Below are 57,671 nucleotides of genomic sequence, written 5' to 3'. Positions count from 1 at the left end.
TGTTCTACAAGGTTTTCTCCTTTCCTCCCATATCTTCCTGTATTTCTGCTTCAACCGCTGCGGCTTCTGCTTCGTCCTCTGCCTTTTCTGCTTCAATCTCTGCGGTTTCCGCTTTGTCCTCTGCCTTTTCCGCTTCAACTTCTGCGGTTTCCGCTTCGTCCTCTGCCTTTTCAGTTTCAACCTCTGTCTTTTCTGCTTCGTCCTCTTCGTTTCCGGTTTCAACCTCTGCGTTCCCCTGCGCTTCTGTATTTTTATCCGCAGCTGTTTCTCCCTTTGTTAAACCGTCGGAATTCAAAGGATCCTGGCCGGAGCTTTCATTGGGAATTTCCTTTGTATCCTCTGTCAACTCCTCCTTCAATCCGTTCTCCTCCCCTGCAAGGGTCTTATCTGCCGGTTTCTGTTCCTTGACAGCAGGGGGGAGCATCTCCTGTTTTACAGTTTTTAACCTGGTCTTAACAGTAAATTCCAGTGTTTCATATCCCGGCACTTTAATGACCACAGAGTTGCTTTCTTCCGTGAATCCATCAGAAGTCAAATGAAGGTAGGTATGGGGGCCTCCGTATACGCTGTCATTAGTGACCACATAGGCAAATTCTGCGCTCATACCGAGGTCGTATTTTTCATCATATTCCATACCGTTTACAAAAATCTGTTTTTCTTCACTGTCCAGATACGCCCCGATCTCCATGGGTTTCAGTCCGGAAAATGAGATTTCATAATACTCCTTACTAAAGAAGGAGGGAGCTTTTAACGTAACATTTTTTACAGAAGGAGTCTTTTTTTCTCCGGTTGGAGGTACCGGATCTTCGGCAGCCTTTTCCACTTGTATCGCAAGGGTCTTTGGCGCATAGTTCGGGGCGGTGATGATTACGTTATATTCACCAGCTGTCTGAAACAGCCCCTTCTTTAAAATGATTTTATCGTCCTTAACAGAATAGTATGCTTCCCTGCTGCTCTTTCCCTCTGCTTCTGAAAGAATGCTCTTTGTAGTTCCATCGGGGTCTGTAAGAGATACTTTCAGTATATTCTTTAAAAAATCACCATAAGCCCCATCATCTTCATCCCTGTCACCGGCGGCCTTTATATAAATATCCTGACCCGTATAATACACATCAGCGGCATCGTTTTCTCTTCTTTCCGGGTTGGGACTCAGAGACAGTTCAAATTCCTCCAGGGATTTGCTTACCGTCAGTGTCACCCGTGCCGCCCGGTAACCGTCTGCAAGGATCAGCAGCGTATGCTTTCCAACCAAAGGCATATGCTGGGAATTGAACGCATTATGATAAATGGTTATCTCATCCTTCTCTGCATTGATCTCATATTCCTTTATGTAATCATCACTTCTTAGTGCAGTTCCGCTCCCGTCAAGATATACTTCCCGAATCTTTGAAATATAAAGAGGATCCTGGCTGCAGGTTAATAGGAAGTTCTCACCAAGCTGCACCTGGGTTCCTTCTAACTCCGGCACTTCTTTTCCTACTACTTCGGAAAATGAAAATACGGTTCCCAAAAGTCCATCCTCCAGTACGCGCTTCACCTCACCGGGCCGGTCCTGGGTAATTCCTCCCTGGTAATTTTGGGTATAATCCTCAAAGCTTAAATACCGTCCATACTCCAGTCTTTCATCCTTATACGCATTCATATAATGATTGAACTTATAAAATACTTCCCCATCTTCCCTCATTACTGCTTCCGGGGTCTGGGAAAACCAGCGTTCACACACTGCCGTTGCCTCTTTATTCAATAATCCAATTTCATTTAAAATCAATGCGTTGGAAAGCAGGTCATGATCAAAGAGCAGATAGCCGTTTACATTTCCTCCTCCTCCGGAAGAACCCTCTCCGCCCGAAGAACCGTCTCCTGGAGATAAGGTGGCACTTGTTATGGCATCAAGCCCCATGACCGTTAAGGAATCCCCGTAGCTTTCTGCGGCTGCACTTGAATTCCTGGCAAGGGTGGTTCCAGCTACCTCCACCTTTTTGCTCATTGTCTGGTATCCATAGGCATATACGGTAACGGTATAGACACCGCTTTCTCCGGTAATTATATTTTCTTCGCTGTCCGTACCAAAAATACGCAGATACGGCCCGATTTCATACCAGCCTTTTAGATTTTCCAGAGTAATAACTTCACCGGAAGGAGTGGTCAGATCCACCTGATAAATGGGCTGTACCAGATCCGTCCCAAATGTCATCCCTGCCGGTCCTACAATATCAAATGCAAAATCTTCCCCAGGCCTTGGATTTGTATTCAATCCATTGAGCTGCATGGTAAATTTATTGCTGTCTACCAGGTGAATCGGCAGAGTCAGCTTATTCTGACTGTATGCAGACCCTATATTGATCTGGTAACGCCCCCGGGTCCGTAAGTTATCCTGGGGAAGCGGTATACGTATGACACCGGTTTTTCCGTATTCCGTTTCCACTTCACTGCCAAAAGGCAGATTCCCATTGATAATGTTACTGTCCATGTTTAATGCCTTGATCCTATTGACCTGGCTGAACCATCTTTCCTGTTCTTCTGTTTCCAGGGACAGCTTTACCAGAATCTCACCCTTACCTGAATTCAGATTCATGATTACATCAGGTACGTAATATTTAGATGGAACCTCTGTGGTATTTTCTTCTCTTTCTCCGTTGATGGAAAAGGTGGTGCGTTCCGGTTCTCTTCTTACATTCCCATCCTTGTCATAGACATCGAGATAATAATCAAAGCGGGATACCGGGCCATTGGTCAGAACATAATAGGGAACCGTATCCGGACTGCCCTTTTCCGGGGACTTCTCTGCCGTTCCCTTGCCGATTTCAACGGTCTGCTCTGCCTGGTCACTGATGCGGACCGCTTTTATCACCTTGGGATTAATAACCGTCGTCTGCCATTTTACAATGCTTCCGTCATCGTCTACTCTGGTACATACATCTGTGATGTCCGTTCCGTCAACATAAACCCTGTAATCTTCAAGGGTTCCTGTCCCAAATGATATGACCGCATACTGCACCCAGCCAAGATTTACCAGCTTTGTTTTCTGCACATTCAGTAAAATATCTTTATTTACTGTATTTTCATTTTGTTTAGGAATCTCACCATTATCCGGAGTAGTTTCCGGAATGGTTTTTGGAGTACCCTCCGAATTTGATAAATCAATTCCGTTATCTTTTTCAGGCCGGTCAAAAGACTTTCCGGAACTTCTGCCGGAAGAATCATCAGAACTGTTACCCAAATTTACCGAACCGCCGTTTTTCAAAGACTTTTCTGTAAGGAGACCTTTGCCCTCTACGAAGTGAACAGTTCCATCAGGTTCCGCCCACTGTCCCTGTGAATTTGTGTGATAGCCGTCAGGAGTTATCTTTCCCATATACAGCTTTCCTATATCACTCCCCTGAGAAGACTCAAAATAATAACAATGGCCGTCAATCCAATGCCAGCCTGTCAGCATTTTACCAAACGTCTCCCCTGGTTCTGTATTTAAATAAATCCAGCTTCCGTCTTCGGTTAAAAACCAGCCGGTTTTCATGGTTCCCTCCTGCGGGTCCAAATAATACCGGCCGGAAGCCGTCTCAATCCAGCCGGTAACCATTTTTCCTGCAGTATCATAGTGCCGCCAGACATTTTGCTCAAACTTCCAGATTCCTGCTGCACCGGCATCCGTTGTTTCGGCGTAAACAGGTCCTGTCTGTACTGCCAGGCAGACAGACACAAGGCCCCATAGGGCTGCTTTCTTGATCACGTTTCCTTTCATCATACATCCTCCTGTATCTTCAATAAGTTAGCTAATACTAACCGTTTTAAACATTACAGGATTCCGTATAAGCTGTCAACCGGAACCGGGCTTTTTTATGCCTTATAAGAAATTACCTCAATAACAATTTGATAGGGGGCAATATATGTGCAAATTCGACATAAAAAGGACACAGCTTTTCACTGTGTCCCTGATCTGATCAAAGTCATCGTTGCAAACCATTACCGGATATCATACTGGTCATTTTGATTGTTATTGGGTCCTTCCACCGAGAGCTCCACGTCTTTCCAGTTCATATGTTTCACCCCCTGAATCCGTCCAAGCTCTTTTGCCTTTATCTTTACGTTTTCAAATGTAACGTTTTCCATGGGCTTTTTTGCAAAAGCATCGATTTCAAATGCTCTGGAAGGACCGTCGTAGTCCGGCTCATTAGTGGAAGTTATATTCCGTATGGTAATGTTCTTTACCTTTGGAATCCCCAGATCTTCATCCACCTTTTGGGTCAGGGTTTTCCAGTGTGCGGGAATCTCTCCCTCATAATTTTCAGGCAGTTCACAATAGCTGTAAGCAGGATGCCAGTTCAAGCACATGCTGAACGGATATTTTACGTTGACCATAGAAAGATTTTCCACAACCACATCTTCAATGAGCCCGCCTCTTGTCCTTGCGGATTTCATTCGGAAGCCGCAGTCCGTATTGCGGTATTTTAAGTTTCTGACCACAATATTCTTTGCTCCGCCTGATGTTTCACTTCCAATGGTAACTCCGGAGCCAGTCAGTATCTCACAGTCCTGGATCACCACATCTTCGCAGATCCGGTTGACCCTAAGGCCATCGGCATCGCGGCCGGACTTGATACAGATGCTGTCATCGTTACAAGCCACCGTACAATGCTCCACCACCACATGGCGGCAGGAATCAATATCGATCCCATCCGTACTTGGGCCTGCGTTGTCATAGATGGACAGGCCGTCCACATGGACATTCTCAGAGTAGCATAAATGGATATTCCAGAAGCCGGAGCGAACACTTTTAAAACCGGAAAGCTCAATATTCCTGCTTTCCATGACAATCAGATTCCGCACCCTTTTGCAGTCATAGTCCGCACACCACCGGAGGCCTCTGGCATCATACTCTTTTCTCATGCCGCCTGTTCCATCCTGGCCCCAGTACTTATCCCACCAATAGGGCCCCTGGCCGTTAATGGTTCCTTCTCCAGTAACCGTTACATCCTCCTGGCCGTTGATATTTAATATGGCAACAAACCAGTCCATCTCAATGCCTGCCACCCTGGTACCCATAATGGGATAAAGGCTCTCGTCTGTGGTTCCAAGAAGGACCGCACCTTTTTCCATATGAAATTCCATATGGCTTTTTAAAAACAGTGAACTGGTCAAATAAACTCCTGCCGGCAGCACGACCTTTGCTTTATGATCCGCTGACGCGTGGGCTGCTGCATCATCGATGGCCGCCTGAATCGCTTTCGTATCCAGCGTAGTCCCATCTCCTGCGGCTTTGTAATCCCTGACATTGTAAATCATGCCTCTTCCTCCTTCATCTTTAAAACTTCGATTCCTGCCAGCAGGACGATTCCTGTCCCATGGGTATCATTGAAATTCCACCCCAAATCCCTGGCATAATACTCCTTGCTGAAGGAGTATCCCGATCCACGGCATACACCGTAGATGTTGCCTTTCCAGTCAATTGCCGTATTGCAGAGAGCTTCCCAGCCCTTTGCAGCGGCCCTTGCATATTCTGCCTTTTCCGAAAGCCAGCCATACCTTACTCCTCTTGCAAACCCATAGATGAACATGGCCGTACAGGAGGTTTCCTGATAGGAATCCGGGAAAGTCAGTACCTGATGCCACATTCCTTCTTCTCCCTGAAGCCTTAAATATCCGCGGCACAGCTTCCGGAATATTGACAGTATCTCCTCCCTATCAGGAAAATCCTCCGGCAGGACTGCCAGCAGCTCTGAAACAGAAAATAATACCCAGCCATTTCCCCTTCCCCACGGAACCTTTGTCTGGACCTTATAATGGACATCATAGATATGAGACATGATCTCCAGGTCCGGCATATACAAATACTTAAAATAATTCCTGACCTGCTTTACGGCATCATGCAAATAGCTGTCATCTCCCTGGCTTTCATAGCACCTGCATAGAAACGGAATGCTCATGTACATATCGTCTGCCCATAAGGTCTCGTCCATAATCGGAAGATAGGAATGATTCCGGTAAAAGGTACCGTCATCAAGCCTTTGCTGCCTCAAGGATATGAAGTCTGCCGCCATTTTCCCAAGCCTTCTGCCTTCCGGGATCTCATGATCCTTCATCACCTCTAAAAGCGCCGATGCAAAGGAACCGCAGTCATCCAGACTGTCCATGGTAGTCAGCTGATTGTGAAACGGAGCCGCACCATAGAATCTTTTATCCCACATGCAGTAATCAAAAAACTCCGTACACTTTTTCATATGCCCCTCCACATAGGCGAAAAGGCTTGAGTCCTTAAGGATTCTGGCCGTCTGGATCAGTCCGTACAAGGTCACTCCCAAAGGATAGGTCCATTCCCCGTACAGTACCCCCTCATTGAATGGCCGTATCGCCGTCTCAGGTAAATCCACCCGCCAAAAGGAATCTCCCCGGATTGTTTTCAATGGTTTTTGAAAGGTAATGGCTTCTGCCACATCCGGTTCCTTTTGAGCCTGAAAGGGACCGGCATAAAGCCAGGACAGCTTTTGACCTCCGTTCCGTTTTACCGGACAGCACAACGAAACAGGATTTCCATTTTCATCCTCAATCTTTGCAGATACGTGGACACCAAAAAAAGCAAGGATATGATACCCGCCCGTAAGCTTAATGGAAATATCATAGCTGCAGTTTAGCATACCCTCCTTTTTACCGTCAAGGAAAAGAACCGGGGGTTTTGATCCTGTCCCAGTCACACGGTATGTTCCGGGAACGGGACAGAAAAAGGAAGTCACAGAAAGAAAGCCATAGGAATCCGTATCTTCCTTAAATCCATATATACGCCCAACAGGAAAAAGCTTCTCCTCTTTTTCTGTCCATATAAATCGGGGAAGCCAGCGGATGTTCATCTCCTCTTCCTTACAGGCAAGCTCCGGGATGGCTTCCAATCTGGACGGATAAGGACCGCTGTAAAGAAAACCGCTGTACCCCCAGCGTTCCCTGGTCGGGCCGAAAAACTGGATCCGTCTGCCCTTATAAGAACTGCTTCCAATGGTAAATCCGCACCCTAATGGAGTGCAGATGCACTCAAAAAACAGGCTGTTGTCTCCGGCCTCCAAATCCAGACAGATATCTGATAACCGGTCCGGGAAACGTTCCTGTTGATGACTGGTCCGAAATGCACGTTTTCCATTGACATAGATGGTAACTGGTCCAAAGGCGCTGAATCTGAAATGAAAGGGACCAGCCTGAGGAAGAACAAGCCTTGCCCAGGCAAAGCCATAGGACTCAAACTCCATGTGGGGAAATTTTTCATGAAGCTTTATTTGCTCCATATAGTCTTCAGATATATGGAAGCTATCCCTGCTTCTTAAATAATATTGGACCGGGACCGGAGGATTATCCGATACATATCGGTCTGCGATGGTACGGAGCACCGCCTTTTCTTCACTTCCCATCCGGTAACCAATGCTTTGTTCTTTTGGAAAATAGTCGTTCATGATTGTCTCCTCTTCCGCTGTCAGGGGTGAATGGGTACCAGCTGGTGGTTCTCATAGTCAAAATAAGTCCCGTCAAGCATATTGGCCAGGGTATTGGTAACCGATACCCTGATCCGGTTCTCCTTTTCCTTTAAAAGGCTTCTGTCACAGAGCCATTCATACGGTGTATACGCTTTCACTCCAAGGCTGATTCCATTGACGGACACTTCCACACATTCATAAATGGAAGCCGTAAATAAAAGTCTGACGGGAACAGAATCTGTTTGGTCAAAGCTGCATCCTCCGGCCAGTTCCTTTAAGTCAAAGTTTTTTTCGTAATGCATGGTGCCGCTGTAATAAGGAAATCCCTGGCACCAGTTCCGGTCAGGCTCTCCCTGGTGTGGTTTTGATACCAGCACCGGCATCCCTTCCGCTTCCCAAACCCCAAAATCTCCCCACAAATAGAAGGGATCTCTTAAGCCATCCTCATCTTTTTTGATCAGAATATTAATCTCGATCTGATTTTCTCCTATCCTAATCAGGGAACGGATATCTGCGGCCCGGTTGTTCTGGTCATTTACCCATACTGGTAAAAAGCCATTCTTTTCCATACTCTTTCCATTGATGCTGATCTCATATTCTCCTGCCGCAGTTTCACGGTCCATGAGGAGAAACAATTCCTCAGGAAGTGTCTGAACGGTAAATGCAGTCTTGTAACAGCAGGTAAGAGGGTAAGATGGACGTATCCTTTTTGGTGTTCCAAAGGTTCCTGTAAATGCAATATCTTTTCCGTCCAAAAGTCCGGTCCTGCTGCACTGCTCGATAAAGGTCTTTACTTCTGTTTTTTCCCAACGCTGACGGTCCAGAGACATGGAGACAGTGGCAAACCGGCAGAGATTTTTTCCCTCCGGCATAATGTCCCACATTCCGGCCATTGGTATGGTAAGGACCTGCCCGGCTGGTTCTTCTGCTTTGCTTTCCGATTTATTTCCAATGGTTATTTTTATCCAGCGGCTTTCAAACCCTTCCAGAGACAAACACACCGAGCCGTCTGAGATTCCGGTCAAAGACACAGTCCCGTTTTCCAGATTCCAGACTTCTGCCTTTAATGCCCCCGCCAAAAGCTTTAAACGAAGCTTTACAGGCTGCCTGCCCTGATTGGCTGCAAATACAAACACATTCCCATCTTCATCGAAACGGGTACACCCTGCAAGGTCCTTTGAGGAACCTGATATCAGCTCTGTCATAACCGTTTCCTTTATATGGCTGCGGCAAAGCCTTATCAGTTCTTCCTTTTTTTCCTTTCCGGAAAGGATATACGTATTCCCCGATTCAAACAGCTGATGCCACTGGTTTTCTGAAACCCTGTCCTCCTCCTCACGGTCAATGGATATGGCTGGAAGCTCTCCTGCCGCAATCACACAGCCTCCCTGTCTTACAAACTCTTTCAGCTTCTCTCTTGCTCCCTTTTCCATACAATGGCATTCCGGTAGAATCACAACGGAATAGGCGGCTCTCCCTATCCGTATTTTACCATTCTCTACTGATGCCTCCTTTAAGATTTCCGAATCCAGATGATCATAGTCCAACTGATGGAACAGCAAGGTCTTGCATACAGAGACCCAGCCATCCCGGATCCGGTCGCATTCTGCTTTTTCTTTCTCTGACTCTCCCCCGTACCGAAATCCATGGAAAGGATTTCCCAGCTTCGTCCACATGGCGGAAACCGGATCCAGAACCGCTATCTGAATATCCGCCTCCGTATTGGAAATCAGCATTCCCATCCGCCCCGTGTAATCAGCCAGGGTCCTGTAATACTTCCAATAAGGATTCTGCAAAAACTGGGATGGAGGTGCATCGTGTTTTGTAATGTCCTCTATAGTGTAATAAAAGGCATGGAAATTATAAAAATTGATCCCGTTGCTTCCCAGACGGTCGATCATCCATTTTGCATCCTGAATGGTCATGGTCCAGCCAACGCTGTGAAAGCTTTCGATCATGGCATATTTTTTATCCAGCTGCCTGGCAAGGGAGCTGACCGCCTTTGCATTGCTCCGGTAGCTGTGTATGTATTCATCGTAAATCCATTCTAAAGATTTCCCCAGCTTCTCATGGGCTGTGTCTCCGCCTATGATATCACTGTATCTCTGGGTTCCCATGCGCATGGACGGCACTTCCGTGGCATAGAGCAGTCTGTGGCTTTTGCACCAGTCCGACACCTGTTTATGGTAGCTTTCCACGAACATCTCATGAATGGTTTCATAAAGGTCGTAGCGGATACGGGCAGCCCCTGGAAACCCTTCCTCATGAAGCGCAGGAAGTACAGAAAGAATGGAGTAATGGTTCCTTTTTTCAAATTCTTTCGGAAGAAGTCTTGACCATGGAATGGGTCCCAGCATTCCTACCTCATCGGAGAACAATCCCCGGATACCGGTACCGAACTGACTGCCGGATGCCCGGTCATAACGTTCATGGGTAGTCTCCAAAAATGTTTTCACCGCCTCTGGATTACACGGATCAAAGAACCCTCCGTAATATTTAAAATCTCCCATCGCTTCTTCCGTGTAAATCTCGACCTGCCAGCTCCCCGCAGGAAGGACTGCTTTTAATATCTTCTTCGGTCCATAGGAAAAAAAGCGCTTGCTGTTATACTTGGTCAGCCCTGTTTCCTGAAAGATCTTTTCGGTCTGTAAATTCCCCACACAGCTTTTTAAATCCAGACTCCGGTTCCAGTCCGTTTCTCCATTTTCCAAAATGGGGTATGCGCTGGCATGAAGAATCCGGCTCCAGCCCAATTCCTCTTCAACCACCCCCTCTTCCTTGATACGTACGGTTCTGTGCCTTAATATCATATGCTCTGCTTCCGGATGCTCCAACAGCACCTCCCCGCCGCTCATGCCGCTGGGATAAGGATATTCATCGTAAAGCCACGCTTCCAGACCATAGCGCTTTGCCTCTTCACAGGCGTAATCCACCATATCAAACCATTCCCTGGATAAATAAGGCAGCGTCATTCCCTGCCTTGCACAGATAAAAACTCCTCCCAGCCCCTTTTCTGACATTTCCCTGATCTGACGGGTTATTTCCTCTTTTGTAATCTCTCCATTCCAGAACCAGAACGGTTTGATCCGGTATTCTGCCGGAGGATTTTGAAATGCTTCCAGAAACTCCATACTTATTCTCCTGTTCTGCCGTTTCAAACGGCCGTTTTCCTGACAAACAGCCAAAAAGGATGCCGGGACTTGCATCGGGCTCTGGCCCATTTCTGCATTTCCCGCATCCCGTTTCGGGTTTATTTTTTCAACGTCTCATAGGATGCGTTTACTTCTTCAATTACTTTATCTCCGCCGCTTTTTGCCCATAACTCCCACTGGGACTTTAACTGTGCTTCGTCGATCTGACCGACGATATACTGTATTCTCCCATCTTCAATGATCTTATCCAGAGCTACGCCATTTTTAATGTATTCCTCCGAATCTCCCAGGATTCCTGCTGCCGGATTCGATACGGCATACTGCTCATTGCCGGCGATGACTTTCTGCTGTTTCTCATAGAAAGGTGTTTCATTTAAAATCACATAAGGATCTGTATTGGGTGCATATTCGGTATAGGAAACCAACTGGTTCATAGCCTGATATTCCTGATTTAAAGTTGCATCATGGCTTCTTGTTACTCTTTTGTCAGATCCTACGGTATAATGGACATCCTTTAAACCGTAATTTGCCAGAGTCATCATGTCTTCATCATTCATCTTATCCAGGAAATCCAGGCATTTACGCACATCTTCTTCTGTCTTAGCCGCTTTTGTAATAACAAAGAAGCCCTGGCAGCCCAGAGTGGCCATCGTTTTTGCATCAGACTGTTCGTCTTTTTTTATGGCTCCCACAAAGTCCATCTCAGGTCCTGCAATGTTCTGATTCTGAAAATAATCCATGACTCTTCTGCCGTCATCAAGAGCATCAACCATCATGCCCGCCTTCTGGGTCTTTAAATCATCAGCCTTTGTTGCCACATCTCTTGTCGGAAAATCTTTTTTAATGATTCCTTCCTCACACAGCTTTCTAAACCATCTCAAAGCCTCTAAATATTCCTCTGTCTGATGAGCCGGTACCAGCTTTCCGTCCCTCTCTCCCCAGCCATTGGGTGCACCAAACCAGGTCTGCATAATATCAAGAGGTGCCGTGGCTTTGGTCAGCACAAGACCATAGGTATCATTCTGTCCGTTTCCGTCAGGATCGTCATAGGTAAATGCGTGAAGCATCTGATAGACATCCTCAATGGTCTGTGGGGCCAAAAGTCCGAACTTATCCGCCCAGTCCTTACGGTAGGAAAGACCGTTACGTCCCAGAGCGCGCCCTCTGTATATGCCGTAAAGCTTTCCGTTTATCCGAATATTGTCATTGACCACAGCCTTGGAATTTTTCAGGTGAGGATAATCCTCTAAAAAAGGTTCCACCTCCCAGAGCGCACCGGCTCTTGCCGCATTGATGATTGCCGGTGATTTTGTCTCAGTTGCAATGATCTGAGGCATATCGTCACCTCCCCCTGCAAGCACAAGATTCAGCTTATCCTCATAGCCGTCCTTTGGAGTCCACATCACATCAAGATTCACATTGGTGTAATCCTCTACCATTTTAACGATTTTCTCCCCGTTTTCCCCCTTCATCGGGTTACCGAAATGGTCATATGCCATGGCTTTTAAATTGTATTTGCCATTGGCAGCTGCAGAACCTGATCCGCTCTTTTTTCCGCACCCGCTCATACTTCCCAAAACCACTGCCATTGCCAGGGCAAATGCTGCTGCCCGTTTCCCATAATGTTTGCTGCTCATTTTAATTCTCCTCCTCAATCTTTTTCCTGTCAATACCATATGACAGGTTTTCCCATTATCCTTTTACCGCCCCAACCATAACTCCCTGTTCAAAATATTTCTGGACAAATGGATAAACACATAAAATAGGGATTGTTGCCGCTACGGTTGCCGCCATTTTCACGGCCTGTTCCGGCGGAACTCCGCCTGTCCCGAAATCAACCGCACTTCCATCGGCGCTGGCTCCCTGTGCCAGCAATACGATCTGCCGCAGTATGATCTGCACCGGAAATTTTCCTGTACTGTTTAAATAGATCAGGGAATTGAAGAAATCGTTCCAGTGGGATACTGCATAAAACAGCCCTACGGAAGCCAGTGCAGGCTTTGACAAAGGCAGAACCACCTTTACAAAAATCCCCACATCGGTGCATCCGTCAATTCTTGCCGCCTCCTCAAGCTCTCTTGGAAGCTCTTGAAAAAAGTTTTTAATGATGATTAAGTTAAATGCACTGACTGCTCCCGGAAGGATCAGCGCCATATAAGTATCGAGCAGATGCAAATTCTTTACCACCAGATAATTTGGGATCATGCCGCCGGAAAACAGCATGGTCACGATGATGATATTCAGGACCAGATTTCTTCCCCTTAACCAGCTTTTTGACAACGGATAAGCAAGTGTCGTGGTAAAAAGCATATTGATAAAGGTACCCACAATCATGATAAAAAAGGAATTGCCAAGTCCCCGGAATATCCCGCCGTCTGCAATGATGTATTTGTATGCATTCATGGAAAATGTATGGGGAATGATAAAAAAGGACCGTTCCACCAGTTCTTTTTCCGTAGCAAAGGAGCCTGCGATCACATAAAGGAACGGCAGTATAGTAAAGGTGCCCGCCAGAATGCATATCAGGGAAACCAGGGCCATTCCTGCCCGTTCCACAGGACTTATTTTCTTTCTACTTCTTTTTTGAAACACTGCTATCATATTCATTCTGCCTCTCCTTAATATAAACCGGTTTCTCCGCATTTTTTACAGATCCAGTTGGTGGAAAGAACCATGACCGTAGCAACTACGGATTTAAACAGCCCTACCGCCGTACTGTAAGAAAATGCGCCCTGAGCAATTCCCAATGTATACACATAAGTATCAAACACCTCTGCCACAGAGGAATTTAAGGAATTCTTCATCAGGAATATCTGCTCAAAACCTGTATTTAACAAGGTACCCACCTTTAAGATCAGCATAATAATGATGGTACTTTTAATGGCTGGCAGTGTAATGTGCCACATCTGCTTTAGTTTTCCCGCCCCGTCTACCTGAGCCGCTTCATATAACTGAGTATCTACTCCCGCCAAAGCCGCAAGGAATATGATCATCCCCCATCCAGTTTCTTTCCAGATATTCTGAATGACAATAATAAAGCGGAAATACTTAGGGTCAGATAAAAACTCCAGCTTACGTCCTGTCATTGCAAAAATAATCTGATTGACCGCACCATTTTCCGTATTCAACAGGGTAAATGTCAAGCTGGCCACAATTACCATGGAAATAAAATGGGGGATATAGATCATTGTCTGAATGGACTTTTTTACCAGCTTATTCTTCATTTCATTCAAAAGCAATGCCAGAATAATGGGCATCGGAAAGAAGAAAACAAGGTTTAAAAGTGCAATGGAAAACGTGTTGACAAAAAGCATTTGAAAATCCGGATTCATAAAGAATGTCTTAAAATGCTCAGCCCCCACCCATTCACTTTTTGCGATCCCCAGAAACGGACTGTAATTCTGAAATGAAATCACCAGACCAGCCATGGGCACGTATTTAAAGATTATGAAGTAGAATACTCCCGGAAGCATCAGCAGATACATCCATCTGTGCCTTACCATGTACTTTAGTAACGGTTCCCTGTCTACCGAAACAGAAACCAAAGCACCAGCGGCACCTTTTACTTTTGCCATAAGCGAACCTCCCTCTTATTTTTTTGTTGCTTTTGTTTGCTTATGGCATTATCATACAACACTTTGTTTATTTTTCAACAATCATTATATTTACATATATTTTACTGGTTTTTTATCATAAATTTGTGCATATTTTTGTATTTTGCTTTAAAATACTCATTTTAGAGCTTAAAATGATCCTCTTATTGCATGGGGGATCAGAGGGTTTCCATATTTTGATTATTCTTTTTCAACCATTTCACATCCTGGATAATCCATTCTTTAATATAAATGATACAAATTATTTGCACTTTAAGAAAGTTTTTCATGCAAAAAAGCCCGGGGTTGATGACAGATTCTGTCATCGCTCCAGGCTCTCCCCCTTATTCTGTTTTCGAAACTGTCCAGGCGTGATTTTCATATGCTTTTTAAAAAGGCGGATGAAATTCTGAGCATTGCTGTAGCTTAACCGGTTTGCAATCTCAGTCACCGGCAGATCCGTATCCACCAGCATCCCTTTTGCCAGCTCCAGCTTCTGTTTGGCAATATAATCCGTAAATGTGATATCCTTTGTATTTTTTAAGACACGCCAGATATAACTGGGATGATAGCCCAGTTTTTCCGCACATTCTGTCAGACTCAAATCGCCCTGGTATTCTCTGATCAGATCCATGATTTTTTGAAAAACCACCTCAGAACTGCTTTTACGAAACTGGTTCATTCGGGTAATAACCGGTACGATCACATTAGTTTTATAAAATTTGCCGATGGACTGATAATCGTACAACTGGTTAAACCGCCCAAAAAGGTTGTCCTCTCCCTCCGGAAAAATATCATGTATGGGGATTCCGGCATCCGCCGGCACCGACAATATGGCAAGAAGAAACCGGTGTAAATAATAGTGCTGTTCATAAAGCACTACCCCGCTTTTCGTTAAATCACGGAGGAATTCATCTGCAATTGAAAAAGCACGTACCTGGTCAGACTCGTCCACCGCTTTTTTTACCTCGGTATCAAGAACCAGATTATATCCGCTTTTTCCTGATCTCTGCCCTGCCAGATCCCCATAATAGGTGACGGAGCTGTCCTCCATGGACATCCCTTCCGTATCCTCATCTCTGTCATAATATTCATTGATCTTTAAAGCCTCAATGCTTTCATTATAAGCTCTGGCAAAGCCTGTGGCTTCCGGAAATATCCGGCTTACTCCCATATCCACATAGCCGCTGCATCCTTCATCAGCGAATACAGAAAGACAGTTTCGAAGCGCCAGAATCTTTTGCTCCACCCGTTCTCTGGTTTCTCCGTCTATGATCATTACAATGGCCCTTGTATGGATAAAGGGAGGAAATAAAAGAATGTTCTTTATTTCTTCCGGCATGCGCTTAAGCTGGTCCAGATTCAGTACATCCTGCTCCATCTGTTCCCTCTCCCGGTCCGTTTTTTTACAGAAAATAACAGAAACCACGCATAGATTGGGTAGAAAAGTGATCTTAAGCCGTTCTTTTGTCTGCCTGATCTCCGCCCCGTTCAAACGCCCCCGGATCAGACGATAGGCAAACAGCTCCGCCAGCTGGTTCTTTTGCCTGTCTATCATGTTCTGAAGCTCTTCGTTATGCCCTGCCAGCGTATGGATGCCCTGATTGATGAGAAGAAACTCATCAGAACCGGCCTCCTTCTGTCCGCTTGCCGGAACAATGCTGGAAATCTGAGTCACCAGATTCTTTACCGGCTGATAAACGTGGATGGTGCTGAACCCGCTGATCAGACCGCTCACAATGAGAACCATCAGAATAATCCCAGCCATTGTAATAGGAATCTGCTTTAACTGCCCGTCTGCCAGTGCCGGATCATATCCTGCAATAAAAGTCCAGCCGCTGATAGCTGCCTGTTTTTTAACGATATCAAAGGTCCCCTCTTTTGTATGGATGCTTCTGACATCAGGCCGTTTCAGCTCATCCGGATGCTGTTCATAGTAAGCTGCAACCGCTTGATTTTCCGAACAGACCAGTTTTCCGTTATCGTCAAATACCACCAGTGCGCCATTTGCAAGGCTCTTTTTTAACATTCCCTCAAAAGAGCTCCTGTCAATGTTAAAGATAAAAGCAGCATTGCTGAATTCCGCGTAGGTAGGTACCTTTACTACAAACGTAAGGTAATTATCATTGGCATATTCTGACTGGATCAGCTCCCTGCTGTCTACCTTTTCTGCATGATTGATCCAGAACATCTTTCTTCTGTCCGCACTCAGTTCCCTCAGCCACTGCACGTTATTTGCTTTATCAACAGGAATCATCCCTTTGTTGCTGAGCATCCAGCCGTTCTTATAATTAATAAAGCTGTAGCCGCTGACATAATTGATGTACACCTCGTCCCCAATGATCTCATCAATAAAATCCCTGATCTTCGGATAGGGAATGTCATCATATTTCTGATTAACGATCTCCCCGGCCAGACTGGACGACGCCAGACTTAACAGACTCTGCCTCACCGCATCCAGCACATTTTCCGCCTTGTTCTCCACCTGCAGCAATGCGGTCTCATTGGACTGTCTGATATTTTTGCGTACTGCCATTGCCGCACTGTGATAGGAATAAAAGCCCAGAATCAAAAGCGGTACAATGGAAATCGCCATAAAATATGCAAATATCCGTTTCCGATAGGTAAAACCTTTCTTTTTGTTCCCCATGGCATCCCCTTTACCAACACTTTTTATTTGGATGTTTTTTGCCGGATTCAACGATGACTTCCTTCCCCCATAGAACTGATAACAAGCCTCCTTTTTATTCTCCGACATTTTTTTACAATATTTATCATAGCATATGTACATGGTTTTTGCTTCATATATTTGCAATAGAATTCCAGTATACAAATCCAGGATATGCCTTGAAAAAAAACCATCCCCGTGCTATACTGGCAGGCAGGGAATGAGGTTCTTCCATGGCTCTGGCCTAAACTGCTTTTACGCTGATGACTTCTGCATTGTGCAGGAATCATCAGCTTTTTTTCGGAGGTGATAAATTGAAAAAACTGATTTTATCCTATCGTGACATCCTTCTTTTAAGTCTGATAACGATTCCCATCGGTATTGCTGTCGGTTTCGTGGACACTTTATTTGGCAGGATTTTGCTTTATCTTACAGATATGCGGATGAGCTATCCATTCTGCTTTATTCCTTTTCTCGGCATCATCGGTATCATTCTGGTCTGGTGCTATCAGAAGTTCGGCGGGAACAGCAGTAGAGGAATGGCTCTGATTTTTGAGACTGGTCATGGAATAAATCCTGATATTCCTCTCCGGCTTATCCCATTTACCATTATAAGCACCTGGCTTACTCATTTATTTGGGGGAAGTGCAGGAAGAGAAGGCGTTGCCATTCAGATAGGAGGAACCATTGGCCACTGGTTCGGCAGGCGGTTTCTAGTAAAGGACAGCGGGAAAATACTGCTGATTGCAGGAATGGCAGCCGGATTTTCCGGTTTATTCCGAACCCCCATTGCCGCAGCATTCTTTGCTCTGGAAGTACTTACGGTTGGAGTCCTGGAACAAAAAGCGCTGTTACCAGCCCTTACTGCAGCCTTTACTGCAAACAGTGTTTCCGGCTTATTGGGACTTGAGAAATTTTCTTTTGCACTGACAGACAGCCTGTCCTTATCCTGGGAACTGGCACCTAAGCTTTTAATGGCTGGAGTGTTGTTTGGCATTACCGGAGGGCTTTTTGCGCTTTCTCTTCATAAGACCAAACAGCTTTTTTCCAAATGGATAACAAATCCCATGCTGCGGATCTTTATCATTGGTATCTCCATAAGTATCTTGTCCCTTCTTTGCCGGGAAGGACGTTATTCCGGACTTGGAACCAATTTGATCTCCATGAGTTTCGGCAATGGCATCGTTTCATGGGATTTTATATTCAAACTGGTATTTACCGTTCTGACACTGTCTGCAGGCTTCCAGGGCGGCGAAGTCACTCCCCTGTTTTCCATCGGAGCTTCCCTGGGCGTTGTTCTTGCTTCATGGCTTGGGCTTCCTCCGGCATTTGCTGCCGCACTCGGTTATAGCGCGGTATTTGGCAGTGCCACCAATACATTGATTGCTCCAATCATTATCGGAGCAGAGATATTTGGTTTTGAATACTTTCCATATTTTGCAGTGGTATGCTCGCTGGCATATGTATGTAACTGTAATTTTTCCATTTATCCACTTCAAAAACGGAACGGACAGGACTTATAACCCTTTTGATTTCAGTTGGCTTACCAAATCTATATAGAATTCACACACATCAAAGCCTTCTATATTTTTTCTGGTCAAGTCAATCATATCTCCGTGAGAAATTCCCTGTCTGCTTTTGGAACTTATGATTCCAAGAAATTCTCCCCATTCCATGGAGCTTATGGAAACAAGTCCGTCGTTGTCTCCACCGCCAAAGAATTTAATGATGCAGTATCCCAGACTTAAAGGAAACATGGCACTGGTATGGGAAACCATTCTGGAGCCTGTACTCTGATATAAAACACCGGGGACATTTTTCATAATCTTATTAAGCCTGGAACATTCCCTGTCAGTTAAATCCTTTAATCCGCTGAAAAAATCAGGGTTGTCATCACCTAGCTTCCGGTATAGAGCGTCGTATTTATTTCCGATAGCCGCCACTGTTTTTTGGGGGATTCTGTCCAATATTCTACAAACATAATTACACCCCATATGAGGCGTATTGATGGTAGTAAGAGATGCGGCATATTGATCCATGCCAAGACAGCTTATGGCATAACGGCTGTCCAGTCCGCCTTTGGAATGGGCAATAATGTTGACCTTTTGACAGCCTGTTTCCTGTACGATACTAAGAATTCTCTGTTTGATTTCGTTTGCGCATTGTTCTACAGAGGCAGATGACTGATGATTGCTGTAATAGATCACCGCTCCATTGTCTTCAAGCTCCTTTGGTATTCTTCCCCAGTAATTAAAGCTTTTCCAATCCCGGAAAAAAATGCCGTGGACCATTAAAATCGGATACTTTGTCCCACACACCATATCCTCTTTACGCTGTGCCAGCACTTTTTTCCTGTTCTCCGTAAACCGGTATTCTGTACGGGAAACCGTCATAAATTTTCTAAGCAGAAATAAGTTGATGCCAGGAACCCACCAGAACAAAAGCAATGCAAGCCTCGCCATAATTCCCAACTGACTGGAACAGAAAAATATGCGCACAAGCCCATGAAAAAGAAGCAGAAAAGCCAAAAACCAGGCCATAAGCCCATTGATCAAAAGGATAAGCAGAGGAACCGGTTGGTCTGAAATTATGATGCAGCCATAAATCAGAAATTCTATGAAAGAACATACCATAGATGCCAGCATGAGCTCGTATCCCCCGGAAAGGATACGAAGACGCCGTTTGGCCGGCTTGTATTTCAACGGGCAGATATGATAATAAAAATAGTATCCCACAAGACCTGTTGCAGCAAGGATTAAAAGCGGAATATCCGGGAAAATGTGCAAAAAAAGAACAATATTAAAAAGAATGGCAATTAGTAAATAGCTGATCCCTCGTTTTAAGAACATTTTCTCCCCTCCATACCGGCTAAACAGAAATCTATTAAAAAGCACTTTGTATTTCAATCATAAGGCATTTAAAATCACAGCAGCTTTATCAGCTCCTCCAGCTCTTCGGACAAAACCTTTGCCTGTTCAAAATCATTCTTCGTTAATGCAGATTCGATTCTTGTCTCAACTGTTTTTTTCTTATCCTGAATCTCCAGGTAATTTTTATTGAAATGATTGGCATAGATCATCTTTCTGAATTTACGTATGCTCATTTTCCGAACCGTCTTACCTTCGATCATCAAAACATAATCCGCACAGTTTGCTATGGTATTAAAATCATGGGATACCATCAAAACCGCGCCCTTAAAATCCCCTATGGCCTTTTCCAGGGCTATTTGAGAATAGGTGTCCAGATGGCTGGTTGGCTCGTCAAGAAGAAGAAAATCTGCTTTGCTGACAGCAATTTTCGCTAATTGGAGCAGATTTTTTTCACCTCCGGATAAATTTCCAATCTTCTGTGTGAGAACCTCCTTTCCGAAACCATACTTTTCCATATGAGAGGCGATGGCATCATAGGTCTTGAACCCGGCCTCAAAGAATTCGTCCTGAACCGTATGATCTTCCCCCAGCATTTCCCCCTGGATCTGAGAAAGGAATGCCACTTTTACGTGATCCCCAAGCACAATGGAATCCTTCCGGTTTTCATAAATATCCCGGAGCAACGTTGTTTTTCCTGTTCCATTTGGACCAATCAGAGCGGCTTTATCCGTTGATTTCATTTCAAAGCTGACATTTTCTAAAAGAACCTCCTGAAAAGCCACAGAATAATCATTGACATTTAAAACCGCGGCTTCTCCGGGAACCTGTACTTCCGGCAAAATGATTTCCGGCTGCCGGATCTCTACAAAAGGTGCCTTGATTCTGCGGGCTTCCAGTCTCTCCAGAACCTTTTCCCTGGCATGCAGGGATTTGCCTCTGGAAGCCTCTGTATGATAGGTAGCGGCAATTCGCAATTTGTTGACTATGGCTTTATTTCTTTCGATTTCTTCCGTATCCGCCGCAGCCAGCTCCTGCAGTTCAATCTTTGTCTGGAGCAGGGAGAGCTTATAATCCATATATCTTCCATCAAACTCCTGGAGTTCTTTATTTTCCAAGTGTATGATCTTATCAAAGCAATGATCCAGTAAATATCTGTTGTGGGTAATGATAAGCATCGTTCCTTTGTGAGAATTGATCAAATTTTTCAGGGAATCGATATGTTCAAAATCTAAAAATGCATCTGGCTCATCCATGATAATAAGATGAGGGTTGGTGAGCATTACCTTAATTACCTGGATCAGCTTGAATTCACCGCCGCTTAAGCTGGACACCATTGCGTTCTCATATCTGCCCAAATCCGCCAGATTCAGTTTCTTATTGATGTTATTCTCATAATCATCTCCGCCGATGGCATCAAATGCATCTAGGGCCGCTTGGTATTTTATAAGAAGCGCCTCGATGTCTTCAGAGGTCTCCATCTCTGTACAGATTAAGGCAATTTCATGTTGAAGCCTGATGAAATCCGTTGCAATGTAATCAAAGACCGTAATCTCTCTTGCTTTATCAAGCTGGGAAAACTGGCTTACATATCCGATTCTGCAATTGGGATCGATCTCCAGCTTTCCATCAAACAGAAAACGGTCCGGGTCCATGATGATATCCGTCAAGGTACTCTTTCCGCTGCCGCTTGTTCCTATAAAAGCACAATGCTGCCCCTCTTCCAATGTAAATGAAATATTTTTATATAGTTCCTTTTCTGGAAATGAAAAGGAAAGGTTTTTCACATGTATCATATCTGCTCCTATCCGTGTGCCCTGCACACTCCAGTCACCCGGTCAAAATCCACAGTGGTTCTTAATTATCAAAAAAGAGCCTATTGAAATAAGCTCTTTCTATCATAATCCTTATTATCATAATTTTATAATTGACAATATATAATATAGACTATTGATCTTAATCAACCTTCGTAGCATATCATTTTTTTTGATTTATTTCAACTATTTCATTTGAAAGCATCTCCCGGTTTTCAATCAATTATGAAAACACACTTATTTTGATTTTATTTTTCATTATTATCCCCCGGCTTCTCCTGACAATCGGGCAGAATGCGGGGACTAAACGTTTTGTGATATTCCCTCTTTTGCTTTCCTCCTTTTCATCATAAATGGAGGGTTCTTACTGGGATTATAAACCCTCTAATTGCCCTAGGGTCAATATCTTTAGAGATTTTATTTAAAAGGTATTTGAAGTTCTGTCACGAATTTATTACGATTGCTTGTTATTCCATCATCAATTATAGTAATCTCAACAGAGTTTCCTGAAATCTGAAATCCCGATTCTTTAATGTAATTTAAGAGTAACGTATAATACGGTGCGGCTTCTTCATGGGTACCTTGATAATAAACTGTTGCATAATTACCTTTCGGTAAGATATGATCACAATTATTAACATTGTCCTCCTCTTCCATAATTATAAAGATTGATGAAAAACGTGAAAATCGCTCCTGTATTAAATCTTCTTGGCGAATAGATACTCCAACTTTTCCCAGAAATATAGCAGTATCTAAATTATGATCTTTGCTCAGATTCCGAATAAGTGGTTCCAAATCATCGGAAGCAGAAAAATTTTCTTCCAGCGATACAATTTTTCTTTGTGGTAATTGCTTAATTACAACTATACCGTAAGATTCTGAAAGTGCTGTTTCAATTTGTTCAATTCTGTTTGCGATTTTCCTTTCAATTCCAGACAACTCAATCTGCTTTTTAATTACATCGTTACGCTGTTCTATAAAAATAGACAATATTGTATTTACATCCTTTTCATCAAAGAAGCTTTCTATTTTCTCTAGAGATACATCCAACGCTCTTAAATACTTTATTGTATTTAACCGTTCAAACTGGTTTGTAGAGTAATAGCGATAATTGGTCTGGGGATCTACATATTCAGGTTTTAATATTCCGCGTTCATCGTAATATCTAAGTGTGCGTAAATTCATATGAAAAAGATTTGCCATTTCCCCAATCGTAAAGAGGGATTTCTTATTGCAGTCTTTAAATCCTTTTTTCAAACTTTCACCTCCTGAAGCTATATGTTACTACTCTTTACTAATTATTTTATCTTATGTCAGAATATCTGGCAATGTATTAAAATCAAAACTACCGCTTGACTCTCCAGTTGATAGAGAGTTTATAATAATACCATTGTTTGGTTCTTATTTTAATCATATGAAAGGAGAACAATATTCTTATGAAATTTTCAGTGGAAGATAAAATTTTCAAAAAACTAAATACTGTTTGTTTTGCGGTTGTAGCTGTATATGGAGTAGATAATTCTACAGAGAATGCAAACATACAAAAACGGTTAGAAGAAAACATAAAGTTATGTCAAACCTCTCTTGAGGGAGTAAAAGTAAAAGAAATTGAATCTGTGTTATGTTACAGAGAGGCTTTTCGCAAGATAAATATAAATCCAAATAAATACATGTGTTCCATAGAGGCATTATTAACAAGAATATCGAAAGGAAGAGGATTACCAAATATTAATACTATCGTAGACTTAGGCAATGCTATATCACTTAAATATCAAATTCCAATTGGTGCTCATGACATCGATACCATGAATAGGGGAATTTCATTACGATTTTCAGAGGAAAAGGATTATTTCATTCCTTTTGGAAATACAGAGAAAGAAGCTGTAGATAACGGCGAAGTTGTCTATGCCAGTGGAAATTCCGTCAGAACCAGAAGATGGACATGGAGACAGAGTGAAGAAGGAAAAATTACGAATCAATCCAAAAATATTTTCTTTCCACTTGATGGATTCTCTGATGTCAATAAAGAAACCATTCTTCTGGCCCAACAAGAATTAGCCGACATTCTTAAACAGGAATTTGATTGTGATGTGAGTATTGGCTGGGTAGATATAACAAATCAAAGTTTTAGAACCGATTGATCTGGTGAAAATCTTGTACTATGAAGCTATGTATAAGCACAATGAGGTAGCCGCAGACTGGAATGGGAGCTCCAGTTTGCGGCTGCCTCTGTTCATAATGGATTCTTTTATAATATTATCCCCTTAACTCCCTTTTCACCACCAAAGTCTTATATCCCCCGATTGCATCTTTTCCTGACAGTTTCCCAAATATCAGCTCTCCGCCGTTTATCTCTCTGACCGTCTCCGGAGAAAGGGCCACCGGTTCTTTATTAAAGTTCTGGATAAAAAGGTACTCCTTCCGGCCGGAGCTTCTGGAAGTAACCTCCACATCTTCCGGAAGCTTTCCGCTTATAAGAGGTTCTATCCCGCATTCTAAAAGGATTGTTTCCATAAGATCATCATATAACGCCTGCTCTGCATCTGCGCAAACGCAATAAGCAGTTCCCTTTCCATACCGGTTTCTGGTCAGTGCGGGATATCCTTGATAAAAATCATTTTCATATACATACATTGCTTCAGCACCCTGAAGCTTCACCAGATCACAAAGATTCCGGCACTCGTACCGTTTCTCTATTCCTTTTTCCAGAGCAGGAACCATGTGATTGCACTCCCCTTCAAAAAGGCCGTCAATTTCCATACTTCGTATTCCAGCCACGTCCATGAGTCCATGAGGCGTTCCATAAAGATAACAGTTATCCCACTCATCCACAATGCCGGACCAGTAGGTCATTATAAGCTGACCTCCCTCTTGAACAAAGGTTTTTAATTTTTCTTCTATTCCGCCTTGATATAAATAAAGCATAGGCGCTGCCACCAGTTCATACCCCTCCAGGCTGTCTTCCGTGGAAATAACATCTACGTTAAGCCCCAGCTTTTTTATGGCACTGTACATCTTAACAGCAGCTTCATGATAATGAAGTCCCAGATTTCTGGGCCCTTGGGCATCTTCCATGGCCCAACGGTTTTCCGTATCATAGATGAGCGCTGCCTTTGAAAAGACAGTGGTTCCCTTTATTTCCTCCAGAGACGAAAGGGCAACCCCTGTCTGGCAGACTTCCCGGTATACTCTGGTGTCCTCACCTCCGTAATGGTCAATGACCGCACCATGGAATTTCTCAGAGCTTCCGCAGCTTTGCCTTATCTGAAAAAACAGCACACTGTCCGAGCCATGGGCTACGGCCTGCAGGGAATCAAGTTCCAGCATTCCAGGGTGTTTTAATTTACTGACTCCCTGCCAGTTGGTGCTACTGGGACTGGACTCCATCAAAAGAAAGGGTTTCTTTTTTAAGCTTCTCATATAATCATGCTGCATTCCATTGTCTCTGGCTGTCAAAATCTCCTTTTTCTTATGCCAAAGAGGATAGGAATCCCAGGACACCACATCAAACTCCCTGGAATACCGCTTATAATTCAGCCCTTCATAATCATACATGAAATTGGAGGTGGTGGGCTGCATGGCTCCTGCCTTACGAAGTGATTCAATCTCCCATCTGGCAAAATCTGCTGTCTGTTCCGTCACAAACCGCTTCCAGTCCAGATTCAGCCCGTGAACCATGCTCTCTCCAATGGGGGAAGGGCTTTCCACCTGCTCAAAGGACTGATACACATGACTCCAGAATGCGGTACACCATTTCCGGTTTAAATTATCAATGGTGCCATACCGTTCCTTTAGCCATTTACGAAATGCCTGCTGGCATAAAGGACAGTGGCATTCTCCTCCGCACTCATTGGAGATGTGCCACATAAGAACTCCCGGATGAGACTTGAACCGTTTCGCCAGTTCCAGGTCAATGCTCCCAACCTTTTCCCGGTACACCGGTGATGTATAGCAGTGATTCTGCCGTCCTCCAAACAACTGGCGCCGCCTTGCCCCGTCCACCCGCAGCACTTCCGGATAACGGTCCGACAGCCATTTGGGGCGAGCGCCAGAGGGTGTTGCCATAATAAAAGAGATTCCATTCTCATAAAGCCGGTCGGCCTCCTTCATGAGCCATTCAAATGCAAACCTGCCTTCCTCCGGTTCCAAAAAAGACCATGCGAATACTCCTAAGGTAACGGTATTGATGCCTGCCTTTTTCATATACTCCAAATCTTTTTCTGCTATTTCAGGCCGATCCAGCCATTGCTCCGGGTAATAGTCCCCTCCATACCATAAACCAAGGCTCTTCATACTCAACCGTTCCTTTCCAAAAAGTATTGGGTTTTCTCTTATTTTACTGCACCTGTAATTCCTTCCGCAAAGCTTCTTTGAAGCAGGAAGAAAATAATTACCGTAGGAATGGTACAGATCAACACCGCCAGCATAAGAGTTCCGTAATCTGTCACATAGCCTTGCGTTAAGTTTGACACCAGCATGGGCATGGTAATACTGCTTTCATCGGACATAATTACCTTTGGCCATAGATAGCTGTTCCATGCATTCATAAAGGTAATGGTCATGGCTGCCGCATAGGTGGAGCGCATGGTGGGCAGAAACATCCGGTAAAAGATCTGGAATTCCGTCAGACCGTCAAGCCGTGCCGCTTCCATAATATCCGAAGGAAAGGATCTGGCACTCTGCCGGAACATCATGATTAAAAACGGAGTGGATATGGTGGGAAGGATAAATCCCAGGGTACTGTTTAAAAGCCTTGCTTTTGAAAACATCTGATAAAGCGGAATCATGGTTGCCGCAAAAGGAACCATCATAGCCAGCAGCAGAAGGCTCATGACCCGGTCCTTTGCCTTATCATGGAACACCTCAAAACCGTATCCTGCAATGGAGCAGACAAATAAGGAAATAAGGGTCATGGTAATGGAATATTTAAAGGAATTAAAAAGAGCGGTGCTGACATTCTGTGATGCCAGAAGCTTCTTCGCATTATCGATTAGCGCCGTTCCAAACATTAAAGTTCCTCTGCTCACATCCACACTCCGGTTCGTAGCTGCAACCAGCATCCAGTAAAGCGGAAATACAGAAATCAATGAAACAATGATCAAAAATACATATGCAAATACTTTTTTCCCCTTAGTCACGTTTATCACCTACCTTCAACTGTACAAATGCAAGAACTGCCACCAACAGAAGGATCAAGTATGACATAGATGCGGCATACCCGAAGTTGGGTACATACTTAAAGGATACGTTGTATATGTAGTGTGACATGGTAATGGTTGCATTGGCCGGACCGCCGCTTGTTAAGTTTACGGATTCATCAAACAGCTGCAGCGTTCCATTGGTTGACATAATGGCAGTCAGAAGAATGGTCGGCTTTAAAAGCGGAACCGTAATACGGAAAAAGGACTGAACCGGAGATGCTCCATCAATTTTTGCGGCCTCATATACGGAATACTCGATATTTTGCAGGCCGGATAAATAAAATACCATGTTATAACCGGTCCACCTCCAGATAAGTGCCAGAATAATTACGATCCTTGCACTGTCCGGATGCCCCAGAAAGTTATATCCGGTGGTCAGAAGCCCAGCCTTTATAAGAATAGTGTTGACCAGGCCGTCCACAGCAAACAGGGAACGGAAAATCACAGCGTATGACACCAGAGAGGTGGCGCATGGCAGAAATATTGCGGTACGGAATAGTCCCTTAAACTTTAAATCCTTATGATTTAACAAAGACGCCAGGACCAGAGCCACCATCAGCATGATTGGTACCTGTATGATCAGGTAAATAAAGTTATTTTTCAGAGCCTGCATAAAGATCGGATCCTGAAACATCCGGATGTAATTGGTTACACCCGTCCATTTCATCCTGGTACCGATTCCCGTCTGGAAAGAAAGGAACAGTGCCTGGATCATGGGCAAAAAGCTCATGATTCCGATCAGTAATACTGCCGGAGCTAAAAATGTCCAGCCGGCCAGGCTCTGTTTCTGGCCCAATGACAGCTTTTTATTTGAATTTCTCACGGAACATGCCACCTCCTGTCGTCATTTACTTACCCATGGAAAAATTAACGGTATCCTCAGCACTTTTAATCTCTGCATCAATGTCCCCGCCTGCCACAACTTTGGTGATTGCCGTAGCAACGGCGTCACGGGCTTCATAATAATAAACGCCGGTGTTGTTGGACGGAGCTTTGGAAGCAAAATCTGTAATCATGGTATATATGGTTTCTCCGCCGAAAAATTCCTGGGGCTCTTCATAAGCCTTACTGTCTGCGGCCGGAAGGTATGTAGCCATAGCACCGGACTTTGGAAGGATTGTTTCATAAAGATCTGTACTTCCTGCAAAAGTCTTGCTTAAAAAATCATATGCCAGTTCCGGATTTTTGCTTGCAGAGGTGACTGCCCAGCTGGAACCGCCGTTGTTAGAATAATTGGTCGCGCCTTCAACGCCTTCCAGCTTCGGCATATTGGTAATCGCCCAGTTGCCGGACTGGTCTTCTGCCGTCTGAATGCTGGCCAGAATCCAGCAGCCGTTAATGGTTCCGGCTACCGTACCATTGGTTATGGTTCCAACATACTGGTCCCAGTCATTGACTTCCACAAGCACCCCGCTCTTAACCAGAGACGCATAAGTTTCCATTACCTTTTTTAAAGTATCATTCCCCACCATACTGGGATTCCCATCCTTGTCAAAAAGGCTTCCGCCTGCAGACTGGAGCATCATTACAATCAAATCGGATTCTCCTGCCTGACAGGATAACAGAGGCTTTCCTGTCTTTGCCAGAATATCCTCTCCCATCTTCTGATATTCACTCCAGGTAATATCCTTAAAATCATCCACCGTATAGCCGGCTTCCTTTAATATATCCGTTCGGTAGCAGCCTACTACAGTTCCATTATCAAAGGGTACCCCGTAATTTTTCCCTTCTACCACAGAATAAGCAGTCTTTGCCTTTGCAAATTTCGTAAAATCGATACCGCTTTCCGTCAGGTCCATAAATGCATCCGGATAGCTGATGACATTTTTCTGGAATGCATTGTCCTGGAGCAGCAAAATATCAGGAAGAGTGTCTATATTCCCGGATGTAGCCGCCGTAGTGATCTTGGTCTGGAGATCTTCCCAGGGAGTCTCCACCACGTTCAGTTTGAAATCCGGATGATCCTTCTGATAAACTTTTGCTGCTTCCTCCATGGCATAAACGTTAAATGCCGGATCCCAGCACCAGACAGTCAGCTCATTGGACGCCTGTGCTCCAGCCCCTTCCTTATCTCCTGATTGCCCAGAAGTACCGGAAGTACCGCAGGCTGTCAGGGAAGCTGCCATGGCCCCCGCCAATAGTAAGGATGCGATTCTTTTCTTCATAGCAAAACTCCTCCTCAATTTTTATTAAAAGATTGAATTAATATAATTCAAGCATCTTTTTTACCTTATCCCAAAGATATTCATGAAACGGTTACCTTATCATTTTTAATAATATCACGCTTACTTTTTCCATCCGGCACCATACGGAATACTAAAAATGAGGCTTGCTCATCGGTTAAATTTTCAATTGTATGAAGAGAGTTTCCCACACGGATTACCATACCTTTTGACGCCTTCTCCCTGATGGATTTCAAATTCATCAAAAATAAAATAATTGACCTTTGTTCCATTATCCTTTTCTGCAAAAACAGAATCCTTCAAACGGTACAGTTCCAGCTCATTCAAACGATACTACCTCCTATATATACAGGAATTTACATTCATAGACTCATCTTCAACAATATCCTTTTGTATCTTATATTATAACAATTTTTTTAGCCGCAAAGTTTTTAGATTCAATTAAAAAACGTGCAAATTCGATCATTTAAATCCATCAATCCCAGCCCTTTTGCGCACTGATTCTGCAATACAACAGTTTGCTCTCATAATTCTCTGCCGACTTTTTCCACTGATAAGGTGATATATTTAAAACCTTTTTAAAATTCCTGTTAAACGCTGAAATTGAAGCAAATCCGGATTCAGCCGCGACCTCTTCCATATTTTTTTCCGTCTTTTTCAGCAGTTCACAGGCGTTCTGAACACGAATGAGATTGATATAATCCACCGGCTTCATATTCATTCCCTCTTCAAAAACCCGGCGAAAATGACTTTCACTGATATTGCAGGCTTTCGCCAGGCTGCTTATCCTGATTTCCTCCATATAATGGTTGGATACGTGATCCAAAGCACCGGCAATTATGGTCGTATTTGCCCGGCTTCTCATGATCCTTTCCTCATCATCAGAAAGGCGCAGAAATTCCACCACACAAGCACCAAGGATTCCCTGAATACTTTCCTTGTAATAAGGCTTTTTATTCCGGGCTTCCTCCATGATTCCCAAGATAAATTTTGCAAGAACAGGATTTTCCTCTTTGGATAAGAGATATCCTGTTCGTTTGATCCGCTTTAACATATTTTTCTTATCCATAGGGTCATAATTATTTAATTCTGAAATGAATTTGTCTATGTCTATGTAAATCCACTCCCAGTACCCTTTGGTCCCAGGATCAGTGTTGGTTGTATGCGGAAGCCTGGGCGGAACGATCATAAAAGAATGACCGCAAAATGGTATATGCTCCTGCCCAAGCACCACTTCTCCGCTTCCCCAGTGACAGTATCCTATCTCCAATAGATTGTGAAAATGAAGATACCTGATTTGTTTTCCATACTCCCTGATCCAGTCCTCTCCCAAAAGGGCAAGCACCACTTCCCCTTCCGGGATTTCATAATAACGAAATTCCACCTTTTCCCGCTGCTTTGCCATACGTTTTCCCCCTGGTTAAACTTATTTTCTTTTATTCCGTATTTATTTGTATCAACGAAAAAGAACGGTCTCTGACATGAAAGCAATGGCTTGGCATCATGACATAGACCGCTCTATTTATTTAAGAAAACTCATTTGTTTTAGATCACAAGCGTAGGCGGCGTATATACTCTGGTCGCCAGTTCCGAATCAAGTAAGTATAATCCCTTGGCATCATGACCAAATAAATCATATCGCTTTATGATATCCTCTGTATTTTTCTCTTCCTCGTTCTGTTCCTTTACGAACCAGTCAAGGAACTGCATGGTACGGAAATCTTTTAATTCATAGGCTGCCGCATAAATATCATGGATAGCCTCCGTTACCTTTAGCTCATGCTCAAAGGCTTCTGCTGCCGGCTGACGGAAATCATTATAGACCGCCTGTGGCGCCTTAATATCTCCTAATTCTACCTTCGCACTGTTATTCAGTAAGTAATCCATGAACAGCATCGCATGATCACGCTCTTCCTGTGTCTGGATTTTAAACCAGTTTGCAAACCCGTTTAAATTGTTGTCTGCATAATAATTTGACATATCCAGATATACATAAGCAGAATAGAACTCAAAATTTACTTGCTTGTTTATTTTTTCTGCAATGATCTTATTCAACATATTATCTTCCTCCTTTTATTTTAATGGCTTTTGTTGCTAAATTGCCCGGATTTATATCCTCCGGTTATTTAAGCAGGCAGTTCCATGAAAAATCCCATGATGCCGGAGACCCAGGCCGTGATTTATGGGATTTTGCATGCAACACTTCCAATCATGTGTTATTATATTCTAACATTTTCAGCAAAAATATTCAATCATATATCATAAAATATTTATTAAAGATAACGTCAGATAATAAAGAGTATATTAAGGAATTATTTGATTGATGATATTTCTTCTTTGTTTTCTGATTTTTTCAATGGTTATCAATTGTATCAAAAAAACCGGAAGGCCATATTTGACATGACCTTCCGGTTTTGATTCCTTATTATTTTTCTTTTCTTTTTTCCCACATTGCCCATAAAGTACCGGCAACACAGATGGAGGAATAGCAGCCGGTAATTACACCAAAGAGCATTGGCAGAGAGAATTCAATAATGGATTCAATCTGAAAATAAATGGAGGCTGCCATGATAACTGCAACGCAGATACCTGTTGCAAGGGATGTATTTAAGGATCTTCCTAAGGTCTGGCTGGTACTGATATCAACCAGGTCCACAACGGAAAGCTTACTGTCAAGTTTTTTGTTCTCACGAATTCTGTCGTAGATGACAATGGTATCATTAATGGAATATCCAATAATCGTAAGAACTACGGCCACAAAGGCATCGTTTAACGGAATTCCAAACAAAACAAATGCAAAGAACACCACCATCGTATCATGGAACAAAGCGATCATTGCCGTAATACCTGCGGACAGTCCTGATATGGCTGAGAACCGGATCCATACATAAACAATAATAAACAGCAGCGCAAGTCCGATGGCAAGCCCGGCGTTTCTTAAAGCCTTGGCACCGATATAAGGTTCCACCACATAGGTTTCAGAAAGCTTTGCATCCACCTTGTCAGAAGTACTGTTAATCGCATCTGTAATGGCTTTCTGCTCATCCGGAGACATACCTGCATTACCTGCAAAGGTAATAGAAAGCCTCTTAAGGCCGGTCATATTATCTTCTTTGATCTGAACCGTAACCGGTCTGTTGGTCTGTTTCTCCACAGCAGACTCTATTTTTTCTGTGTCTGCTTCATTGGATACGGAATAACTCAATACGGCACCACCGGTAAACTGGGTATCCAATGCGACGCCCTTGGTAAAGCAGCCTGCAATCCCTGCGATGGTAATCACACCGGAAATGATGGCAAATATATATTTTTTCCCGTAGAATGGAATCGTCTTGGTATCTTTTCTGACACGGAAGTGCTTGATATCATGAAGCTTGTCATTCTCAATAAAGGATAACAGAAGGTGCTTGGATACGGGAATACCAATAAAAAGATTTACGATCATACCGATCATAAGGGTATAACCAAAGCTTAGCATGGTTCCGGAACCCAAAGCCATCAGGATTGCCGCAATGATGGCTGCTGTTACATTCCCGTCAAATACGGAAGAAAATGCATTTTTATATCCATGGGTAATCGCTCCTTTGATGGAAGCTCCTTTTTTCAGCTCATCGGAGATACGTTCCGATGTGATAATATTGGTATCCACCGTCATACCAAGCGTCAGGATAATTCCTGCAATTCCTGGCAATGTAAGGGTATACTGAGGAATTGAGATCGCAAGCAGCTGTATGATCATCTGCATGAACAATGTGATACAGGCGGAGACACCAGGTACCTTGTAAAATCCAATCATAAATACACAGATAATGAAAAATGAAAAAATTCCTGCATAAACCATGATTGTAAGTGCATTGTTACCAAGAGCAGGGCTGATGGTGGAGAAGTTTGAGGTGGCAAGAGAGAAAGGAAGCGCACCTGCGTTGATTTTCTCCGCAAGGCTCTTTGCCTCATTATAATCTTTCATTCCTGTAATAACAGCCTGTCCGCCGGAAATCTTTGTCTGTACGGTAGGGCTTGAGATCAAATCTTCATCCATGTAAATGCTCATTCGTTTTCCAATCAGCTTTCCAGTCGCTTCTTCAAAAAGCTTGGCTCCCTCCTGATCGAAACTAAGCGAAACATTATAAGCCTTGATTCCGTTGTTCGTTGTTGTTTCCGGTGCTGCATTTTTTACATTCTTCCCCTGAATCAGCACTTTGCCGTCCGGATCTCTGAACGTAAGCTCTGCCATCTCACCAAGTTCCGCAATGGCATCTTCCGGGTTAAAGTTTGTTTCTCCTGATTTCCATGGGAACTGTACGATGATGTAGCCGGAATTTTTATCGACTGTCACTTCACGGTCGGAAATATTCTGATTGTCCATTCGGGTCTCAATAATTTCCCTTGCTGTCTGAAGCTCCTGTTCGGTTGGCTTTCTGTCTAAATCCTGAGGTTCAAAGATTGCTTCTACTCCCCCCCGGATATCGATGCCGTAACGCATGTCAAAGATGCCTTTAATATCATTTCCAAGACCAAATACTGCAACCGCACAAAGGGCTGCAAGCGCAGCAAAAATCCCTGCAAGCATTTTCTTTCCTGGTTTCATTTTGTTTCCTCTTTTCTACTTTTAATTTTGACAAACTTTAAAAAGAAAAGCCCTGCTTCCTTTTTCTCCGTCCGAATCGTGAATAAACCGTATCAGAAACATTCTGCTGATATAGCTTTCCTGCAGCAAAACAGTTATGACCGTCCACAGAATCAGTGGAATAAAAAGAAGGTCTGTCCTTATAATCAAGTATTTTATAGGTAAGACTCCAAAAGAAAATCTTCCGTTGGAGTTACTGATCATCTCTCCATTGGCTTCCTCGTCAAAACTACCCGGAAACTCTGCGATGCCCTTGACGCCTTTTTGACCGGCCCCCCGTTCCCACACCGCCTTTTTCGTTGGATGAGACAGCTTTCGGCCCACGTCAATGGTAAAAATATTAAATTCTGACGCCAGCAATGCGAAACAGAATAAATACGCTAATATTCTGTGAATCCCATTACCGCTTCTGGCCTGGTATCTCATAGGTACCCCTTCCTGCAACAGCCACACAAATCTTTTACTTTTCTGAATATATACACCAAAGAGCATTGTACTACAAATAATCTGGAAATACAACTATTGCTTCTTAACAGTAGAATCCCGCCTTCTTTTTTCCTTTTTCAGTCAAAGTTATAATCCTTCCCTGATGCTCTGACTGCCGTATCCGGATTTTTTCCTTCTCTTCCAGTTTTTTGAGCGCTTTTTTTAATACCGTTGCATCAAGGGTTGTTAAAGCCTTTAAGTCCTTAAGCGTTACTTCCTCCTTTTCCGCCAGCAGGTTTAATATGTAATAACGAATCAGCTTTTTCCTGTTTTGAATACCTGCCTTTTTTAACAACGATTCGTTTTCCTCTATATATAGAAGAGAAGGAATTAATTCCTGAACCGTACCTTTCTTTACTGCTTTCCTCTTGACTTTTTTACATTTATCTCCAGGAATGTCTTTATTACTCTTATCTTTTTTCTTTTTATCTTTTTTCTTCTCATGCCCTTTTTTAAGCTCATCTGCAAGAGCTTTTCCTTTTCTGCAATGAGGCGCTTTCAAAGAACAATGCCGTTTGCAATAAGGACAGTGATCTTTCTCTGCCATTTCTTTTTTCATAATCGTTTCTCCATATCTCTTTTTATCATAATCGTCTAATCATGTATTTTAATAATTCTATAATTTTCTTTTCTATATAAGTGCATAATTCTTCCAAATGCCTTACCGTTCCTGTTTTTGCATGGCCTCCAACCAATATAGAAGCTGGTCATGTGTGTAACTTATACAATTAAGAAAGGATTTACCAATAATTCCTTGTCTGATTTCTATTATATTTATAATGGTTAAGAATATCAAGCATATCTTATAAAATCATATGGGAAAAGAACGTTTCACGATTAAGTAAGAAAAAACAGGCGCTCTTATTATGGTTATCCTGGTTTTTATAATTTGCAGGTAATATATCCCTTCCTATCCATACAAGAAATTGATGACCGGTTCATTCATTTTTTGCCAGAGGCCCATGTTTGATTTCAGGTCATTCCATGACCCTTAACTGGTATGTATGAATTTATTTAAATTGGATATTTGAATAATGCCATTTATTCTATATGATAGTTTTAATCTGCAATAAATAAAAACTGTCATACAGGAGGAAAGCCAATGAACAGCAAAAAAACAAAGAACATCGTATTCACCGCTTTAATGACTTCACTGACCACCGCAGCTACCATGGTGATCCATATTCCTTCCGCTTTTCACGGTTATATACATCTGGGAGATGGAATGGTGTTGCTTAGCAGCTTACTTCTTGGCCCTTTTGCAGGGGCTGCCGCAGGAGGCATCGGTTCCATGCTGGCTGATTTGCTGTCCGGCTATGCCTTCTATGCTCCGGCCACCTTGATCATTAAAGCACTGGGGGCCTTTTTGGCCGGTATGCTATACCGGAAACTTTTTTCAAAAAGCCAGACCATCGGGTTTAAGCTCCTTCCGTTCTTAAGTGCCGGTATTGTATGCAGCACCGTGGTTACCGGCGGATACTTTTTATTTGAATCCATCGTATACGGACCGTCTGCTGCCGCCTTAAATGTTCCGCTGAATATGGTTCAGAACTTATTAAGCCTGCTTGTCGCCGGATTCCTTTTGCCTGTTCTCCTGCGTATTGATGAGATTCAAAATTTACATAGAAATAGCCCTGTATAAACCACGCATCATTTTCCAATGATATAAGACGTGATTCATACAGGGCATGAAGGGTAAGGATATAAATATAAAATCAGCAAGAATTAAATGATGCTATCCAAATCCTACTTATTAATTTTCTTTAACTCTGGCGGCATTTTGGGCTGATGATAAATGTACATACACCTGCTTTCCGATGACATTTCAACAGATTTTCTTGCTACTGTCTCCATGAGTTTTGCAAAATTAATCTTTTTACTCTTCATTCTTATTACCTCCAATGTTTTTATTTTTTGAAGCTAAATTCATTATAGTACGAAAACGTACATGCTGTTGTATGTTGTAAAAATATCGATACTGCTCGTAACTTTTACTTTTTATCCATAAAAACCTTAGGGGTACCCCCTTTTTCGGAATCGATATGATTATAAAACTTCTGTTTTTTACACTGTTTTCTAATTTTTTTATACTGTTATAATAGCAGAAAAAGTATATGAAATTTAGTCATTTTAATCCTTCTGCATTTAATTGTTTCTTCCGCTTACGTTCCGGTCTTTCACAAAAAGCAAGATCAGAAGTAAGATTAAACACATCAACAGATTAATCAGATAGATTAAAGATACCATGCCTTCTTTTATGAACCGGTTTGAATTCATAATATGGACATTATTCCACTCAATATAATTTGATATAGCCATAATAGTGACCAGATTCATATAATAGATTTTTTTATCTGATTTTAAGTGAACGTTAATGTGCAGTATTAAGATAAATAAATTTACAATTAGAAACAACATACAAATACCAATAATTAAAAGAAAATAATGATTCACTTTTTTTACCTCCATTTTTCATCGAAACGTTTTCAAAACAATAAAAAAATATTATATTTTCAAACCATATCATGCAACTTGTTGAAAATCCGATTCTCCAGGTAATTTTCCATTTGTACAGAACAAGGAACATTTATTTCGACAGAATATCTCTCCTAATCTATACAAAAAATTATAAAAGTAGGCTATAATATAACGCATATTCTTATTTTATATAGAAAGATCTGAAATAATTAAATAAAACACTTGTATTACCTATGAATCATAAAAAAATACACTTTACTTTCATAAATAAAAAAAGGGATCTGAAACAACGGTTGATAAAATAATAGAATTTACATAAAGGAAGTGCATACATGTTAAAAATAGCAATTTGTGATGACGATGTTCTATTTACAGGAATGTTAGAAAAGTTATTAAGAAAAGAAGCTCTGGCCAATGGAATTGAAGTTGATATTGATGTGTTTTTTGACGGTTTTATGTTAGAAAAATATATATGCAAAGGGAATCTATATGATTTGATTTATTTAGACATCGAGATGGAACAGGAGAATGGGATTGAAGCAGCCCGTCACATCAGAGAAATTGATAAATCCGTATTATTGATTTATATTTCCGGATATGAACAGTATTTAAAGGAATTATTTGAGGTAGAGCCTTTCCGTTTTCTTTCCAAGCCTTTAGAAAATGAAAAGTTATCACGTTATTTTCAAGATGCCTGCAAACGCATTGGGGAAAACAATGCCTACTATCAATTTAATTTTAACAAAGAGATCAGAAAGGTGGCTTTAAGAGATGTGGTATACTTTGAAAGCCGTAACCGGATCATACATATCTATCTCAGCAACAATGAAATAGAATCTTTTTACGGAAAACTCAACGATGTGGAAAAGGAACTGAATGAAAAAAATCAGCGGTTCTTGCGGATCCATCAATCTTATCTGGTGAATTATGATTATGTAAGGAAGATGAACTTTTCCAACCTGGAAATCGAATGCAACGGCAAGTTAACGACTCTGCAGATCAGTGAGGACAGGCAGAAAAAAATCCGAATGCAATTATGTGAAATGGCCAGCAGAAAGGCAGGTATTTAATGCCATGGATACTCTGTCAACTGGTTTTTCCAGCCTTTTTATTGCCTTTTTTTATATTCTGGTCATACGAAAATGCATTCAGGCATTTTTCAATCCTTCGCCAAGGAAACTTCCTACATATGTTATTTGGATTTTTTATTATTTTTTTCAATTTTATTTAAACATTGGTCATTCCTTTTCACCAGTTATTACATTGTTTTTAAACATGTTTTTTGTTTTTCTTGTAACCAGTATCTCCCACACAGAAAGTCTAAATAAATGTGCCATTTTTTCATTCCTGATATGTGCCATCTGGATGCTGGTTGAAATTATTGTACATATGATTATAAGTATGCTCAATCTTGAAGATCAATCCGGTCTTTCCGGTGCCATAATCTCAAAGATTGTTATGCTTGTTTTTGCCATCATAACAGGGAACTGGCTCCAGCCAAGAAGCTCTACTGATATTTCTCTTCGCTATATGGTCATCCTGCTGATCGTACCTGCCGGAAGCATTTATATCATGCATAACATTTTTTTCATCAGCAATCAGTCTTCAGACGAGTTGCTGTTTTCATTTATTGCAGGAATATTACTTCTTTCTATTAATTACGTGATCTTTGAAGTCTTTGAATCACTGGCGGAAAATACAGAGTACCAGAAAAAGACACTGCTCTACGAACAGCAGTTAAATCTGTGCAGCCAGCAGGAAAAGGAACGGGAAATCCAGAATACAGAAATCAAAATGCTGCGGCATGATATCAAGCAGCATTTGATTTCCCTTTTAGGAATGATTAACGCCAACCAACTGGAAAACGCCGCAAGCTATATAACCGCTCTCCTGGAAAAAACAACAGCCAGAAAGATATACGAGATATCCCGCAGCGGCAATATTGTAGTAGATTCTCTTGTGTATTATAAATGTTCCATCGCGCAGAAAGATAACATTGAATTCAGTGCCAATATTTTTATCCCTCCAGTCTTACCGTTTCAAAATGGAACTCTGACCATTATTCTTGGGAATCTTTTGGAAAATGCACTGGAAGCATGCCGCCAGATAAGAAACGGGAAACGTTTTATAGAATTACAGATGTCCTATCAAAAAGAAATATTATCGATTGTGGTCTGGAATTCCTTTGAGGGGGAACGCTATCCCGACAGTCAGAAACATTTTAAAACCACAAAGACCAATCATGCCAGACATGGATTAGGCATACTTTCTATTGAGCAGGCGGTTGCAGCCTATAACGGAGAACTGATTACAGAAACACATGGAGAAATCTTTAAAGCAGTGGTAATTTTGTATGAAGGAAGGGAAAAATAACGAATAAAGCGGTATTTTCAACATCCTTTTTTTAACGGGATTATTATAGGATAGACTGTTTATTCAGGAGGAAAAGTCTATGGAACGATTATCAATTGCATTCACGAATTATATCATTCATAAAAAAGTCATTTCAAAGGAAAATTATGAGGCTTACCAGTATGGGTTTCTGACCTTTTTTGAGCTTATCCTGAATTTGATCTGCAGCGTTTGTATCGCAGTATTATTGCACATGGAATTGGAATGCCTGTTGTTCTTTGTTTTTTTCATACCGCTCCGCTCCTATAATGGAGGACTGCATCTGAAATCCTATTATTCATGTTTGATTTTTTCCTGTATGACCATGACGTTTATTCTATTGATCGTAAAATATTTTCAGGTCAGCACTTCGGTATCATTCTGCCTTTATGTTATTTTGCTTTTGCTCATCAAGTTCACCGGTGCTGTCAATCATCCCAACCGGCCGGTTACAGCAGAGGAAAACTTATCCTTCAATCAAAAAACAAACTTAACTCTTTTGTTCAGCCTGTTATTTGCCTTTTGCTTTTTAATATTTAACCTGGAGAGATATCTTCTTTTAGAAATGCTTATATTTCTTCTGGTTTTCTCTACCTTGGTCATATCCAAATTGAAACAAAGGGTTGTGGAGAATCATTGACACCACACTTTATCATAAACAGCAAAAAGCAGACCAGTGCAGCCCGGTCTGCTTTTTATTAAGACACGATCTCTACTTTTCCGGCTCTTTTAACGCCGCCTGAGCCGCTGCCAGCCTTGCAATTGGTACGCGGAACGGAGAACAGGAAACATAATCAAGACCAATCTTGTGGCAGAATTCCACAGAAGAAGGATCTCCTCCATGCTCGCCGCAGATGCCGATGTGCATATCCGGGCGGACACTCTTTCCTAATTTCACAGCCATTTCCATCAGTTTGCCGACTCCGGCCTGATCCAGCTTCGCAAATGGATCATTTTCAAAAATCCTGGTGTCATAGTAAGCATTTAAGAACTTTCCCGCGTCGTCACGGGAGAAGCCGTAGGTCAGCTGGGTTAAGTCATTGGTGCCAAAACAGAAAAACTCTGCTTCTTTGGCAATTTCATCAGCAATAAGAACGGCTCTTGGAATCTCTATCATGGTACCTACTTCATAGCTTATAGGACTGCCTGCCAAACCGATCTCTTCGTCTGCGGTTTCAACAACAATTTTCTTTACAAATCTTAATTCCGTATCATCACAGATAAGCGGAATCATGATTTCCGGACATATGTTCCAGTCTTTATGTTTATTCTGTACGTTGATCGCAGCACGGATCACAGCCTTTGTCTGCATTCTTGCAATCTCCGGGTATGTAACGGTCAGACGGCAGCCGCGGTGTCCCATCATCGGATTGAATTCATGAAGGGAATGAATGATGTTTTTGATCTGAGCCACCGTTTTTCCCTGAGTTTCTGCAAGTTTTCTGATGTCTTCCTCCTCCGTAGGAACAAACTCATGAAGAGGCGGGTCCAGGAAACGGATGGTAACAGGATTCCCTTCCAGTGCCTCATAAAGTTCTTCAAAATCGCCTTGCTGCACCGGAAGGATTTTCTCTAAGGCTGCTTCCCGCTCTTTTACCGTATCGGAACAGATCATCTCACGGAAGGCTGCGATTCTGTCGCCTTCAAAGAACATATGCTCGGTCCTGCAAAGACCAATTCCTTCTGCTCCCAGTTCCCTTGCCTTTCTGGCATCTGCAGGAGTATCTGCATTGGTCCTTACCTTTAATTTCCTGTATTTATCCGCCCAGTTCATGATTCTTTCCAATTCGCCAACAATGGCTGCATCTATGGTTTTAATGATTCCGTCATAGATTTTTCCGGTTGAGCCGTCGATGGATAACCAGTCGCCTTCATGGAATTCCTTTCCTGCCAGCGTAAATTTCCGGTTTTCTTCATCCATGGCGATTTCAGAACATCCGGATACACAGCAGGTTCCCATGCCGCGGGCAACCACTGCTGCATGGGATGTCATGCCTCCACGGACAGTCAAAATGCCCTGCGCCGCTTTCATTCCTTCAATGTCCTCCGGGGAAGTTTCCAGGCGGACCAAAACCACCTTTTCGCCTTTCTCTTTCCACTCCTTTGCATCATTTGCAGTAAATACAATCCGGCCGCAGGCCGCTCCGGGAGATGCTGCAAGCGCTTTTCCTACCGGCTCTGTTTTCTTTAATACCTCAACGTCAAACTGGGGATGAAGCAGGGTATCCAAATTTCTCGGGTCGATCATCTTAACTGCCTGTTCCTCTGTGATCATTCCCTCGTCAACCAGGTCACAGGCAATGGTAAGGGCAGCCTTTGCCGTCCGTTTTCCATTTCGTGTCTGAAGCATATATAATTTCTTATCCTCAATGGTAAATTCCATATCCTGCATATCACGGTAATGCGCTTCCAGCGTGTCACATATCTCCACGAATTTATCGTAGACCTCCGGCATCACAACTTTGAGCTGGTCGATCTTTTTGGGGGTGCGGACCCCTGCCACCACATCCTCGCCCTGTGCATTGATCAGGAACTCTCCCATCAGCTTCTTTTCCCCGGTTGCAGGATTTCGGGTAAATGCCACACCGGTTCCGGAGGTATCGCCCATATTTCCGAAGACCATCATCTGAACATTGACTGCAGTTCCCCAGGAATACGGAATATCATTGTCACGCCTGTATATATTGGCTCTTGGATTATTCCAGGAACGGAACACCGCCTTTACAGCTTCCATCAGCTGTGTCTTCGGATCATCCGGAAAATCTACGCCCACTTTCTCTTTATATTCTGCCTTAAACAAACCGGCAAGTTTTTTTAAATCCTCAACGGTCAGATCTACGTCTTCCGTAATTCCCTTTTCTTTCTTTACCCGGTCAATCAGCACTTCAAAGTATTTTTTCCCGACTTCCATTACCACATCGGAAAACATCTGAATGAATCTTCGGTAACAGTCCCATGCCCACCTGGGATTTGATGATTTTGCCGCCAGAACTTCCACTACTTCTTCATTCAAACCAAGATTTAAGATGGTATCCATCATCCCCGGCATAGATGCTCTCGCTCCGGACCGGACGGATACCAGAAGAGGATTCTCTTTGTCACCAAACTTTTTCCCTGTAATTTCCTCCATCTTTACAATGTAATCCAAAATCTGCCCCATAATCTCTTTGCTGATTGTTTCACCGTCTTCATAATACTGGGTACAGGCTTCCGTTGTAATTGTGAATCCCTGGGGAACCGGAAGACCAAGATTCGTCATCTCAGCCAGATTGGCACCCTTTCCGCCTAAAAGATTCTTCATCTCTGCATTGCCTTCGGTAAACAGGTAAACCCATTTTTTTGCCATAAGAAATATCCTCCTCAAAAATGTGTTGGTTCGTTTACTCTTCCAATGGATTCCTATAAGGAAAAGTCCTGAAAATATTATAACATAATTCAAGAGCCAGTAAAGAGATTTTATTGGATTTTCAAGGATAATTTCCGCATTTTTCGATACAATTACATCATAATCGCCTTTATTTTCTGTCTTCTTCTGATATGCGATTTTTAATCGTATATACGAAAATCACCCGAAAATCCGTCTAAATTTTATGCGAGATATCCGATAAACATTCAAAAATCATGCGATTGTATCTTTATAATCTTAGTCCATGGATTCAAATAAACAGGATTTGAAAGCTGCAGGATTCATAAATGCAGCAAAACAAATAAGATTCAAAGAACAGCATATTATTGCCGTGTATTTTCATCAAATCAACACCAAATACGATTGTGTAAGAAGGAAAAATATGGTACATTATCTGTATCTATGAAAATCAACCAATAACAGGAGGGAAAACAGGATTATGAAAAAAAGAGCATTGGGATTGGCTATGGCAGTATTAATGACTGCTGCATTAAGTGCGTGCGGTTCTTCCGGTTCCGGCACTGCCGGAACGTCTGCATCAGGAGAAACTACCGCCGCTGCGGACAAGACTGCGGAAACAACAGGGGCTACATCAAAAAAGTCTGATTCTTCCGAGGGATATGAGATCGCCCTTATCACAGACCTTGGCACCATCGACGACAAGTCATTTAACCAGGGGGCCTGGGAAGGCATGAAAAAGTACGCCGAGGAAAAAGGAATTTCCTACAAGTATTATCAGCCTCAGGAAGGAACCACAGATTCTTACCTTGAGACCATTGGACTTGCCATCGAGGGCGGTGCTAAATTAATCGTCTGTCCCGGATACTTATTTGAAGAGCCGGTATTTATAGCACAGGATCAGTATAAGGACGTTCACTTCATTCTTCTTGACGGAGAGCCACACAACGCTGATTACTCAGAAAAAAGAACAGAAGCAAACGTCATGCCCATCCTTTTCCAGGAGGACGAGCCTGGCTTCCTGGCCGGTTACGCTGCGGTCAAAGACGGCAACACGAAACTCGGCTTCTTAGGCGGTATGGCTGTTCCCGCTGTAGTACGTTTCGGATACGGATTTGCAGAAGGGGCTGACTACGCTGCAAAAGAAATGGGCATTGATAATATTGAAATCATGTACAACTACACCGGTGCATTTGCCGCCACACCGGAAGCACAGTCCATGGCTGCTTCCTGGTTCCAGAACGGCACTCAGGTAATCTTCGGATGCGGCGGTGCTGTAGGAAACTCCGTTATGGCTGCTGCGGAAGAAAAAAACGGCAAGATGATCGGTGTTGACGTTGACCAGAGCTTTGAATCCCCGTCTGTTATCACCTCTGCCATGAAAGAACTTTCTGTATCTGTTTACGATGGCGTAAAAGCTTTCTATGACAACCAGTTCCCAGGCGGAAAGACAAGCATATTCTCCGCTAAGAATGACGGAATCGGTCTTCCAATGGAGACCTCCAAGTTCACAACCTTTACAAAGGAAGATTACGACAAGATCTATGCGGAATTAAAAGCCGGCAAAATCACTCTTGTACAGCCTTCTGAGGATAACAACAATCCCAATGTAGACTTAAAGCTTGAAAAAGCCAAGATCACCTTTGTAGAATAAGCTGCGAATAAAAGGCCCTTCGGGCAGATAACAGGTAAGGAGATGCCGTTTGATTCACCAGTCAGAACAGACATGGTTTCTTACGGCATCTCCTTTCCCTATGATAAAATAAAACCACATTGTTTAAAGAATTGGTACCGGGCCCAAATCAGGTACCGTAGTTAGGGGGATTTTATGGACTACATTATTGAGATGCTTCATATCACAAAAGAATTTCCCGGTATCATCGCCAATGATGACATTACACTGCAGGTAAAAAAAGGCGAGATCCACGCCCTGCTTGGGGAAAACGGCGCAGGGAAATCCACTCTTATGAGTGTCTTATTCGGTCTCTACCAGCCGGAAAAGGGTGTTATCAAGGTTCGGAACAAGGAAGAAAAAATCACCGGACCCCTGGATGCCAACGCTCTGGGAATCGGCATGGTGCATCAGCATTTTAAGCTGGTTGAGAATTTTACTGTACTGCAGAACATCGTTCTGGGTATGGAAACCACAAAGCGGGGCTTCTTAAAAATGGATGACGCCCGCAAAAAGGTAATGGAATTAAGTGAAAAATACAAACTGTTCGTGAACCCGGATGCGCTCATCTCCGACATTACAGTTGGAATGCAGCAAAGGGTCGAGATTTTAAAAATGCTTTACCGTGATAACGAAATTATGATTTTTGATGAACCAACTGCGGTTCTCACTCCACAGGAAATCGATGAACTGATGCAGATCATGAGAGACCTGGTAAAGGAAGGAAAATCCATTCTTTTCATTACTCACAAGCTCAACGAAATCAAGGCGGTTGCAGACCGTTGCAGCGTCCTGCGCCGCGGTAAATATATTGGTACTGTAGATGTGGCTGAAACAACAGCCGAAGAAATGTCGGAAATGATGGTTGGCCGTAAGGTGAATTTGACCGTTGATAAGAAAGCGGCAGCTCCCGGTGAAGTTGTATTGGAAGTGAGCAGCCTTTCCGTGGAAGCAAAAAGAGAAGGCCAGAAAAAAAAGCTGGTGCATGATGTCTCTTTTAAAGTCCGTAGAGGTGAGATCGTCTGTATCGCAGGAATTGACGGTAATGGCCAGACAGAGCTTATCCATGCCATCACAGGTATTTCCGATATGAGTTCCGGAACCGTTTCCATTAACGGGGAAGACATGACAAGAAAGAGCATCCGTTATAAAAACACCCATGGCTTGTCCCATATACCGGAAGACCGTCACAAGCACGGTCTGGTACTGGAATATAATCTGGCCTACAACCTGGTGCTTCAGCAGTATTTTGAAAAGGATTTCCAGAGCGGTACCTTTTTAAGAAATGATAAGATTTACGAATATGCAAAGCAGCTGATCTCGGATTATGATATCCGAAGCAGTGAAGGTCCTTTTACCACCACCAGAAGCATGTCCGGAGGAAATCAGCAAAAGGCGATCATTGCAAGAGAGATCTCAAAATCACCCGACATTCTCCTGGCAGTACAGCCCACAAGAGGGCTTGACGTAGGAGCCATTGAATACATTCACAGCCAGCTGATCAGACAAAGAGATGCTGGAGCCGCCATCTTACTGGTTTCCCTGGAATTAGACGAAGTAATGAATTTAAGCGACCGGATTTTAGTCATGTTTGAAGGCGAAATCGTGGCTGACTTAGATCCGAAGAATATAACCGTTCAGGAACTGGGGCTTTATATGGCAGGCGCAAAGAAAGAAGGTGAACGATGATGAAACAAAAGCACCCGAACGACCATACCGGCATTCTCTCTTCCATTTTTGCCATTATACTTGGATTGATCGTAGGCCTGATTATCCTTTTTTTCTGTAATCCCGATCAGGCACTTCCGGGATTTGCAACCATTTTAACAGGTGCATTTACCCATGGAGCCAAAGGGGTCGGGCAGGTCTTTTACTATGCCACTCCTATTATATTAACCGGGCTTTCCGTGGGATTTGCATTTAAGACAGGCCTTTTTAACATCGGAACTCCCGGACAGTTTATCATCGGCGGGTTTGGGGCTGTATTTGTAGGAATTCTTTTTACTTCTTTAGGACCGGTTCACTGGATCGCGGCACTTTTAGCCAGTGCGCTCCTTGGTGCTCTATGGGGACTGGTGCCGGGGCTTCTAAAGGCGTATTTTAATGTGAATGAAGTAATTGCTTCTATTATGATGAACTACATCGGCATGTATCTGGTAAACTGGATCGTAAAAAGCTACAAGCCTCTGTTTAACAATCTGCGGAACGAATCCCGGAACGTAGCTGCCACCGCCAACATTCCAAAGATGGGAATGGACAAGCTGTTCCCCGGCTCCAGTGTAAACGGCGGAATCATCATTGCAATTCTTGTGGTCGTGGTGATCTGGCTGCTACTCACCAAAACAACCTTTGGTTATGAATTAAAAGCTGTTGGCTTTAACCGGGATGCAAGCAAATATGCAGGGATCAATGAGAAAAAAAGCATTATCCTTTCCATGGTAATTGCAGGAGCTATCGCAGGACTTGCAGGCGGCCTTTTATATCTGGCCGGAACCGGAAAACATATTGAAATTAAGGACATGCTTCCTTCCGAAGGATTTACAGGTATTTCCGTTGCACTGCTGGCATTAAACAATCCAATCGGAATCCTTTTCTCAGGTATCTTTATCGCATACTTAACAGCCGGAGGCTTCTATCTGCAGCTGTTTGAATTTTCAACGGAGATCATTGATATCATCGTAGCTGTCATCATATATTTCAGTGCTTTTGCCCTGATGGTCAAGCTTTTGATGGCAAAGATCCGGAAAAACAAAATCAATAAAACAGAAGGCGAAAAGAAGGGAGGAACCCAATCATGAATGTTATATATTTTATTTTTCAGCAGACCATGTATTTCATGATACCTCTTATGATCGTCGCTTTGGGTGCCATGTTCTCCGAGCGAAGCGGAATCATCAACATTGCCCTGGAAGGAATCATGACCATGGGAGCTTTTACCGGCGTTCTGTTTTTAAGCCTTTCCGGTGCTTTTATGAGCGGTCAGACCCAACTGCTCATTGCCGTAGTGATTTCCATGGCAACCGGAATGGTATTTTCCCTGTTCCATGGGTATGCTTCCATTCATATGAAATCCAATCAGGTCATCAGCGGTACTGCACTGAACATGTTTGCCCCTGCATTTGCAATCTTCGTGGCCCGGGTGATTCAGGGAGTTCAGCAGGTTCCGTTTAGTAATACCTTTCGTATTGCTTCCGTTCCGGTCCTTGGAAAGCTCCCGATCATCGGCCCTCTGCTGTTCCAGAATGCATACATCACCACTTATATTGGAATCGCAATATTCTTTCTTTCCTTTGTGGTCCTTTATAAGACCCGCTTTGGACTGAGGCTGCGTTCCTGCGGGGAACATCCTCAGGCAGCCGATGCGGCAGGAATCAATGTTTACCGGATGCAGTATGCCGGCGTACTCATATCCGGTGCTCTTGGGGGACTTGGAGGACTGGTATTCGTTGTTCCTACCTCCACCAACTTTAACGCAGATGTAGCAGGTTATGGATTCCTTGCTCTGGCCGTGTTAATCTTCGGTCAATGGAAACCGGTCAATATTATGTTTGCATCTCTTTTCTTCGGTTTGATGAAAGCAGTTGCTTCTGCATACTCCGGAATCCCGTTTTTAAGTGTGCTGGGAATTCCAAGCTATTTTTATAAGATGGTTCCCTATATCATCACATTGGTCGTACTGATCTTTACCTCCAGAAACTCCCAGGCTCCGAAAGCCGAGGGAATTCCTTACGATAAAGGCCAGAGATAAAAAAAGAACCCTGGAAATCTGTCTTTTAAAAGACAGACCAGGGTTCTTTTTTCTGCCCGCTTCCAACCTGCTATTTCTTGAGCATTGGCTGATTTACCGGCCAGGAAGGCGCTTTTCCGGAAAGCACCAGATCGATCTGAGATGCTGCCTGGACCGCCATTTTGACCATACACTCCTGGGTATTGGAAGCCATGTGAGGTGTGACCACTGCATGCTCCATGGCAAACAGGGGATTATCCCTGGCTGGTGGCTCCTGTTCCAGTACATCGGCAAACACACCGGCTATTTTCTTCTTTTCCAGTGCTTCAATCAGATCTGCCTCACATACCACTTCCCCGCGGGCACAGTTGATCAGATATGAAGTATCCTTCATCCAATCAAACTCCCTGGAACCCACCATTTGATTGGTCTCTTTGGTGAGAGGGACATGCAGGGAGATAAAATCAGACTCCCGGAACACCTGCTCCCAATCAGCTAAGGCCACATAATCCGGTAACGTTTCTTTCTCCGCCCGGGGCGCATATGCGATCACTTTCATGTCGAATCCTAAGCTGGCTTTTTTCGCTACCTCTCTTCCGATACGGCCAAGCCCAATGATTCCCAGGGTCTTTTGATACAAATCCACCCCTTTATGGCTGTTCTTATAATCGAAGTTCCCTTCCTTTAAGGCATTGGCCAGCAAAAAGGTTCTTTTGGCTGCCGCCAGAATCGCTCCCATGGTGAATTCTGCTACGGATATTGTGGTGGAGTCCGGAGCATTGGTCACCCATATTCCAAGTTCACTGGCTGCATCAATGTCCACATTGTTATATCCCGCTCCATGACGGGCCACGATCCGTAAGTTACTCCCGGCTTCCAGTACGGACTTACTGACTTTTGCCGTACGCAGAAGAATCGCATCGCAATCTGCAACATCGCGGATCATATCCGCTTCTGTGGTTCCGCTGCCCATCTTTATCTCATATCCCCGTTTCAACAGAAACTCTTTTCCTTCCTCTGCAATATCCTGTGGGATCAATACTTTATAGCTCATGGCATTCCCTCCTTCTTTGTGGATTATACAATATCCAGATATACTTTCTCTTTTGGAGCCGGGAATATCCGGTCAATCTCCGCCAGTTCCTCTTCTGTTAATTTTACAGCAATGGAACGTGCATTGTCCAGGGCATGTTCCTTTTTTCCGGTGCGGGGAATTGCAATGACATCACCGCCTCTGATTACAAATGCCAGCAGCACCTGGAACACACTGCAGCCATGGGCTTTTGCAATCTGGTTCAGGCAAGGACTTTCCAACAGTCCGCCCTTTAAATCTCCGGCCTGGGCAAGGGGACAATAAGCCATAAGAGGAATTTTATGGCTCCGCATCCAGGGCAAAAGATCGTATTCGATTCCTCTGGAAGCCATATGATAAAGCACCTGGTTCACGGAGCAGTTCTTCCCCTTTGGTATCTGCCATAGTTCTTCCATATCTGCGGTATCAAAATTACTGACTCCCCAGCGGCGGATGAGCCCTTCCTCTTTCAGCTGCTCCATACATTCCACGGTTTCCGTAAGAGGAATGCTGCCTCTCCAGTGAAGGAGATATAAATCCAGATAATCCGTATTTAAGCGCCTTAAGCTTTCCTTGCAGCTTTTCCAGATGTTCTTTTTCCCTGCATGATGGGGATAGACCTTGGATACGAGAAACAGGCGGTCTCTGTCATAGCCCTGAATAGCGTTTCCAATAAGTTCTTCTGATTTTCCATTTCCATACATCTCTGCCGTATCAATCAAGATCATACCTGCATCGATCCCAGCTCTAATGGCCTGGACTTCCTGTTTGCCTGTTAATGGGGATTCTCCAAGAAACCAGGTTCCCTGACCGATTGCAGGAACCAAAGTTCCGTCAGGCAATGACACCATTTTTTCCACCTTTCATTCCTCCATTCTTTTTTCTTCTATTGCCTGTTTCTTCAAATTTAATTTAACCCCTTTCCGGTTCGCAGCATACGGAAGGTTCGCACCGCCGCATTCCTGTATAATTCTTCTGCCCGCTCCATGGCTTCTTCTATGGACATGATTCCAGATATGGTAGTTACAATACTTTCAATGCCGTGTTCATACAGCTTTTCAGCTCCGTCTCCCATGCCTCCCACGATAGCCACCGCCGGAATCCCCTTTGCTTTGCAGCGCATGCCGATACCGCTTGGGACTTTTCCAAAAGCGGACTGCCAATCCATACGGCCTTCTCCCGTAATGACCAGATCCACCCCCTCCAGCAGAGAATCAAATTTTATAAGGTCCAGAACCGTTTCAATTCCTGATTTCATATTGGCATGGAGAAATACCTTTAAAGCAGCTCCAAGCCCGCCGGCAGCGCCTGTGCCGGGAATCTCATTGACATCTGTTCCCGTCAGTTCCTTCAGCTTTCTGGAGTAGCTTTTCATGTCTTTTTCCAGCCTGTCAAGGATTTCCGGAGTTCCGCCCTTTTGTTTTCCAAAGGTGTAAGTGGCTCCATCCGGACCTGTAAGAGGATTGGTCACATCACACATTACCGTAAATTCAGTCTCAGAAACGGCTGGATGAAGGCCGCTTACATCAATCGTATCAATCCTTTCCAGATCGGCACCAATCCCTGTAAGAGCCTTCCCATTCTTATCGAGGAAACGGATACCAAGAGCTGTCATGGCCCCCATGCCTCCATCATTCGTGGCGCTTCCGCCAATTGCAATGGCTATTTTCCGATATCCCTGCTCCAGCGCATCCCGAATCAGTTCCCCTGTGCCAAAGGTAGTGGTATTCAGGGGATTACGCTTTTCTTCCGGAACCATGGGAAGGCCGGAAGCTGCTGCCATCTCGATTACTGCATGATTCCCGTCAAAAACACCATAGGAACAGGTGATATCCTCCATCAGCGGGCCATGGGCCTGTATGGTACGCATCTGTCCGTTCATCGCCTTTACCACTGCATCCACGGTTCCTTCTCCGCCATCTGCAACCGGAATCCCTCTGCACTGACAGGATGGAAATATACTTTTTGCAGTTTCTGTCAGAATTCCAACAATCTGTTCCGATGAAAGAGAGCCTTTAAAGGAATCTGATGCAAATAATAACTTCATATATCATACCTCTTTTCTATTATAGCTGATATACAAAACAGGCCGGCAGCCAATCCACAGCCGCCAGCCTGCCAGCCAGTCTTATGTAATATCCGAAAACGATGATTTTATTCAATCAGCCCTGCAGCCTTCATTTCCTTTTTGATCCGTTCCAGAACAGGGCCTTCCTTTGTTGCCAGATTTGGTTTATACGGAGCTCCAACATTTCTTCCCCTTAAATTAGCCATATCCTTTGCTGCCACAGGGAAACTTGCCGGGTCCATGGCCAGACGAACCGGGTTCAGTTTAAACTGCGCTTCCAAAGCTCCGGCCAGATCGCCTGCAATGTATTTATTATAAACATCCGTAATCAGCTCCGGCATAAAATTAGCTGCGGTACATACACCGCCTACCGCTCCATGGCACAGGGAAGCATATAAAAGGGTATCTTTTCCGCCAAATACTTTAAAGCCGACGTGACGGGTTCTCCGGATAAATTCCGAGGTTTGGGTAATATCTCCGCTGGTGTCCTTCATTCCCACGATGTTTGGCACGTCTGTGGCGAGCCGCTCCACTAAATTTCCTGACATGGTATATCCTACCCGTCCGGGATTATTATATAGAAGCATGGGCGTCTCCGGAACAGACTCGGCAATCGTTTTAAAATGCTGGTACAGTTCTTCCTCGGTGGGCTTTAAAAACATTGGCTGTAAAACAGAAACCCCTGATGCTCCGTTTTCCACTGCCATTTTTGCAAGCTTACAGCATTTTTTTGTACTGATTGCACCAATTCCAAAGTAAACAGGCACTCTTCCGGCAGACTGGTCCACCATAATCTTCAGTCCACGTTCCATTTCATCCTCTTCAATGACATAGAACTCTCCGTTGCTTCCAAATGCCAGGATTCCCAGCACTCCGCCCTCAATGACATAATCCACCTGATCTCTTAATTTTGACTCATCAATCAATTCATTTTCATCGACAGGAGTGAGAATTGGAACAATCACGCCTTTCAAAAAATCGGTATTCATCTTTTCTTCCTTCCCGCCTGCTTTATTTTCCTGGTTTTACAGTTGTATTGGCAATCTTTTCATAGTATTTTACAATGCTTGAGTGGTCCTCTTTTTCCAGGCCGTCTGCTTTTAAGCCCTGCATGATCTCCATCAGCTGTCCGGTCAGGGGAGCCGGGGAACTAATCGCATGAGCTGCGTTCAGCGCATTGTTTAAATCCTTGATGTGAAGCTCAATACGAAAACCGGGATTAAAGTTGCGGTTTAAGATCATAGGAGCTTTGGCATCCATAACCGTAGAGCCTGCCAGACCTCCGCGGATCGCCTGGTATACCAGTTCCGGGTCTGTTCCTGCCTTCTTGGCAAATGTCAGAGCTTCAGAAACAGCAGCAATGTTCACAGCAACGACCATCTGATTGGCCAGCTTTGCTACATTTCCGGAACCTAATTCTCCTACATATACTACAGAACCTGCCATTACCATCAGCATATCATAGTACTTATCGAACAGTTCCTTTTTTCCGCCTACCATAACAGATAAGGTTCCGTCGATTGCCTTTGGCTCGCCGCCGGATACAGGCGCATCTAACATCTCAACCCCAAACTTTTCAAGTTCTGCGCCGATGGCTTTGCTTTCTGTTGGATCGATAGAGCTCATATCGATCAAAACGGTTCCTGGCTTTGCACCTTCGGCTACGCCGTTTTCACCCAGAACGGCAGCACGGACATGAGGAGAGTTTGGCACCATTGTAATAACAACTTCGCTGAGAGAAGCAACTTCCTTTCCGCTCCCCGCCCCTTTTGCTCCGGCAGAAACCAAATCTGCAATCGATTCTTTTTTATGATCAAAAACAACCAGTTCATGGCCTGCTTTTAACAGGTTTTTCGCCATAGGCTTTCCCATGATTCCCAATCCAATAAATCCAATCTTCATATCGTTCATCCTCTCTTTTTTCAATCTGTTTGTCAGTAACCGATGGACCAGTCCATCTATGCTACGATTATAAAAAAAAGAAAAGGATTTTACTATGGGCGGTTTTACTGAATGAATTGTAATTTCTTATACAAACCTTCCATCGTTTCATTTTTGTTTCTGATTCATTTCATTATTATTTCAACTGATATCATGATTTCAGATTATTCCATTCATTGATATGGTATTTTTTCCGTTTCCGCCATAAGGTGGTTTTGCTCATTCCCAGTGCCTTTGCTGCTGCCTCCTGGTTTCCAGCAAACCTTATAAGCGCCTCTTCAATGGACCGGGCTTCTTCCGGCAGCTTTATTTTCTGTTTTTCCTTCTCTTTTCCAGAATCGGATGTGTCCTTCTCCTGTACCGGGTACAGCTCCATAAGAACCTGCTTTACAAAGGTTTCGTCCAGACTCCGCCTGTTGGCCGTAAGAATCAGCCGCTCACAGAAATTCTCCAACTGATAAAGATTCCCCTTCCATGGATAATCCAACAGCAGCGCCTCTGCCCCCTGGGTCAGAACATGGAATCTGGAATAGTGTTCGCAGCACGTCTCAATGCACTCTTTAAGCCTGCGCTTTAAATCTTCTTTCCTCTCTCTCAAAGGAGGGATCCTAACCGTCAGGCCGTTTAGCAGATAAAACAGTTCCTCACTCAAATCCCCCCGGTCAAGCAGCAGCGGCAAGGAAAATCTGGAGGCAGCCATGACCCGCACGCTGGTTCCAGGATAGGAAACAGCACCGCTGCCGAGACGGTTCTTATAGCGAATGAGCTGGCACAGACGGTATTGGTTTGCCCTGGTCAGGCACTCAATATCTTCTAAAAGCAGAGAACCGCCCGTTGCATGGACTACAGCTCCTTTGTCTCCGAAAATGGTTTCAAACTGTTCCGTTTCTTCCAGTCCCTCACAGGACAGCGCGACAAAGGGTCCTTCTCTGTGTATTCCCGCATTGTGAATGCTCTGGGCAAGGAGCCGTTTTTCCGTCCCCGCCTCTCCGGTAATTGCCACAGCCTTCCCGGACAGGGCATACAGCTTTGAAAGCCGGATACATTCCTGCATTTGCCTGGACTCTTTTAAAATATCATCAAATTCCCCCAGTGCTACAAATCCTTTCAGCTCCTTCTTTTCCCCTGGAGAGCCGCTTTGGGAACGGTTCTTCTTCATCCGGTGGCAGGTCAGGATAGCCCCCTCCACCCGGCCGTCAATCATGACCGGTGCCACTATGGCAAATAAAGACATCCGGTTGATCTGGAGAAACAAAGAACAGGATTCCTTTCCATATTTCAGCACCTGTCGAAACGGTTCTCCTTCAAGCTCTCCAAAAACTTCACTTGCAGGCAGATGAATGACCTTATCCTTTTTTGTCCCCAGAATATCCTCCATAACCGCATTGATGTCCACAATCCTGCCAGTGGCATCAAGTCTTGCCACCCCGTTAAAGGAATAATCCAGAAGTGTCTCGATCTGGGCCGCATTGCGCTTTTCTATCTCCATGGCATAATTCACCCGTTCCGCCATAGAAAACGCATTCTTAAGAGAATCCTCCGTATTGGATAAAAACAAAGAAGGAATCCCCTGAGCAGCGGCGATCCCCACCGCAGTGTCTCCTCCTATCATCAAATCCACCTGGTCTTTGACTGCCTGCTTTGCCATCTCTTCCAGTAAGTCCCCTTTTTCCGCAAAGTAGGTCCTCATATCAATATCATAGATGGCATCAAAGTAGGACATATCACAGAACATATTCTGGAACCCCACCACACCGATGACAGGGGTATCTTTTTTCAGTATCTGCTTTGCCTTGATTACGAGCAATGCCATCTCCTGAGCGGTTATGACGATTTCCACCACCGGAATATTCGTATACTGTTTGATCAGGGAGGCCTGAAGCCCTCTGGCAATAATGATAGAGGCACCGTTTGCTATGGACTGCCTTGCCTGGGTCACAGCATCTTCGGTTTTGATGACTTTCATTTCGTTGATCTCATATTCTTTTTCCTGCAGAATATTATGAGCCTGGTAGAGCATTTCATCTCTGGAAACAAGCAGTGCGATTTTTCCCATGATGACTTCCTTTCCGATTGTATCTTCTGCCATTTTAAAACGGCACCAGGATTAATTCCTGACGCCGGTTAAAACCTGATGCCGCTTTTTCGTTTTTTACGCTTCATCCGCACGGAATTTTTCAATTCCCTGGTCTGTCAGCGGATGTTTGATCATCTGCATCAGCACGCCGTAGGGAACGGTTGCAATGTCAGCCCCTGCTTTTGCACAGTCAATGACGTGAATGGGGTTACGAATGCTTGCTGCTATGATCTCTGTCTCGATTCCATGTACCTGAAAAATCTCTGTTATGTCACGGATCAAATCAATGCCGGGCATGGAAATATCATCCAGACGGCCTAAAAACGGGGAAACATAGGCCGCACCTGCCCGGGCAGCCAAAAGTGCCTGGGCAGCGGAAAATACCAGTGTCACATTGGTTTTGATGCCTTCTGCAGCCAACACCTTAACCGCTTTCAGTCCTTCTGCGGTCATAGGAATCTTAACGATCATATTGGGATGAATGGCTGCGATTGCACGCCCTTCCCCAATCATGCCCTCTGCATCTTCAGTGGAAGCCTTTACTTCTCCGCTGATCGGACCGTCAACGAGGGACGTGATTTCTTTAATAACCTGGGCGAAGTCACGGCCTTCTTTGGCAATCAGAGAAGGATTGGTCGTAACGCCGCAAATGATCCCCATATCACTTGCTTTCTTTACTTCTTCCGTATTCGCTGTATCTATAAAAAATCTCATTGTCGCTCTCCTTAGGTTTTATATTCGTTTCCAACGGCTTTTCAGCATTACAGGATTCCTAAGCCAACAGGCTCTTTACATACTCTGCAATTGCTTCGTCCTTGCAGTTAGCGAAAAACAGTTCTTTAAACTTCTCTCCACCGATGGAGCCTTTTACCAGTTCCTGATCAATTCCCTTTAAGCATGTCAGAATATCTTTTAAGTTGTTTTCTCTTACTTCGTCTAAGATTTTTTTATTTCTCTGCTCCGGAACGACTCTTTCTCTTGGGTAGCCCTGTCCGCTTACTTCAGAAAACAGCTTTTCAAATGTATATTCCAGATTCAGCTCTGCCCCCCAGCCAAAGCCTTTTGCAAACGGCATTGAAATGGCATTGCCGTCGTTGATCTGAGCAAACATGTATCCGTCACTTGGGTCACAAACATGACCGCAGATCACGCCTGGAAAACTGTTTAATGCAAGCATTGCACCTTCTCCTGTTCCGCAGCCGGTAATTACATAATCCGCTGCTTTGGAATTTAAGAGAATTGCTGCAAGAATTCCATTCTGCACATAAGTGAGGGAGCATGCATCCTCTGGAGAATACATTCCATAGTTATCTACTTCATATCCCTTTGTGTCTGCTACCTTCTTTAAACTGTTATAAATCAATCCGTTTTTAGCCGCCTGGCTGTTCTCATTAATTAATGCGATTCTCATGCTTCCAAAACTCCTTTTATTTGATAGTATACTTGTCTCCCGCTCAGTCCGTATTCTTCTAAAAGTTCCTCTGGCTTGCCAGATTGTCCGAAACGGTCCTGAACACCGATCTTTTTAAAGGTAACATTGTATTTACTTTCCAAAAGAACTTCACCTACCGCATCACCAAGTCCGCCGATGGTACTGTGTTCTTCTACGGTAATTACATTGCTACAATTTGAAGCATACTTTAAAATGCACGCTTTGTCAATTGGTTTAATGGTATGCATATTGATAACTGTGATGGAAATTCCTTCTGCCTCAAGCCTTCCTGCACATTCCAAAACCGTAGAAACCATAATTCCGCAGGCAAATACAACGGCATCTCTCCCCTCCTTTAATACATTAGCTTTTCCGATGATAAACGGCATCTCCTCTTCAAATACCGGGCTTGGAAGTCGTGCCAGACGCAGATAAACCGGTCCCTTCCTCTCTGCCACTGCCCTTACCGCCCGGTGTGTCTCCCTTGCATCGCACGGAACCACAACCGTCATGCCAGGAATTACGCGCATCAGCGCCAGATCTTCAATGGCCTGGTGGCTTCCGCCGTCTTCTCCAAGAGTAATGCCGGAATGTGTCATTCCAAGCTTTACGTTAAAATCAGGATAGGCCACACCGTTACGGACCTGCTCATACGCCCGTCCTGCGCCAAATATGGCAAAGGTGCTGCAAAATGGAATGTAGCCCATGGTAGAAAGTCCTGCACTCATATCGACCATGTTGGCCTCTGCGATGCCTGCATTGAAAAAACGTTCCGGAAACTTTGCTGCAAAGGTGGCTGTCATGGTGGCATGGGCAAGATCTGCATCCATAACAACCACCTTTTCATTTAACTCGCCCAGCTCTGCCAAAGCCTCCCCGTATGCTGCTCTGATTGCCTTTAATTCACCCATATCATGAAACCTCCAATTCCTTTAATGCCTGCTGTCTCTCGTTTTCATCCGGTGCCTTGCCATGCCAGCCCACCTGATTCTCCATAAAGGAAATGCCGCTGCCTTTTACGGTGTGTGCCAGGATGCATTTTGGCTTTCCTTCCATAGTGCTGATGGAATAAGCGGCCAGTACTTCTTCTAAGTTATTGCCATCCGGCAGTTCCAGCACATTAAAACCAAATGCTTTGAACTTGGAATGCAGATCCCCCAAAGCCATTACCTGATCATTGCTTCCGTCAATCTGCAGACCGTTGTTGTCAATAATGATAGTTAAGTTGTCCAGGCGATAGTTGGCAGCTGCCATACATGCTTCCCAAACCTGGCCTTCCTGCAATTCACCGTCTCCAAGAAGAGCATATACCTTTATATCCTTTTTCTGAGCCTTGGCCCCAAGTGCCATACCCACGGCAATGGATACTCCCTGTCCCAAAGAACCTGTGGAAGCGTCGATGCCAGG

General features: G+C 43.7%; 43 protein-coding genes and 1 riboswitch (1 of these 44 only partly in view). Of the genes, 10 read left to right on the top strand and 33 right to left on the bottom strand.

Going from position 1 to position 57,671, the window contains the following annotated elements; all coding sequences use genetic code 11:
- Nucleotides 1–4: 4 nt before the first annotated feature.
- The 8 genes from ACLTWA_RS08975 to ACLTWA_RS08940 form a co-directional block, all read right to left on the bottom strand.
- Nucleotides 5–3,742, bottom strand: a complete 3,738-nt coding sequence (locus ACLTWA_RS08975; RefSeq protein ID WP_412327359.1) for an N-acetylmuramoyl-L-alanine amidase family protein — start codon at nt 3,740–3,742, stop codon at nt 5–7.
- Between the two features lie 218 nt (nt 3,743–3,960).
- Nucleotides 3,961–5,280, bottom strand: coding sequence for a glycoside hydrolase family 28 protein (locus ACLTWA_RS08970; protein WP_412327358.1), 1,320 nt, complete (start codon nt 5,278–5,280; stop codon nt 3,961–3,963).
- The gene (locus ACLTWA_RS08965; protein WP_412327357.1) at nt 5,277–7,430 is read right to left on the bottom strand and encodes a glycoside hydrolase family 105 protein; all 2,154 of its coding nucleotides are present in this window, start codon (nt 7,428–7,430) and stop codon (nt 5,277–5,279) included. Before ACLTWA_RS08965 ends, ACLTWA_RS08970 begins: the two co-directional genes overlap by 4 nt.
- Before the next feature lie 20 nt (nt 7,431–7,450).
- Nucleotides 7,451–10,582, bottom strand: coding sequence for a glycosyl hydrolase (locus ACLTWA_RS08960; protein ID WP_412327356.1), 3,132 nt, complete (start codon nt 10,580–10,582; stop codon nt 7,451–7,453).
- A 119-nt stretch (nt 10,583–10,701) separates the two neighbouring features.
- Nucleotides 10,702–12,240 (bottom strand): extracellular solute-binding protein, encoded by a 1,539-nt coding sequence (locus ACLTWA_RS08955; protein WP_412327355.1) that lies wholly within the window; start codon nt 12,238–12,240, stop codon nt 10,702–10,704.
- A gap of 55 nt (nt 12,241–12,295) precedes the next feature.
- Nucleotides 12,296–13,210 carry a carbohydrate ABC transporter permease gene (locus ACLTWA_RS08950; protein ID WP_412327354.1) on the bottom strand — a complete coding sequence of 305 codons (915 nt, stop codon included), beginning with the start codon at nt 13,208–13,210 and terminating at the stop codon, nt 12,296–12,298.
- 11 nt (nt 13,211–13,221) lie between these two features.
- A complete protein-coding gene (locus tag ACLTWA_RS08945; RefSeq protein ID WP_412327353.1) occupies nt 13,222–14,178 on the bottom strand; it encodes an ABC transporter permease in 957 nt (318 codons plus the stop codon).
- A gap of 340 nt (nt 14,179–14,518) precedes the next feature.
- Entirely contained in the window at nt 14,519–16,846 is a 2,328-nt protein-coding gene (locus ACLTWA_RS08940; protein WP_412327352.1) for a helix-turn-helix domain-containing protein, read from the bottom strand.
- Nucleotides 16,847–17,071: 225 nt separating this feature from the next.
- A riboswitch (Fluoride riboswitch) is annotated at nt 17,072–17,144 on the top strand.
- A 34-nt stretch (nt 17,145–17,178) separates the two neighbouring features.
- On the opposite strand from ACLTWA_RS08940, the gene ACLTWA_RS08935 reads away from it, so the two are divergent.
- Nucleotides 17,179–18,387 carry a chloride channel protein gene (locus ACLTWA_RS08935; RefSeq protein ID WP_412327351.1) on the top strand — a complete coding sequence of 403 codons (1,209 nt, stop codon included), beginning with the start codon at nt 17,179–17,181 and terminating at the stop codon, nt 18,385–18,387.
- Here ACLTWA_RS08935 and ACLTWA_RS08930 read toward each other — a convergent pair.
- The 3 genes from ACLTWA_RS08930 to ACLTWA_RS08920 form a co-directional block, all read right to left on the bottom strand.
- Nucleotides 18,382–19,713, bottom strand: a complete 1,332-nt coding sequence (locus tag ACLTWA_RS08930; protein ID WP_412327350.1) for an esterase/lipase family protein — start codon at nt 19,711–19,713, stop codon at nt 18,382–18,384. The two genes, ACLTWA_RS08935 and ACLTWA_RS08930, sit on opposite strands and share 6 nt — an antisense overlap.
- A gap of 74 nt (nt 19,714–19,787) precedes the next feature.
- Entirely contained in the window at nt 19,788–21,527 is a 1,740-nt protein-coding gene (locus ACLTWA_RS08925) for an ABC-F family ATP-binding cassette domain-containing protein (RefSeq protein ID WP_412327349.1), read from the bottom strand.
- Between the two features lie 435 nt (nt 21,528–21,962).
- Nucleotides 21,963–22,802 (bottom strand): MerR family transcriptional regulator, encoded by an 840-nt coding sequence (locus tag ACLTWA_RS08920; protein ID WP_412327348.1) that lies wholly within the window; start codon nt 22,800–22,802, stop codon nt 21,963–21,965.
- Between the two features lie 179 nt (nt 22,803–22,981).
- Between ACLTWA_RS08920 and ACLTWA_RS08915 the strand changes: the two genes are divergently transcribed.
- Nucleotides 22,982–23,686 (top strand): B3/4 domain-containing protein, encoded by a 705-nt coding sequence (locus ACLTWA_RS08915; RefSeq protein ID WP_412327347.1) that lies wholly within the window; start codon nt 22,982–22,984, stop codon nt 23,684–23,686.
- Between the two features lie 115 nt (nt 23,687–23,801).
- On the opposite strand, the gene ACLTWA_RS08910 is transcribed toward ACLTWA_RS08915, so the two are convergent.
- The 10 genes from ACLTWA_RS08910 to ACLTWA_RS08865 form a co-directional block, all read right to left on the bottom strand.
- Nucleotides 23,802–25,838, bottom strand: coding sequence for a beta-galactosidase (locus tag ACLTWA_RS08910; protein ID WP_412327346.1), 2,037 nt, complete (start codon nt 25,836–25,838; stop codon nt 23,802–23,804).
- Nucleotides 25,839–25,876: 38 nt separating this feature from the next.
- Nucleotides 25,877–26,683, bottom strand: coding sequence for a carbohydrate ABC transporter permease (locus ACLTWA_RS08905; RefSeq protein WP_412327345.1), 807 nt, complete (start codon nt 26,681–26,683; stop codon nt 25,877–25,879).
- Nucleotides 26,676–27,569 carry a carbohydrate ABC transporter permease gene (locus ACLTWA_RS08900; protein WP_412327344.1) on the bottom strand — a complete coding sequence of 298 codons (894 nt, stop codon included), beginning with the start codon at nt 27,567–27,569 and terminating at the stop codon, nt 26,676–26,678. The genes ACLTWA_RS08905 and ACLTWA_RS08900 overlap by 8 nt, the downstream gene beginning before the upstream one ends.
- A 25-nt stretch (nt 27,570–27,594) precedes the next feature.
- Nucleotides 27,595–28,911, bottom strand: a complete 1,317-nt coding sequence (locus ACLTWA_RS08895) for an ABC transporter substrate-binding protein (protein ID WP_412327343.1) — start codon at nt 28,909–28,911, stop codon at nt 27,595–27,597.
- 183 nt (nt 28,912–29,094) lie between these two features.
- On the bottom strand, nt 29,095–29,256 hold the full coding sequence (locus tag ACLTWA_RS08890) for a hypothetical protein (RefSeq protein WP_412327342.1): 162 nt from the start codon (nt 29,254–29,256) through the stop codon (nt 29,095–29,097).
- A 148-nt stretch (nt 29,257–29,404) separates the two neighbouring features.
- The gene (locus tag ACLTWA_RS08885) at nt 29,405–30,334 is read right to left on the bottom strand and encodes an AraC family transcriptional regulator (RefSeq protein WP_412327341.1); all 930 of its coding nucleotides are present in this window, start codon (nt 30,332–30,334) and stop codon (nt 29,405–29,407) included.
- A gap of 140 nt (nt 30,335–30,474) precedes the next feature.
- Nucleotides 30,475–30,987 carry a ferritin gene (locus ACLTWA_RS08880; RefSeq protein ID WP_412327340.1) on the bottom strand — a complete coding sequence of 171 codons (513 nt, stop codon included), beginning with the start codon at nt 30,985–30,987 and terminating at the stop codon, nt 30,475–30,477.
- Between the two features lie 367 nt (nt 30,988–31,354).
- Entirely contained in the window at nt 31,355–33,517 is a 2,163-nt protein-coding gene (gene secF / locus ACLTWA_RS08875) for a protein translocase subunit SecF (RefSeq protein WP_412327339.1), read from the bottom strand.
- A 21-nt stretch (nt 33,518–33,538) separates the two neighbouring features.
- Nucleotides 33,539–33,982 (bottom strand): hypothetical protein, encoded by a 444-nt coding sequence (locus ACLTWA_RS08870; protein ID WP_412327338.1) that lies wholly within the window; start codon nt 33,980–33,982, stop codon nt 33,539–33,541.
- A 103-nt stretch (nt 33,983–34,085) separates the two neighbouring features.
- Nucleotides 34,086–34,601, bottom strand: coding sequence for a transcriptional regulator (locus ACLTWA_RS08865; protein WP_412327337.1), 516 nt, complete (start codon nt 34,599–34,601; stop codon nt 34,086–34,088).
- Between the two features lie 543 nt (nt 34,602–35,144).
- Here ACLTWA_RS08865 and ACLTWA_RS08860 point away from each other — a divergent pair.
- Nucleotides 35,145–35,684 carry an ECF transporter S component gene (locus tag ACLTWA_RS08860; protein ID WP_412327336.1) on the top strand — a complete coding sequence of 180 codons (540 nt, stop codon included), beginning with the start codon at nt 35,145–35,147 and terminating at the stop codon, nt 35,682–35,684.
- Nucleotides 35,685–35,788: 104 nt separating this feature from the next.
- On the opposite strand, the gene ACLTWA_RS08855 is transcribed toward ACLTWA_RS08860, so the two are convergent.
- Nucleotides 35,789–35,929, bottom strand: coding sequence for a cyclic lactone autoinducer peptide (locus tag ACLTWA_RS08855; protein ID WP_412327335.1), 141 nt, complete (start codon nt 35,927–35,929; stop codon nt 35,789–35,791).
- A 923-nt stretch (nt 35,930–36,852) separates the two neighbouring features.
- Between ACLTWA_RS08855 and ACLTWA_RS08850 the strand changes: the two genes are divergently transcribed.
- From ACLTWA_RS08850 to ACLTWA_RS08840, 3 genes are all read left to right on the top strand, one after another.
- Nucleotides 36,853–37,590, top strand: coding sequence for a LytR/AlgR family response regulator transcription factor (locus tag ACLTWA_RS08850; protein WP_412327334.1), 738 nt, complete (start codon nt 36,853–36,855; stop codon nt 37,588–37,590).
- Nucleotides 37,591–37,885: 295 nt separating this feature from the next.
- Complete coding sequence (locus tag ACLTWA_RS08845) at nt 37,886–38,893, top strand: sensor histidine kinase (protein ID WP_412327333.1); 1,008 nt, start codon at nt 37,886–37,888, stop codon at nt 38,891–38,893.
- Between the two features lie 79 nt (nt 38,894–38,972).
- Nucleotides 38,973–39,551: an accessory gene regulator B family protein gene (locus ACLTWA_RS08840; RefSeq protein WP_412327332.1), complete on the top strand. Its 579-nt coding sequence runs from the start codon at nt 38,973–38,975 to the stop codon at nt 39,549–39,551.
- A gap of 72 nt (nt 39,552–39,623) precedes the next feature.
- Here the strand turns inward: ACLTWA_RS08840 and ppdK are convergent, their stop codons facing one another.
- Nucleotides 39,624–42,257: a pyruvate, phosphate dikinase gene (gene ppdK / locus ACLTWA_RS08835; protein WP_412327331.1), complete on the bottom strand. Its 2,634-nt coding sequence runs from the start codon at nt 42,255–42,257 to the stop codon at nt 39,624–39,626.
- A 499-nt stretch (nt 42,258–42,756) separates the two neighbouring features.
- On the opposite strand from ppdK, the gene ACLTWA_RS08830 reads away from it, so the two are divergent.
- The 4 genes from ACLTWA_RS08830 (at nt 42,757) to ACLTWA_RS08815 (ending at nt 47,695) form a co-directional block, all read left to right on the top strand.
- The gene (locus ACLTWA_RS08830; RefSeq protein WP_412327330.1) at nt 42,757–43,929 is read left to right on the top strand and encodes a BMP family ABC transporter substrate-binding protein; all 1,173 of its coding nucleotides are present in this window, start codon (nt 42,757–42,759) and stop codon (nt 43,927–43,929) included.
- Nucleotides 43,930–44,103: 174 nt separating this feature from the next.
- A complete protein-coding gene (locus ACLTWA_RS08825; RefSeq protein ID WP_412327329.1) occupies nt 44,104–45,636 on the top strand; it encodes an ABC transporter ATP-binding protein in 1,533 nt (510 codons plus the stop codon).
- The gene (locus ACLTWA_RS08820; protein WP_412328113.1) at nt 45,636–46,745 is read left to right on the top strand and encodes an ABC transporter permease; all 1,110 of its coding nucleotides are present in this window, start codon (nt 45,636–45,638) and stop codon (nt 46,743–46,745) included. Before ACLTWA_RS08825 ends, ACLTWA_RS08820 begins: the two co-directional genes overlap by 1 nt.
- Nucleotides 46,742–47,695, top strand: a complete 954-nt coding sequence (locus ACLTWA_RS08815; protein ID WP_412327328.1) for an ABC transporter permease — start codon at nt 46,742–46,744, stop codon at nt 47,693–47,695. The genes ACLTWA_RS08820 and ACLTWA_RS08815 overlap by 4 nt, the downstream gene beginning before the upstream one ends.
- A gap of 70 nt (nt 47,696–47,765) precedes the next feature.
- Here ACLTWA_RS08815 and ACLTWA_RS08810 read toward each other — a convergent pair whose 3' ends face one another.
- The 10 genes from ACLTWA_RS08810 to ACLTWA_RS08765 form a co-directional block, all read right to left on the bottom strand.
- Nucleotides 47,766–48,728 (bottom strand): hydroxyacid dehydrogenase, encoded by a 963-nt coding sequence (locus tag ACLTWA_RS08810; protein ID WP_412327327.1) that lies wholly within the window; start codon nt 48,726–48,728, stop codon nt 47,766–47,768.
- 23 nt (nt 48,729–48,751) lie between these two features.
- Entirely contained in the window at nt 48,752–49,597 is an 846-nt protein-coding gene (locus ACLTWA_RS08805; RefSeq protein WP_412328111.1) for an aldo/keto reductase, read from the bottom strand.
- A 56-nt stretch (nt 49,598–49,653) separates the two neighbouring features.
- The gene (locus tag ACLTWA_RS08800; protein WP_412327326.1) at nt 49,654–50,793 is read right to left on the bottom strand and encodes a glycerate kinase; all 1,140 of its coding nucleotides are present in this window, start codon (nt 50,791–50,793) and stop codon (nt 49,654–49,656) included.
- Nucleotides 50,794–50,900: 107 nt separating this feature from the next.
- The gene (locus ACLTWA_RS08795; RefSeq protein ID WP_412327325.1) at nt 50,901–51,803 is read right to left on the bottom strand and encodes a dihydrodipicolinate synthase family protein; all 903 of its coding nucleotides are present in this window, start codon (nt 51,801–51,803) and stop codon (nt 50,901–50,903) included.
- A 22-nt stretch (nt 51,804–51,825) separates the two neighbouring features.
- Nucleotides 51,826–52,740, bottom strand: a complete 915-nt coding sequence (gene garR / locus ACLTWA_RS08790; protein ID WP_412327324.1) for a 2-hydroxy-3-oxopropionate reductase — start codon at nt 52,738–52,740, stop codon at nt 51,826–51,828.
- 166 nt (nt 52,741–52,906) lie between these two features.
- A complete protein-coding gene (locus ACLTWA_RS08785; protein WP_412327323.1) occupies nt 52,907–54,844 on the bottom strand; it encodes a PrpR N-terminal domain-containing protein in 1,938 nt (645 codons plus the stop codon).
- Between the two features lie 63 nt (nt 54,845–54,907).
- On the bottom strand, nt 54,908–55,546 hold the full coding sequence (fsa, locus tag ACLTWA_RS08780; protein WP_412327322.1) for a fructose-6-phosphate aldolase: 639 nt from the start codon (nt 55,544–55,546) through the stop codon (nt 54,908–54,910).
- A gap of 58 nt (nt 55,547–55,604) precedes the next feature.
- Nucleotides 55,605–56,243: an RpiB/LacA/LacB family sugar-phosphate isomerase gene (locus ACLTWA_RS08775; RefSeq protein ID WP_412327321.1), complete on the bottom strand. Its 639-nt coding sequence runs from the start codon at nt 56,241–56,243 to the stop codon at nt 55,605–55,607.
- Nucleotides 56,240–57,175, bottom strand: coding sequence for a transketolase family protein (locus ACLTWA_RS08770; RefSeq protein WP_412327320.1), 936 nt, complete (start codon nt 57,173–57,175; stop codon nt 56,240–56,242). Before ACLTWA_RS08770 ends, ACLTWA_RS08775 begins: the two co-directional genes overlap by 4 nt.
- A 1-nt stretch (nt 57,176) precedes the next feature.
- Nucleotides 57,177–57,671: the 3' portion of a transketolase gene (locus tag ACLTWA_RS08765; RefSeq protein WP_412328109.1), read on the bottom strand. Its footprint extends 321 nt past the window's final position; 495 of the gene's 816 nt are visible here — the last part of the coding sequence; its start codon lies off the right edge, out of view; it ends in the stop codon at nt 57,177–57,179.

The organism is Lacrimispora sp., assembly GCF_046972725.1.
GTDB lineage: Bacteria > Bacillota > Clostridia > Lachnospirales > Lachnospiraceae > Lacrimispora.
The sequence above is the reverse complement of the archived record's forward strand: the minus strand, read 5'-3'. Positions and strand labels throughout refer to the sequence as shown.

Excerpts from the sequence above, each read along its gene's own strand:
- ACLTWA_RS08945 (WP_412327353.1), bottom strand. The coding sequence starts at position 14,178 with ATGGCAAAAGTAAAAGGTGCCGCTGGTGCTTTGGTTTCTGTTTCGGTA.
- ACLTWA_RS08950 (WP_412327354.1), bottom strand. The coding sequence starts at position 13,210 with ATGAATATGATAGCAGTGTTTCAAAAAAGAAGTAGAAAGAAAATAAGT.
- ACLTWA_RS08930 (WP_412327350.1), bottom strand. The coding sequence starts at position 19,713 with ATGTTCTTAAAACGAGGGATCAGCTATTTACTAATTGCCATTCTTTTT.
- ACLTWA_RS08975 (WP_412327359.1), bottom strand. The coding sequence starts at position 3,742 with ATGATGAAAGGAAACGTGATCAAGAAAGCAGCCCTATGGGGCCTTGTG.
- ACLTWA_RS08860 (WP_412327336.1), top strand. The coding sequence starts at position 35,145 with ATGAACAGCAAAAAAACAAAGAACATCGTATTCACCGCTTTAATGACT.
- ACLTWA_RS08970 (WP_412327358.1), bottom strand. The coding sequence starts at position 5,280 with ATGATTTACAATGTCAGGGATTACAAAGCCGCAGGAGATGGGACTACG.
- ACLTWA_RS08895 (WP_412327343.1), bottom strand. The coding sequence starts at position 28,911 with ATGAAGAAAAGAATCGCATCCTTACTATTGGCGGGGGCCATGGCAGCT.
- ACLTWA_RS08915 (WP_412327347.1), top strand. The coding sequence starts at position 22,982 with ATGAAATTTTCAGTGGAAGATAAAATTTTCAAAAAACTAAATACTGTT.
- ACLTWA_RS08810 (WP_412327327.1), bottom strand. The coding sequence starts at position 48,728 with ATGAGCTATAAAGTATTGATCCCACAGGATATTGCAGAGGAAGGAAAA.
- fsa (WP_412327322.1), bottom strand. The coding sequence starts at position 55,546 with ATGAGATTTTTTATAGATACAGCGAATACGGAAGAAGTAAAGAAAGCA.
- ACLTWA_RS08850 (WP_412327334.1), top strand. The coding sequence starts at position 36,853 with ATGTTAAAAATAGCAATTTGTGATGACGATGTTCTATTTACAGGAATG.
- ACLTWA_RS08785 (WP_412327323.1), bottom strand. The coding sequence starts at position 54,844 with ATGGCAGAAGATACAATCGGAAAGGAAGTCATCATGGGAAAAATCGCA.
- ACLTWA_RS08775 (WP_412327321.1), bottom strand. The coding sequence starts at position 56,243 with ATGAGAATCGCATTAATTAATGAGAACAGCCAGGCGGCTAAAAACGGA.
- ACLTWA_RS08805 (WP_412328111.1), bottom strand. The coding sequence starts at position 49,597 with ATGGTGTCATTGCCTGACGGAACTTTGGTTCCTGCAATCGGTCAGGGA.
- ACLTWA_RS08870 (WP_412327338.1), bottom strand. The coding sequence starts at position 33,982 with ATGAGATACCAGGCCAGAAGCGGTAATGGGATTCACAGAATATTAGCG.
- ACLTWA_RS08955 (WP_412327355.1), bottom strand. The coding sequence starts at position 12,240 with ATGAGCAGCAAACATTATGGGAAACGGGCAGCAGCATTTGCCCTGGCA.
- ACLTWA_RS08940 (WP_412327352.1), bottom strand. The coding sequence starts at position 16,846 with ATGGGGAACAAAAAGAAAGGTTTTACCTATCGGAAACGGATATTTGCA.
- ACLTWA_RS08925 (WP_412327349.1), bottom strand. The coding sequence starts at position 21,527 with ATGATACATGTGAAAAACCTTTCCTTTTCATTTCCAGAAAAGGAACTA.
- ACLTWA_RS08815 (WP_412327328.1), top strand. The coding sequence starts at position 46,742 with ATGAATGTTATATATTTTATTTTTCAGCAGACCATGTATTTCATGATA.
- ACLTWA_RS08965 (WP_412327357.1), bottom strand. The coding sequence starts at position 7,430 with ATGAACGACTATTTTCCAAAAGAACAAAGCATTGGTTACCGGATGGGA.
- ACLTWA_RS08830 (WP_412327330.1), top strand. The coding sequence starts at position 42,757 with ATGAAAAAAAGAGCATTGGGATTGGCTATGGCAGTATTAATGACTGCT.
- ACLTWA_RS08960 (WP_412327356.1), bottom strand. The coding sequence starts at position 10,582 with ATGGAGTTTCTGGAAGCATTTCAAAATCCTCCGGCAGAATACCGGATC.
- ACLTWA_RS08845 (WP_412327333.1), top strand. The coding sequence starts at position 37,886 with ATGCTGGTTGAAATTATTGTACATATGATTATAAGTATGCTCAATCTT.
- ACLTWA_RS08865 (WP_412327337.1), bottom strand. The coding sequence starts at position 34,601 with ATGAAAAAAGAAATGGCAGAGAAAGATCACTGTCCTTATTGCAAACGG.
- ACLTWA_RS08770 (WP_412327320.1), bottom strand. The coding sequence starts at position 57,175 with ATGGGTGAATTAAAGGCAATCAGAGCAGCATACGGGGAGGCTTTGGCA.
- ACLTWA_RS08855 (WP_412327335.1), bottom strand. The coding sequence starts at position 35,929 with ATGAAGAGTAAAAAGATTAATTTTGCAAAACTCATGGAGACAGTAGCA.
- ACLTWA_RS08840 (WP_412327332.1), top strand. The coding sequence starts at position 38,973 with ATGGAACGATTATCAATTGCATTCACGAATTATATCATTCATAAAAAA.
- ACLTWA_RS08795 (WP_412327325.1), bottom strand. The coding sequence starts at position 51,803 with ATGAATACCGATTTTTTGAAAGGCGTGATTGTTCCAATTCTCACTCCT.
- secF (WP_412327339.1), bottom strand. The coding sequence starts at position 33,517 with ATGAAACCAGGAAAGAAAATGCTTGCAGGGATTTTTGCTGCGCTTGCA.
- ACLTWA_RS08885 (WP_412327341.1), bottom strand. The coding sequence starts at position 30,334 with ATGGCAAAGCAGCGGGAAAAGGTGGAATTTCGTTATTATGAAATCCCG.
- ACLTWA_RS08880 (WP_412327340.1), bottom strand. The coding sequence starts at position 30,987 with ATGTTGAATAAGATCATTGCAGAAAAAATAAACAAGCAAGTAAATTTT.
- ACLTWA_RS08800 (WP_412327326.1), bottom strand. The coding sequence starts at position 50,793 with ATGAAGTTATTATTTGCATCAGATTCCTTTAAAGGCTCTCTTTCATCG.
- ppdK (WP_412327331.1), bottom strand. The coding sequence starts at position 42,257 with ATGGCAAAAAAATGGGTTTACCTGTTTACCGAAGGCAATGCAGAGATG.
- ACLTWA_RS08825 (WP_412327329.1), top strand. The coding sequence starts at position 44,104 with ATGGACTACATTATTGAGATGCTTCATATCACAAAAGAATTTCCCGGT.
- ACLTWA_RS08820 (WP_412328113.1), top strand. The coding sequence starts at position 45,636 with ATGAAACAAAAGCACCCGAACGACCATACCGGCATTCTCTCTTCCATT.
- ACLTWA_RS08910 (WP_412327346.1), bottom strand. The coding sequence starts at position 25,838 with ATGAAGAGCCTTGGTTTATGGTATGGAGGGGACTATTACCCGGAGCAA.